Annotated in this window: 45 protein-coding genes (2 of these 45 cut by a window edge); 21 read left to right on the top strand and 24 right to left on the bottom strand. The window is 42.7% G+C overall.

The window, feature by feature from the left end:
* Positions 1–7: the 5' end (the start) of an SDR family NAD(P)-dependent oxidoreductase gene (locus tag ABD769_RS09600; protein WP_344851214.1), read on the bottom strand. Its footprint begins 977 nt before the window's first position; only the first 7 of its 984 coding nucleotides appear in the window; the start codon lies at positions 5–7; its stop codon lies off the left edge, out of view.
* Between the two features lie 210 nt (positions 8–217).
* Here ABD769_RS09600 and ABD769_RS09605 point away from each other — a divergent pair, with 210 nt between their 5' ends.
* Complete coding sequence (locus tag ABD769_RS09605) at positions 218–1,300, top strand: AI-2E family transporter (protein ID WP_344851215.1); 1,083 nt, start codon at positions 218–220, stop codon at positions 1,298–1,300.
* Between the two features lie 208 nt (positions 1,301–1,508).
* Here the strand turns inward: ABD769_RS09605 and ABD769_RS09610 are convergent, their stop codons facing one another.
* The 5 genes from ABD769_RS09610 to ABD769_RS09630 all read right to left on the bottom strand — a co-directional run bounded on the left by ABD769_RS09610 (position 1,509) and on the right by ABD769_RS09630 (position 9,549).
* Positions 1,509–2,615 (bottom strand): glycoside hydrolase family 88/105 protein, encoded by a 1,107-nt coding sequence (locus ABD769_RS09610; protein WP_344851216.1) that lies wholly within the window; start codon positions 2,613–2,615, stop codon positions 1,509–1,511.
* Positions 2,616–2,645: 30 nt separating this feature from the next.
* Positions 2,646–2,981: a hypothetical protein gene (locus tag ABD769_RS09615; RefSeq protein ID WP_344851217.1), complete on the bottom strand. Its 336-nt coding sequence runs from the start codon at positions 2,979–2,981 to the stop codon at positions 2,646–2,648.
* Positions 2,982–3,019: 38 nt separating this feature from the next.
* Positions 3,020–4,690, bottom strand: coding sequence for a RagB/SusD family nutrient uptake outer membrane protein (locus ABD769_RS09620; protein WP_344851218.1), 1,671 nt, complete (start codon positions 4,688–4,690; stop codon positions 3,020–3,022).
* Positions 4,691–4,700: 10 nt separating this feature from the next.
* Complete coding sequence (locus ABD769_RS09625; protein ID WP_344851219.1) at positions 4,701–7,766, bottom strand: SusC/RagA family TonB-linked outer membrane protein; 3,066 nt, start codon at positions 7,764–7,766, stop codon at positions 4,701–4,703.
* Positions 7,767–7,977: 211 nt separating this feature from the next.
* Positions 7,978–9,549: a family 43 glycosylhydrolase gene (locus tag ABD769_RS09630; RefSeq protein ID WP_344851220.1), complete on the bottom strand. Its 1,572-nt coding sequence runs from the start codon at positions 9,547–9,549 to the stop codon at positions 7,978–7,980.
* A 273-nt stretch (positions 9,550–9,822) separates the two neighbouring features.
* On the opposite strand from ABD769_RS09630, the gene ABD769_RS09635 reads away from it, so the two are divergent.
* A complete protein-coding gene (locus tag ABD769_RS09635; RefSeq protein ID WP_344851221.1) occupies positions 9,823–13,005 on the top strand; it encodes a ligand-binding sensor domain-containing protein in 3,183 nt (1,060 codons plus the stop codon).
* Positions 12,987–13,781 (top strand): response regulator, encoded by a 795-nt coding sequence (locus ABD769_RS09640; protein ID WP_344851222.1) that lies wholly within the window; start codon positions 12,987–12,989, stop codon positions 13,779–13,781. Before ABD769_RS09635 ends, ABD769_RS09640 begins: the two co-directional genes overlap by 19 nt.
* Positions 13,782–14,568: 787 nt before the next feature.
* Here the strand turns inward: ABD769_RS09640 and ABD769_RS09645 are convergent.
* Together ABD769_RS09645 and ABD769_RS09650 are read right to left on the bottom strand one after the other, a co-directional pair.
* Positions 14,569–15,924 carry a Gfo/Idh/MocA family protein gene (locus tag ABD769_RS09645; protein WP_344851223.1) on the bottom strand — a complete coding sequence of 452 codons (1,356 nt, stop codon included), beginning with the start codon at positions 15,922–15,924 and terminating at the stop codon, positions 14,569–14,571.
* A gap of 8 nt (positions 15,925–15,932) precedes the next feature.
* A complete protein-coding gene (locus ABD769_RS09650) occupies positions 15,933–16,670 on the bottom strand; it encodes a 3-keto-disaccharide hydrolase (protein ID WP_344851224.1) in 738 nt (245 codons plus the stop codon).
* A gap of 514 nt (positions 16,671–17,184) precedes the next feature.
* Between ABD769_RS09650 and ABD769_RS09655 the strand changes: the two genes are divergently transcribed.
* A complete protein-coding gene (locus ABD769_RS09655; protein ID WP_344851225.1) occupies positions 17,185–18,915 on the top strand; it encodes a glycoside hydrolase family 43 protein in 1,731 nt (576 codons plus the stop codon).
* Positions 18,916–18,998: 83 nt separating this feature from the next.
* Here ABD769_RS09655 and ABD769_RS09660 read toward each other — a convergent pair whose 3' ends face one another.
* Genes ABD769_RS09660 through ABD769_RS09675 form a run of 4 tightly spaced genes read right to left on the bottom strand, consistent with a single transcriptional unit; the run spans position 18,999 to position 26,596 of the window.
* Entirely contained in the window at positions 18,999–20,000 is a 1,002-nt protein-coding gene (locus ABD769_RS09660) for a DUF4973 domain-containing protein (RefSeq protein WP_344851226.1), read from the bottom strand.
* Positions 20,001–20,017: 17 nt separating this feature from the next.
* Entirely contained in the window at positions 20,018–22,105 is a 2,088-nt protein-coding gene (locus tag ABD769_RS09665) for a RagB/SusD family nutrient uptake outer membrane protein (protein ID WP_344851227.1), read from the bottom strand.
* A gap of 3 nt (positions 22,106–22,108) precedes the next feature.
* Positions 22,109–25,189 carry a SusC/RagA family TonB-linked outer membrane protein gene (locus ABD769_RS09670; protein ID WP_344851228.1) on the bottom strand — a complete coding sequence of 1,027 codons (3,081 nt, stop codon included), beginning with the start codon at positions 25,187–25,189 and terminating at the stop codon, positions 22,109–22,111.
* 21 nt (positions 25,190–25,210) lie between these two features.
* Positions 25,211–26,596, bottom strand: coding sequence for an IPT/TIG domain-containing protein (locus ABD769_RS09675; protein WP_344851229.1), 1,386 nt, complete (start codon positions 26,594–26,596; stop codon positions 25,211–25,213).
* 84 nt (positions 26,597–26,680) lie between these two features.
* Between ABD769_RS09675 and ABD769_RS09680 the strand changes: the two genes are divergently transcribed.
* The 7 genes from ABD769_RS09680 (at position 26,681) to ABD769_RS09710 (ending at position 33,737) form a co-directional block, all read left to right on the top strand.
* Positions 26,681–26,962: a hypothetical protein gene (locus ABD769_RS09680; RefSeq protein WP_344851230.1), complete on the top strand. Its 282-nt coding sequence runs from the start codon at positions 26,681–26,683 to the stop codon at positions 26,960–26,962.
* Between the two features lie 687 nt (positions 26,963–27,649).
* Entirely contained in the window at positions 27,650–27,931 is a 282-nt protein-coding gene (locus tag ABD769_RS09685) for a hypothetical protein (protein WP_344851231.1), read from the top strand.
* Positions 27,932–28,266: 335 nt separating this feature from the next.
* Entirely contained in the window at positions 28,267–30,756 is a 2,490-nt protein-coding gene (locus ABD769_RS09690) for a TonB-dependent siderophore receptor (protein WP_344851232.1), read from the top strand.
* Positions 30,757–31,070: 314 nt separating this feature from the next.
* On the top strand, positions 31,071–31,292 hold the full coding sequence (locus ABD769_RS09695; protein ID WP_344851233.1) for a hypothetical protein: 222 nt from the start codon (positions 31,071–31,073) through the stop codon (positions 31,290–31,292).
* Between the two features lie 120 nt (positions 31,293–31,412).
* Entirely contained in the window at positions 31,413–31,601 is a 189-nt protein-coding gene (locus ABD769_RS09700) for a hypothetical protein (protein WP_344851234.1), read from the top strand.
* The gene (locus tag ABD769_RS09705; RefSeq protein WP_344851235.1) at positions 31,598–32,683 is read left to right on the top strand and encodes a glycosyltransferase family 4 protein; all 1,086 of its coding nucleotides are present in this window, start codon (positions 31,598–31,600) and stop codon (positions 32,681–32,683) included. Before ABD769_RS09700 ends, ABD769_RS09705 begins: the two co-directional genes overlap by 4 nt.
* On the top strand, positions 32,667–33,737 hold the full coding sequence (locus ABD769_RS09710; RefSeq protein WP_344851236.1) for a glycosyltransferase: 1,071 nt from the start codon (positions 32,667–32,669) through the stop codon (positions 33,735–33,737). The genes ABD769_RS09705 and ABD769_RS09710 overlap by 17 nt, the downstream gene beginning before the upstream one ends.
* Here the strand turns inward: ABD769_RS09710 and ABD769_RS09715 are convergent.
* The 3 genes from ABD769_RS09715 to ABD769_RS09725 form a co-directional block, all read right to left on the bottom strand.
* A complete protein-coding gene (locus tag ABD769_RS09715; RefSeq protein ID WP_344851237.1) occupies positions 33,723–34,544 on the bottom strand; it encodes a glycosyltransferase family 2 protein in 822 nt (273 codons plus the stop codon). The two genes, ABD769_RS09710 and ABD769_RS09715, sit on opposite strands and share 15 nt — an antisense overlap.
* 228 nt (positions 34,545–34,772) lie before the next feature.
* Positions 34,773–35,267, bottom strand: a complete 495-nt coding sequence (locus ABD769_RS09720; protein WP_344851238.1) for a hypothetical protein — start codon at positions 35,265–35,267, stop codon at positions 34,773–34,775.
* 243 nt (positions 35,268–35,510) lie between these two features.
* On the bottom strand, positions 35,511–35,864 hold the full coding sequence (locus ABD769_RS09725; RefSeq protein WP_344851239.1) for a winged helix-turn-helix transcriptional regulator: 354 nt from the start codon (positions 35,862–35,864) through the stop codon (positions 35,511–35,513).
* 92 nt (positions 35,865–35,956) lie between these two features.
* On the opposite strand from ABD769_RS09725, the gene ABD769_RS09730 reads away from it, so the two are divergent.
* A complete protein-coding gene (locus ABD769_RS09730; protein WP_344851240.1) occupies positions 35,957–36,586 on the top strand; it encodes a nitroreductase family protein in 630 nt (209 codons plus the stop codon).
* Positions 36,587–36,996: 410 nt separating this feature from the next.
* Here ABD769_RS09730 and ABD769_RS09735 read toward each other — a convergent pair whose 3' ends face one another.
* On the bottom strand, positions 36,997–38,406 hold the full coding sequence (locus ABD769_RS09735; protein WP_344851241.1) for an alpha-L-fucosidase: 1,410 nt from the start codon (positions 38,404–38,406) through the stop codon (positions 36,997–36,999).
* A 239-nt stretch (positions 38,407–38,645) separates the two neighbouring features.
* On the opposite strand from ABD769_RS09735, the gene ABD769_RS09740 reads away from it, so the two are divergent.
* From ABD769_RS09740 to ABD769_RS09750, 3 genes are all read left to right on the top strand, one after another.
* Positions 38,646–40,079, top strand: coding sequence for a sensor histidine kinase (locus ABD769_RS09740; RefSeq protein ID WP_344851242.1), 1,434 nt, complete (start codon positions 38,646–38,648; stop codon positions 40,077–40,079).
* A gap of 11 nt (positions 40,080–40,090) precedes the next feature.
* Positions 40,091–40,795, top strand: coding sequence for a response regulator transcription factor (locus ABD769_RS09745; protein WP_344851243.1), 705 nt, complete (start codon positions 40,091–40,093; stop codon positions 40,793–40,795).
* 696 nt (positions 40,796–41,491) lie between these two features.
* A complete protein-coding gene (locus ABD769_RS09750; protein ID WP_344851244.1) occupies positions 41,492–43,825 on the top strand; it encodes a GH92 family glycosyl hydrolase in 2,334 nt (777 codons plus the stop codon).
* 60 nt (positions 43,826–43,885) lie between these two features.
* Here the strand turns inward: ABD769_RS09750 and ABD769_RS09755 are convergent, their stop codons facing one another.
* Complete coding sequence (locus ABD769_RS09755) at positions 43,886–44,941, bottom strand: SDR family oxidoreductase (RefSeq protein ID WP_344851245.1); 1,056 nt, start codon at positions 44,939–44,941, stop codon at positions 43,886–43,888.
* A 21-nt stretch (positions 44,942–44,962) separates the two neighbouring features.
* Positions 44,963–45,247 (bottom strand): hypothetical protein, encoded by a 285-nt coding sequence (locus tag ABD769_RS09760; protein WP_344851246.1) that lies wholly within the window; start codon positions 45,245–45,247, stop codon positions 44,963–44,965.
* 87 nt (positions 45,248–45,334) lie between these two features.
* Here ABD769_RS09760 and ABD769_RS09765 point away from each other — a divergent pair, with 87 nt between their 5' ends.
* On the top strand, positions 45,335–46,117 hold the full coding sequence (locus ABD769_RS09765) for an AraC family transcriptional regulator (RefSeq protein ID WP_344851247.1): 783 nt from the start codon (positions 45,335–45,337) through the stop codon (positions 46,115–46,117).
* Between the two features lie 498 nt (positions 46,118–46,615).
* Positions 46,616–46,855: a DUF4385 family protein gene (locus ABD769_RS09770; RefSeq protein WP_344851248.1), complete on the top strand. Its 240-nt coding sequence runs from the start codon at positions 46,616–46,618 to the stop codon at positions 46,853–46,855.
* Between the two features lie 146 nt (positions 46,856–47,001).
* On the opposite strand, the gene ABD769_RS09775 is transcribed toward ABD769_RS09770, so the two are convergent.
* The 4 genes from ABD769_RS09775 to ABD769_RS09790 form a co-directional block, all read right to left on the bottom strand.
* Positions 47,002–47,805 carry a hypothetical protein gene (locus tag ABD769_RS09775; RefSeq protein ID WP_344851249.1) on the bottom strand — a complete coding sequence of 268 codons (804 nt, stop codon included), beginning with the start codon at positions 47,803–47,805 and terminating at the stop codon, positions 47,002–47,004.
* A 220-nt stretch (positions 47,806–48,025) separates the two neighbouring features.
* Entirely contained in the window at positions 48,026–48,490 is a 465-nt protein-coding gene (locus tag ABD769_RS09780) for a hypothetical protein (RefSeq protein WP_344851250.1), read from the bottom strand.
* A gap of 13 nt (positions 48,491–48,503) precedes the next feature.
* Positions 48,504–48,791 (bottom strand): hypothetical protein, encoded by a 288-nt coding sequence (locus tag ABD769_RS09785; protein ID WP_344851251.1) that lies wholly within the window; start codon positions 48,789–48,791, stop codon positions 48,504–48,506.
* Positions 48,792–48,810: 19 nt separating this feature from the next.
* Positions 48,811–49,251, bottom strand: coding sequence for a hypothetical protein (locus ABD769_RS09790; protein ID WP_344851252.1), 441 nt, complete (start codon positions 49,249–49,251; stop codon positions 48,811–48,813).
* 226 nt (positions 49,252–49,477) lie between these two features.
* Between ABD769_RS09790 and ABD769_RS09795 the strand changes: the two genes are divergently transcribed.
* Together ABD769_RS09795 and ABD769_RS09800 are read left to right on the top strand one after the other, a co-directional pair.
* The gene (locus tag ABD769_RS09795) at positions 49,478–49,738 is read left to right on the top strand and encodes a response regulator transcription factor (RefSeq protein ID WP_344851253.1); all 261 of its coding nucleotides are present in this window, start codon (positions 49,478–49,480) and stop codon (positions 49,736–49,738) included.
* Positions 49,739–49,841: 103 nt separating this feature from the next.
* Positions 49,842–53,813 carry an NACHT domain-containing protein gene (locus ABD769_RS09800; protein ID WP_344851254.1) on the top strand — a complete coding sequence of 1,324 codons (3,972 nt, stop codon included), beginning with the start codon at positions 49,842–49,844 and terminating at the stop codon, positions 53,811–53,813.
* 73 nt (positions 53,814–53,886) lie between these two features.
* Here the strand turns inward: ABD769_RS09800 and ABD769_RS09805 are convergent, their stop codons facing one another.
* Positions 53,887–55,086 (bottom strand): hypothetical protein, encoded by a 1,200-nt coding sequence (locus ABD769_RS09805; RefSeq protein ID WP_344851255.1) that lies wholly within the window; start codon positions 55,084–55,086, stop codon positions 53,887–53,889.
* A 219-nt stretch (positions 55,087–55,305) separates the two neighbouring features.
* Here ABD769_RS09805 and ABD769_RS09810 point away from each other — a divergent pair, with 219 nt between their 5' ends.
* Entirely contained in the window at positions 55,306–55,908 is a 603-nt protein-coding gene (locus tag ABD769_RS09810; protein ID WP_344851256.1) for a hypothetical protein, read from the top strand.
* A gap of 31 nt (positions 55,909–55,939) precedes the next feature.
* Here ABD769_RS09810 and ABD769_RS09815 read toward each other — a convergent pair whose 3' ends face one another.
* Positions 55,940–56,902 (bottom strand): hypothetical protein, encoded by a 963-nt coding sequence (locus ABD769_RS09815; RefSeq protein ID WP_344851257.1) that lies wholly within the window; start codon positions 56,900–56,902, stop codon positions 55,940–55,942.
* A 325-nt stretch (positions 56,903–57,227) separates the two neighbouring features.
* Between ABD769_RS09815 and ABD769_RS09820 the strand changes: the two genes are divergently transcribed.
* A protein-coding gene (locus tag ABD769_RS09820) for a JAB domain-containing protein (RefSeq protein ID WP_344851258.1) crosses the window boundary here: on the top strand, positions 57,228–57,671 show its 5' portion. Its footprint extends 27 nt past the window's final position; only the first 444 of its 471 coding nucleotides appear in the window; it begins with the start codon at positions 57,228–57,230; the stop codon falls past the right edge of the window.

The raw sequence follows: 57,671 nt of genomic DNA on the forward strand, positions 1-57,671 counted from the left end.
TTTGCATGTCGGTGATTGATAAAGGTGATATTCCTTGCAACAGCAGATTTACTAAAATGTTTGCGGTTTTGGGTATTATCCATTTAGTTGATTAAATACCAAGGTTAGCTGCAAGCTTACCCTTCGTTTCCAGGCATATATCCGTTGGCAGATCCACACTATTAAAAATCTGTAATTGCTTTAAAAACTTTTGATGGATTTTATAAGTTAGGTTGGTATGGATATTAAAAGAAGCAACAACCTTTTCCGAACGGCAACCTCCATTGTGCTGTATGTCGCCGGGCTGATCATTTTACTCTGGTTTTTATATAAAATACTCAGTGTGCTTTTACTCGGTATTTTTGCGGTTGTACTGGGCATTATCATCAATGCTCCGGTTAGTCGCTTGGAAAGAAAAGGGATAAAGCGCTGGCTTGCTTCGATGATTGTTTTTGTGCTGATCTTTGCCACAATGGGTTTACTTGGCTGGATGGTTGTGCCGCATTTAAGTGATCAGTTAGATGTGCTGATTGGGAATATCCCTAAATATTACGCATCTGTTAGTGGCTACCTTGATAAGGTTTTAGCTAAATTTCCTGAATTGCAGAAGGAAATCAGAGAAGGCGGCATGTCGGTATCTTCTGCTATTCCTTCCATAGGTAATACTGTAATGGGTATTGGGAATTTTTCATTTTCAGTGCTTGGAAATGTATTCGTGTTTATTGTTTTTATTTGCATGGTGGTGTTTTTTGTGGGTAATCCCAGGCCTATTGTGGAATTGTATGTCACGGTTTTTCCAATTCATCAGCGCCAAAAGGCTGAAGATGCACTTAAACACACTTCGGTAATGCTTATTGGCTGGATGAAGTCGAATCTGATTGGTGGCGCGATCGAAGCAGTAGTAGTATATGGCTTTCTCACACTGATGAATGTACCCGGAGCTTTGGTTTGGGCTGCATTGGCGTTTTTTTCGGAATTAATCCCTAAAATTGGTTTTTATATTATGGCTATTCCGCCCACATTAGTGGCACTCTCGGTAAGCCCCGGCACAGCTTTTTGGTGCCTGGTCTTTTTTCTTTTGCTTAACGAACTGGTTTCGGATTTTTTGATGCCCAAACTCCGCTCATCCACAATGAACATCCATCCGATGTCTTCCCTGTTCTTATTACTTGCGATGGGTACGGCTTTTGGTTTAACAGGGGCTTTACTCGCAACACCAATGGCAGCTGTGATCAAAGCTTATTATGAAGAATTTTATACCAACTGCAGGTTAAAGGATGAATTGGTAGAAAAACGTATTGATGCGGTAGTTTATCCTTAAGAAGTCAAAACCTGTTCCAAAAAGCAGGTTATTGAGTATGGAAGGGAATTTACCGGCGATTACATATTTAAAGGAAAAACCTAAAGGTTAATATTTAAAGAGGAATGAAAGTAGCCTGGGGACAATGCCCCAGGATCACCAGCGTGTGCATTTACCAGCTGTATGAGAGCAGCCAGCGCATGACCAAATGTTTAAGCACACCAAAGGATTATTTTTCTAACAGGGCAAAAGTGCACCATAAATATGGAGATTGCCCATGAGAATCGCCCACATTCCGTGGCCGGTCGTAGTAATATTGTTTATCATTTTTCTTGTTTGTACCCACACATACCTCGGCAACATCACCTTTCTCATTTATATAAGGTACCATGGCCAGCCAGGCTTTGCGCGCAACCGGAGCGTACTCCTGCTTATCCAGCCAGCCTTGCTTAACCCCGCTAATGAGGGCATAGGCAAACATGGCCGATCCCGAGGTTTCTGCCCAACAATCTGGCTCATCAATCAATTGGTTCCACATGCCGCCAGGTCTCTGAAAATCTTTCAGGCTTTTCATCATGGTTTCATAACCTTTTAAAATACGCGGACGGTCTTTGTTATCTTTGGGCAGCAAACGTAAGAGTTCTGTCATGCCCGCAGCCATCCAGCCATTGCCACGCCCCCAGTAAAACGGCACATCGGGCGCATGGTAAAAAAGGCCGTTCGGGCGTTGTAATTCATCCAGGTAAAGCACCATTTCACTGGCGGCACGTTCTATATATTTCCTGTCTCCGGTTGCTTTATAAGCCTGTGCCTGTACAATGGTAATCATGTACATATCATCAATCCATAAACGGGTTTGCCAGGAAAAGCCTTTACCGGCCCACTCTTTTTGTTTTTTATCAGCATTTTGAGGAACGGCCCATTGGGTATCTGCGTAGGGAATGCCGAGGTCAAAATAACGCTTGTCTTTAGTGATCTGATAGAGTTCTAAAGGCAGGCTGCCAAACATGTTCAGGTCAACGTGGTTCATGATCGGTAGCAACTGCTTCTCCTGCGAAGTGAGTTTCTCAAACCTTTCTTCCAAAAGTGATAAGAGTTTTTTATCTTTTGTTAATTTGGCATACCGAAGCGCCCCCGTCCAGTTAAAAGTTTCAGGATAGCTGATCCATTTGCCCGCATGGAGCATGTGTTTTCTATCCAGAAAGCGGTAGGCCAGGCGTTTTCCCACTTCCTTTGGACCAAATCCTTCCGGAAAATCTTTAAGCAGATTATTTTGGGCATAAAGGAACTGACAAGAGATTAAGAGTAATAATAAGGCAATTAATTTTCTACACATATTTGATTTATAATTTGGTTTAAAGCATCATCAGAGGAAAAATTTTTCCTTTAAAAAAATGTAATCAGACACTACATTCAGCATGGTTTGATAATAAACATTCCTGTTCAGTCCTGCACCACTAAAGCAGACAATATGTCCCACACCATTTTCTATTTCGGAAAAAACCAGTTTAAAATCAGGTGCATAAAGCCATGAATGCAGGTTAGCATCAATCTGCCCGATGTGGCAATCAATATTATAGGCCCTGGAGGGTAAAGCAGAAAATTTCAGGCTATACGCTACCGATAGTTCCACAATTCCATAACCCAAAAGATCGATCAGAACTTCAACTTTTTTTACCATTTTATCGATCATATTTTCCATACTATTCTCCGCCATTTTTCTGAAAGGATCTGCAAAAATTAATAGCCCGGATTCTGTTCCAATCTTGCACCATTGTTTCGTTCAATTTCAGAAGCAGGAATTGGCCACAGGTTATAAGTGGTTAACACATCATTGTAATAAGGATTGCATTTTTTTACGCGATCGTAAACCAGTCCCAATCTCATTAATGTAATTCTTCTTTTTTCTTCCGATCCCAGTTCGCGCATCCGCTCATCTAGAATGTAATCGATATTTACATTGGCGGGCAGCACAGGAGATGCATTAGACCTGCCGCGTACCACGTTAATATCGGCTGCAGCTTTATCGAGTTGACTTAAACCTAAATAGGCTTCAGCCCTTAGCAAATAGGTTTCTGCCAGCCTGAACATATATTGATCGGCATAGGTTCCGCCTGCACTTGCCTTAAGCAGCAGTTGCGATTTATCCTGAAACATGCCATCAGGGTGATCTCCAGGGGTAGTAACTTTGGATTGAAAAGCATAAAAATCCCTGCGAGGCACCGAAATGCCTGCAGGCGGATTAATGGTGGATATGGTTTGACCAAAACGCGGATGTGCAGGATTGGTTACTTTAAACTCGCGCACAAAGTTAAATGGTGCGTTACGGAGGTCGTTGTTAAAATCGCTCTGCCAGATCACATCCGAAAAATATTTGGTAGGTATTGCCCAGCCAATCCCACGGCCACCGGTATAATCGCTTATCGGGTATAAAAATGGCTGTACACTGCTGCCTGCAAGCCTGAAAGTGAGAAACTGCGGTGCAAAATGCCTTTCCATCTGGTATGAGCCACCGATGCCAGTAGAGACAGCGCCACCGCCCGGAACATCGGTTTCGAACTGAATTACCCAAAGGGCTTCCCTGTTGGTTCCGTTTTTCCGGTTCTGGTTTCCTCTCTGGAAAAGATCCCAATATACATTTTTGGTAGCGTCTGATGCTTTCACGCCAAACCTATTGGTCATGAGCCCCACATTCGGGTTGCTGATTACACTTGTTGCAGCATCCGCAGCATTCTGAAACTGTCCGGCTGCCAGGTAAACTTCTGATAAAAGGTGATAGGCGGCAAGGTTGTTAACCTCTCCATCCTGCACCACATTGATGGCAGGCAGGTTTAAAGCTGCAAATTTCAGGTCGTTAATGGCCTGCTCCAATACCGCACTTTTCGGCGCTCTTACATAATCTGTTTTTGGCGATACCACCTCGGTTGTATTCAAAGGCACACCACCATATAAATAAGCGAGGGTTCGGAAAGCCATTCCCCTGAAAAATTTAGCCCTGGCCTCCATTAAAGTTTTATCTGCAGGAGATAACGCCGAAGCGGGAATGCGATCGATAATGGTATTAGATTCCGCAATAATTTTATAGAGCGATGTCCAGTGGATTAAAGGAATTTCGGTACTGAGCGGAGAATAAGCCGCAACCATGTTGGTGTGCCTGGTAGTAGCCGGCTGGCCATCGAAAACAAGGTCGCAGCCAAAAACATAATCGAAGGGCCGTTGCTCGCCGCTGTTATAAAATTCGCTTCTTACCCGGCTATATAAATTATTTACTGCAGCATCAAAATCTTTAACATTGTTGTAGGCATTTGTGGTGCTTAAAAAATCTAGCGGTTCTTCATCCAGAAAAGCTTTTTTGCAGGAGAAAAACGTAAGGGTTATGGCAGCTATAATTGTAAAGGTTATCTTTTTCATCACTTTTGGTTTAAAATGTAACATTAAGACCTACTGAATAGCCTTTAAATACAGGCCTTCCGTCGTTGGTTAATCCCTGATTTGTTTCCGGGTCCCAACCGTCCCAGCTGGTCCAGGTAGCCAGGTTTCTTCCGCTTACAAATACATTCAGGTTTTGCAGTTTCATACGCTCTATTAGTTTTCCGCTGAATTTATAGGAGAGCGATACATCCTGCAAACGCACGAAACTGCGGTTCTGAAAGAGTGGTGGATTTAAGGTTGCAGAAACAATAGAACGGGGATATTTGCCATTGGGATTATCGGGCGACCAGAAATCTATGCCGCTGAGGTAATTGTTCCGGATGGAATTATCATCCCTGATCAGCCTGGGGGTATTGCCTGCGAGGTAAGATTTATCTCCGCCCTGCACAGAATTTAAAAATATACTCAGGGTAAAGTTTTTGTACTGAAAGTTGTTGAGCAAACTGATCCTGTAAGCCGGAGCTGATGATCCCAATACCGCTCTATCGCTGGCATTGATTACCCCATCGCCATTCTGATCCACAATACGGTAAGTGCCGGGAGAATATCCGGTGGGAATTTTTTCGCCTACCTGCCAGATGCCGTTTACCTGATAATCGTAAATCACCGCAGTAGGCTGACCGATGAAAAGGCCACTCTGCGGAAGATCATCTTCCACACCATCGCCATTAAGATCCCCTAAAAGTTTAACCACTTTATTTACGTTCCTCGCAAAATTTAAGGAAGATGTCCACTTAAATTGACCGCTGTTGATGTTTTTTGAATTTAAAGAAACCTCCAGTCCCTTATTATTTAATTGCCCTATGTTGGTGAGGATATTGCTGAAACCGGTAATTACCGGGATGTTTACCGAATAAAGAAGATCGGTTGTTTTAGTATCATAATATTCGATTACCCCCGACAACCTGTTTTTGAACAGGGTAAATTCGAGGCCTAAATTGGCGCCGGTAGTACGTTCCCATTTTAAATCGGGATTGGATAAGGAGTTTACCTGCTGACCAAACTGTGTAGAACCGCCATCACCAAAAACATACGAGGCGCTTACGCCCACATTTGCGAGCGATGAATACCTTGTAGTCTGATTCCCGGCAACGCCATACCCTACCCTCAGTTTCAGGTTATCTACCCAGTTAACCTTGAAAAATGATTCTTTAGAAATATCCCAACCCGCTGATACCGAAGGGAAAATACCGTATTTGTTATTTTCTGCAAAGCCTGAAAAGCCATCTCTCCTGATGGTTCCGGTAAACAGGTATTTACTGTCGAAATTATAATTTAAACGGAACATCTGGTAATTCAGGGTTTCTTTCCATGCATTGGATATTGCAAAGCGGTTGGTACCCTGCTGCAGGTTATCATAGCCAAGGGTTAACCTCGAAAAACCTGTTGAATAAGCCCTTGTATAACTGTTATCGCGTTCTATGGCACCATACAGCAAAGTGCCCGTAAAATTGTGCTTACCGATTACCTTGTTATAAGTTAACAGGTTATCAAAGGTATAATCGTAATAAGTGGTATTTTCTTTCGAAGCTTGCCCGGTGAGGTTGGCATCGTACATGTTCGAAATGTTTTTAAAATCGAGGCGGTAATTGTTGCCGAAACTTATTTTGTAACTCAGGCCTTTAACAGGCAGTTGTACATTACCATAAACATTGGCAAAAAAGTAGTTGTGGCGGTCGTAATCCCTGGCCTGGTAATTCAATAAGGGGTTTACCACATTGGTGTTAAAAGGATTGATTTTAAGGTTTCCATTATTGTCCCAGGGCAAAATTAGTGGCGACATGAGGTTAATATCTACAAAATTCGGCTCAACCCCATCCTCATTTACAAAAGTACCGAACGATTGCAAACCAATGGTCAGCCAATCTGTTGCTTTGGTTTCAATGTTGGCCCTGATGGTTTTCCTTTTAAAAACATCATTATTGATAAAACCTGAATTCCGCGTTAAACTGCCCGATAAAAGGTAATTTATTTTATCCGTTCCGCCTGATACACTGAGCTGGTTATCAATTATTGAACCTGTTTTAGTGGCATCATCATACCAGCTAAAATCGTTGGGCAACAGGTTACCCTGTGCGTCTTTCATAGAGGCATCTACCTTGCTTACCAGATCGAATGCCGGGTTAGGCTTTGTAAAATCGGGGGCGAGAAAGGCCTCATCATAATATAAATATTTAATGTGATCTAAATATTCATCCCTCGCCATTGGCTTTAAATCGATATTGGGTTTCTGGGTTGCGTATTGAGTGGAAAAAGAGATTCTGGTCCGGCCGATGGCACCTTTTCTGCTCGTAATGAGGATTACACCATTTGCCGCCTGTGCACCATAAACCGCTGTGGCACTTGCATCTTTTAAGATATCTATGGAGGCAATATCATCCGGATTGATAGAAGTTAAAGAGCCATTATACTGTACCCCGTCTAAAATGATCAGCACGTTCTGGTTGCCACCCAAAGTATTCTGCCCACGTATGCTGATAGATGGTGTGGCTCCTGCCCTGTTTACCTGGCCCACATTTAAACCCGGCACCGTTCCCTGTAAAAGATTGGCCACATTAGTGGTAGGTGCATTTCTGAAATCATCGAGATTTGCCCGCACTACCGATCCGGTAACATCTGCTTTTTTCTGTGTTCCATAACCCACCACCACCACTTCGTCCAGGTTGGCCTGCGAAGATTTTAACACTACATTGATGTTTTTAAGATTGCCTACCGTTACTTCCTGTACATCGTAACCGATATAAGAAAATAAAAGAACCGTTTGCTCATTGGCTACATTGATTTTGTACACACCGTTTTCGTCGGTTACCGCAGTGGTGGTACCATTTTTAACCTTAACCGAAACCCCCGGAATCGGCGACTTCGTTTTCTCGTCGGTTACTTTACCGGTAATGATGATGTCGGCCTGGCTGATAACCGCAATCCCGGGTTTAATATTCAGCACCAGGGTGGCATTACCACTGTTGCCTGCATTTGCTGAGGTTGAAATGGCCAATATCACAACCGGCAAAAAAGTTATGGCTATAATTCTTTTGGGTAGACTTCTATATTTCATATTTGGTTAAATTACAGGATACGCGAAACCTTATTGTAAACCGCGTTATTGGCCATGCAGAATTTGCAAGCGGTGATGCAGGGTTTTATATTTGGTTTCTTGCTATCAAAGTAAAAAAATGCTGTTTACAAAAACTGTTCATTCCTTTGTCGTTTTATCTCAAATTGACAGGGATAATTAACACAGCAGGCGTAGTAAACAGCCGCAATCGCTATTCGCCTACAGGTACCGGAATGTTCAGTCCTGTGGCCATGGCTGTTCCAAAATTTGGCGAGCCATCCGCATTCCAGGTCAGCTTTTGCATCCTTGGCGTTCTCGATCCATTGCCCGTACCAGCCACACTACGGGCATGGTAAATAAACCAGTTTTCGCTATGCAATACGCCATTCGGATCAGTATAACTACTGGTAAAAAAACCATTATGGCCGGGACCATAAACCCCGTTTGCATCGCTTTTAACAAACACCTGTTTTTTATTGATCCAATCGGCCGCAACCATCGGGTTGCCTCCATCTTTTAACTGGATCTGCGCCAAACAATAATTATCGCTGCTATAACGGCTGGCAGAATAAATAATAAATACCGGACTGCCCGCATCTTTTCTAAGCATAATTGGTCCTTCGTTAACACCCGCCCCCAAAGAACCGCTCGGTTCATATTTTTCCCAGTTGTTGGTGGGCGATGATATTTTCACCCTGTCGCTGCTTATTGTCCAGGGGTTAGACATTTGAGCGATGTAGATATACTGTTTGTATTTGGTGGCCACGTTCTCCCATCCCGACCAGATAAAATAATTTGCGGTGCCGATGGTCAATACCGATCCGTCAATAGCCCATTGATCGCTGGGATCGCTGATTTTTCCCTTAAAAGTCCATGTGCCTGTAGTAGGGTCGGCATTCGGATTTTCGAGTACAAACATGCGGTGGGTAACATCGCCACCATCATTTGCGGCGAAGTAGAGGTACCATTTTCCAGAAAGGAAATGTAATTCTGGCGCCCAGATATTCGAAGAATAAGGCGTACCTGCAGGGGGCGTCCACACCACGGTTTCTACTGCTGTAGAAAGCAAAGACATTGATTTGGTTTTTCTCAGCCCGATATTGTTCCCGCGGGTGTACATAAAATAATAATAACCATCTTTTTGGGCGACATAAGGATCGGCCCTGCTGGCATTGATAAGTGGATTCTGGAAATTCGTATCATGAAAGTTGAACATCCCCTGCGTACCTGTCAGCGTAGTTTTCTGCCTGATTTTAGTGCCAGGGGTATTGCTTTCAGGGTCGACGGCCATTTTCATCCCGGTGGCCTTGTTGGTAAGGGTAAATACGTTGTTGCTGCCCGTATAGCCAATAGCCCATTGTTGTGCATCGCTGCCATCATCGGTACCCTGCTGCAAAATATCGCCCGATGTTGCTGATGGTGATTTAAGGCATTTATTACTCGTAATATTAATCAGTTTGTAATAAGTGGCGTCGGTTTTTACGAGTTTCCATTTTTGGCCATTGTTGGGGAACCACGACCATTGCTGGATGGCGGCATTTTCTGCCGTGGAGTTACCCGTAACTTCTACCACCGGCCCGTCAGGTAAAGATGAAATCCCACGGATCCGGTAAATTGCCCCATCAATTAAGGTGCCCAAAGTTGGTGCCGCAGCAATTACATTTAAGGTGGCCAGTTTTACAGTTTTGCCTGCTTCCATACTTTCGCCTGATGGCCCTTTCTGACAAGAACCTGTTAAAACCACCAAAGCGGTTGCCAGGTGAATCAATAATTTGTTTCTCATAAAAAATTACTAAAACTGCAAAGGCCTGGTAAAGCCGGTAGAAGAATTTGCAGCAAGGTTATTAATTTGGTTAAATTCAAATCAAAGTAAAGGAATGATGCCTGTAAAATCTGTTCATCTTTTTGTCGATATGTCTCAAATCATCATTCCAAAACCACACAAATAACTGATAATCAACACCTAAACACCAACCCGGTTAAAACCTGATTAAAAGGTGCCAAAACATAGATTACACAACAATGCGATTTATATATATTTGATATTAACTAGAATATGCGTTTTGTATTATTTTTCCTGTTACTGAGCCAGTTTTTTGCAGTTTATACCTGCGAAGGGCAATCTCATTATTTTAAGCAGTACCAGGCCGATGATGGTTTGGCGCATAATTCGGTAAATACGGTGATACAGGATAAAAAAGGGATGATCTGGGTGGGCACCCGTGGCGGTTTAAACCGTTTCGACGGTTATACTTTTAAAACCTTTAAAGACGAAAAAAGCAGGTTCGGAAACATTGGTAACAACATCATTGTTAGCCTAGCCGAAGATAAAAAGGGCATATTGTGGGTGGGTACAGGCCGTGGTATTTTTAAATATGATCCTGTTAAAGAGGTATTTACCCCGCTGGGGCCTAACCTCAAAAAATACATCAATTCTATTCTGGTAGATCATGAAAACAACCTCTTCTTTTTAGCAAACCGGGCTCTTTTTAAATATGTGCAGCAAGAAAATAAGGTAACAGACCTCAAAATAAGTGCGGCATGTATTGCCATTGATGAACATAGAAACATTCTGGTGGGGAATGATGATGGAGAACTGGTTACCTACAACCCGAAGGATGGATCTAAAACGGGTGTGAAAATAATCGGTAAAAATGTACCCGCAAACCTGCGGTCGATTAGTAAGATATTTCCAACGGGGAATGATAATATCCTGGTAGGCTGCTTTAAACGGGGTTTAAAAAGTTATAACACCAGAACCGGCCAGATTAAATCGCTGATCCTTAAAAACAGCGACAATACTGATATTTATGTACGCGACATTACTGCGGGCGAAAACCACGAGTACTGGATTGCCACAGAATCGGGCATTTATATCTACAATTTGGCCACTAATGCCAAAATAAACCTGCGTAAACGGTCTGGCGATCCTTATTCTATACCCGATAATGCGGTTTATACAGTTTGTAAAGACAATGAAGGCGGCATGTGGGCCGGTACTTATTTTGGCGGACTGAGTTATTTCTCTAAAAACAATGCGAGGTTCGAAAAATATTACCCGCTGCTGGGTACCAACTCCATTTCCGGAAATGCGGTACGGGAAATCTGCCCTGATGATAAAGGCAATTTATGGATCGGTACTGAAGATGCTGGCGTAAATAAATTCAACCCTAAAACCGGCCTTTTTACCAATTATACGGCCAATGGCAAAGCCGGAAATGTATCCTACCCTAATATTCATGGCTTGCTTGCTCTGGGCAATCAATTACTGGTTGGGCCATTTTTACACGGCATGGAAATTATGGATATCAGCAAAGGCAAAGTGACAAACCGTTTTAAAACCATTGGCGAAGAAAATGAAGAAACGAGCGATTTTGTGCTTTCCATCCATCGCGCTAAAGACAGTACCATTTATGTGGGTACGGGCTATAATATGGGTTCGGGACTGTTTGTTTTCGACCAAAAGAAAAGAACTTTTAAGCGGATTAAAGCGATTCCGGTAAACTCCTATGTTTACGATATCTGGGAAGATAGGTTTGGCAATATCTGGACAGGAAGTGTATCCCGTGGAGCGTTTTACTTCAACCCCAAAACAGGTAAACACGGCAACATTACCTTTGGCGATAAGGTTAACAACAAAAGCATCCACGAATTTCCGGTATGCGGCATTATTGAAGACAGCAACAAAGCCATGTGGTTTACTACGGAAGGTGGCGGACTGATCAGGCTTAGTGCAGACAGGAAAGTGCTGAAAAAATTTACCACCGAAAACGGATTGCCGACCAATATCCTGTTCCGTGTGCTCGAAGATAACTCAAAACATTTGTGGATAAGCTCACTTAAGGGGCTGATCTGTTTTGACATGCAGACCGAAAAGTTTAAAATCTACACCAAATCAAACGGATTGATTACCGATCAGTTTAATTTCAGTTCGGCATATAAAGCGCCAAACGGCAGGATGTATTTTGGATCGGTAAGGGGGATGATTTCTTTTGACCCGAAAGATTTTGAGCAGAAAGATACCGCACCGCCCACTTTTATTACGGGTTTCCAGATCAATAATATGGAAGTTCTTCCCAATATTAAAAACAGTCCGCTTAGCAAATCCATTTCTTATACCGATACCATTGTGCTAACCCATAATCAGAATAATTTCAGTATCGAATTTGCTGCGCTCAATTATTCTTCACCAGAGGTAACCAGGTACGAATATGTGATGAAAGGTGTAGATCAGGCCACCACCTACCTTAACAATAACAGAAAAGCTTATTTCACCGATTTATCGCCCGGCAATTACACTTTTTTGGTCAGGGCAAAAAGCAATGTGGAAAGCTGGACGGGTAAAGAGCGCCGCCTTTTTATTAAAATCCTTCCTCCCTTTTGGAAAAGCATTACAGCTTATATTTGTTACCTGCTGATGATTGTAACAGGACTTTTTCTGGCAATCCGCTATTACCACCGCTACATTGAGCGCAAAAACCTTAATAAATTACAGTTATTTGAGCACGAAAAGGAAAAAGAGATTTATCAGGCCAAGATTGAATTTTTTACCAATATTGCCCATGAAATACAGACGCCACTTACGCTTATTTTAGGTCCGGTGGAAATGATGCTCGAAGAAGCACCGGAACAGCCGCTGAAAAGCAGTTTGCTCATGGTAGAAAAGAATGCGAACCGCCTGGCCAAACTCACCAATCAGCTGCTTGATTTCCGCAAGACGGAGATGCACCAGTTTGGTTTAAATTTCGTGAATACAGATATCAACAATCTTTTAAAAGAACAGGTGGATGCTTTTAAACAGGAAGCCCTGAAAAGTAATATCGCGCTTGATCTTGAATTGCCCAAAACCCATGTTATTGCCTTTGCCGATCGGGAAGCGCTGATTAAGATTTGCAATAACTTAATTTCTAATGCCATAAAATACGGAACAAGCCGGGTAACCGTACGCCTCAGCACTGCTGAAGAAACCGACAGCCGGTTTACGGTTACTTTTACCAATGATGGAAAAGGGATCCCCCAGCAATACCGTTCGCAGATTTTCGAACCTTTTTTCAGGTTATATGGCAAAGATAAACCGGGTACGGGCATCGGGCTTTCGCTGGCAAAATCGTTGGCAGAACTGCATAATGGTTCATTAAGCTTATTGGAAAGCGATACGGACAAAGTGGTTTTTGAGTTAATTTTACCTATACATCAAAAGTTTGAATTTAAACTGAGCAGTTGGAAAAAGATAAAATAAATATGACGGAAAGTATTTTAATTATTGACGACAATGAAGATATCCTGGAGTTTTTAACGCAGGTATTTGGTAACACCTACAAATTGTATCTGGCAATTAACGGAGGGGTTGCTCAGGAAATTTTAGGCAATGAAATCGTAGACCTGATTATTTCGGATATTATGATGCCCGGCATTGATGGTTTTGAACTTTGCAGGCTCATTAAATCGAACGTAGAATATTGCCACATTCCCATTATTTTATTAACCTCTAAAAACACCTATAAAGCACATATTGAAGGCCTTGAAGTGGGTGCAGATCTATACATTAAAAAACCATTTTCGCCACAGTTATTACGTGTTCAGGTGGCTAACCTGCTACAGAACCGCTTAAAAATAAAGGCTCATTTTGCAAGTTCTCCCTTTGAGGATGTGCGTGTAGTGGCCAACTCTAAAATTGAAGAGGCGTTTTTAAAAAGGCTGGATGAATATGTACGTAAAAATATTCAGGACCCCTATCTTGATATCGATCAGCTGGCAGAACATATGCACATGAGTCGCCCGACACTTTACCGCAAGATAAAAGCGATTTCTGCCCTATCACCAAAGGAACTTATTGATGTAACCCGGCTAAAAAAAGCAACCAGGCTGATTGCCCAAAATGAATTTACGTTTTTCGAGATCGCAAAAATGGTGGGTTACAGTTCTCAGAGTTTATTTAATAAAAATTTTCTGAGGTATTTTAAAGTATCACCACAGGAATATATGAATTCGCTGAGTAAGGATACCAACCGGTGATACATGCTTATTATGCATAAGGTCTGTGAGGACACAGACCTTGGAAAGATAGTCGTTATTGCAGGGAGGCTTTTTCAGCCGACAGCCTGCCCAGGTTCGGGCAAGCAATCTTTCAACGATCGCTACCAGCATTCTCTTTAGAATTGCTTTTTACCGCGCAATGACGACTTTTTAAGAAAATAAGTAAGCTTCTATGCCCCTCAAATGCCTTATATGGTGAAAAAATAAACTAATGAATTTATGCGAAAGGTCTAGAAGGCCACAGACCTTGGAAAGATAGTCATCATTGCGGGGAGGCTTTTTCAGCCGACAGCCTGCGCAGGTATTCGGTCAAGCAATCTTCCAACGATCGCTTAGTATTGAATCTCTGAAAATTCGTTGCAAGCTGTACCCCTCACTTTACGATATCTTTTAAAGCGATTGAACTTATATGCCCCTCAAATGCCTTATATGGTAAAAATTAAACCAATGAATTTATGCGAAAGGTCTATAAGGACACAGACCTTGGAAAGATAGTCATCATTGCGGGGAGGCTTTTTCAGCCGACAGCCTGCCCAGGTATTCGGGCAAGCAATCTTCCATTGCTACCAGCGCTTGCTTTAAGATTGCTTTTTACCGCGCAGTGACGACTTTTTTAAGAAAATAATTAAACTTATATGCCCCTTAAATACCTTACATGGTAAAAAATAAACTAATGAATTTATGCGAAAGGTCTGTGCGGTCACAGACCTTGGGAAGAAAGTCGTCATGTGCGGTCACAGACCTTTGCACTTTGTTGTGTAATGCGCTAATATTTAAATACTTTTCCTTCTGCCATTACTTCTTGCCGTGTAACATCAAAGGTTGCTTTTCCGCCGGTGCGCACTGCGGCGTTGGTCATAATGTTTGCAATAGAGTGCTGATACCCTGCTTCTACAGGAGCGTTAGGTTCTTTTCTGCTGCGAATACATTCCATCCAGTTGCGCATATGGTTAGCGCTTAATATATCGGCACCCGTATTAGCCGATGCCGCAGCAGCAGATGGCGCAGCAAGTTTAATTTCGGGCAAAAGGTTTGGCTTCATTTTCATGGCTGCCGCTGCCCTTTCCGTTAAACCGCCATGCGGAGAGATGGTATTGGTAATCAGGTTCAGTTCCCCTCCGTTCGAATAATAAATCTCTGCAGGTTTTTCATCACCATTGTGCATCCTCGAGGTAAATACTACCTGAAAACCTTTCGTAAGGTCGTCCAATGGCCCGTAATCAAAAACAGCTGTGGTGGTGTCCCAGTTCCTGCGACCATCTTTCCACTGATAAATACCACCATTGGCGGTTACACTGCGTGGGTGCGATAAACCGGTAAACCAGTGCACGGTATCAATCTGGTGGCTCATCCATTGCCCGGGCATACCCGAAGAATAGGGCCAGAAAAGGCGGTATTCCAGGTAAATCCTCGGATCAAAAGCTTCATACGGGCGGTTGAGTAAAAAGCGTTTCCAGTCGGTATCTTCTTCTTTTAGTTTGGCCACCAGATCAGGACGGCGCCAGCGGCCGGGCTGGTTTACATTCCAGCTTAACTCCACCATCGTAATATCTCCAAATTTACCCTCTTTAATAAAATCGGCAGCGGCTTTATAATTTTGTCCACTGCGGCGTTGTGAGCCGATCTGCAGAATCTGTTTAGAAGACCTTACCGCTTTTAATGCAGCGCGGGCATCTTCCATGGTTTCGGCGAAAGGTTTTTCGCAATACACATCCTTTTTATTTTTAACCGCTTCTATGGCATGCGAGGCATGTGCAAAATCCGGCGTACTGATGATTACTGCATCAAGATCTTTCAGGGCGTAAAGCTCATCGTTGTTTTTACAAGAGGTTATGCCATGGCCAATTTTGTTTTTAATATGCTCAGCACCTAAATTGCGCCGGTAATTCCAAAGGTCGGAAAGGGCAACAATATCAAAATTCAGTTCCTTATTGTGGTTCAGAAAGCATGGAAAAAGTGTATCCTTAAAACGGTCTGAAAATCCCACTACCCCAACCCTAACCCGGTCGTTGGCACCGATAATATTGGCATAACTTTTTGCCGACATCCCAAAAGTACCCACATAAGTACCCGCAGCAGCAATTGCTGCCTTTTTTATAAAATCTCTTCTCGATTCTTCCATGATGCCGGTTATTTGAGTGTTTTTATTTTAAGGTTCCGGTACGAAACACTATTACCATGATCCTGTATCAGGATATGGCCTTTTTTAGCTTCGCCAAAGTTTTTCCAGGTTTTATATTTACTTCCGGCCACCAGTTTTCTAAAATCTTCCGATCCACGCTCGTACTCCACCACTTTTACGCCGTTTAACCAGTGCTCTACATGGTTATTGGGATAAACACGCACTTCGCCACTGTTCCATTCGCCAATTGGTTTAATTACCGAAGCGGGTTTATTTGAAGGAATCAGATCGTACAAAGAGGCCAGTTTACGATTACCGTTTTTGCCCAGTTTGGCATCAGGGTGTTTTTCATCATCCAATACCTGAAATTCGAGCCCAATGCCCGATAGGTTGGTTTTTTCTTCTTCGGTTACAAAGTATTTAATACCGCTGTTGGCACCTGGAGTAAGTTTAAAATCGAACTTTAAAATAAAGGCCGAAAATTCATCCCGGGTCACAATATCGCCGCCAGAACCTTGCTCCTGTCCGTTCGATGCCAGTACCGTTAAAATCCCGTCTTTCATTTCCCAGCCTTTGGCCGGAAACTGCTCTTTAAATATGGCACGCCAGCCGGTAGCATCCTTGCCGTTCCAAAGCAGTTTAAAGCCTTCCTTTTTTTCGCTTTTGCTGAGTGTATTTTGAGCGTAAGTTAGGTTTACGGCAAAAATGCCTAATAATAGCATGTAAATTAACCTGTGGTTTTTCATTGAATTTAATTTGTAATTTTTTATGTGTTTAAAGATTTAGTTTTAAGGATGCATCAGGTGCTTAAGCCATATAGTGAAAATCGGATTTGATAAATATCTCCATGCTGATGGGCCATAGCATTTGTATTTGATTTGCTTAACAAGTTTATAATTGGTTGTTATGCCAAAGTAAGCCAATGGACCTTGTAAAATATGTTCAATTTATTGTTGATTTGTCTCATTTTACCCGATCATAAAGCAGATAAGCAGCCGAATATCCGGTTTGAAAAATGGTATTTTAAAGATAGCAACGGATGTAGAAACCAGAAAACAACACCCTAAAAATCAATAATTTACATCAAACCAAATTCCTTAGATGGAAGCTAAAAGTGAGCAGATTATGTCGCCGTAAAGCGTGATAAATCTTGCCTTTTAATGTAGTCGCTCTACTTGAGCAACCCTCCCTCCCTATATATAATTGTTTATTTTCGGACAAATAACCAAATAGCAAAAAGACAATTATACCTTGGAATACATGATCAATTTTCGATTATCTGCATTTTTTAACCAATCTTTAAATGGCGTTAGGCTTACAAAAAATCATAAAGATTCTGCTTCACAAAAGCCCTTAACAGCACCTGAAAAACCTTTTAACATTTGCTTATTTGCATTGCTGATCTGCTTTTGCCTTTTTTCCTGCGGGTTAAAAAAAACGCAGTCTGTAAATTCCAACGCGGAAAATAGCGCCCCTTTATTGGTAAACCCTGCCTTGCCCGGCGATAATCCGGATCCCTCCATTATCAGGGTTGGAAAGGTATATTACGCCACTTCCACCACAAACGAATGGGCACCTTATTTTACCATTTATAAATCAACAGACCTTAAAAACTGGAAACTGATCAATCATGTTTTCCCGGATGGGTTTAAGGATATGAAAAACCAGTGGGGCGAGAATAATTTTTGGGCATCGGAACTGGTTTATGATCAAAAACAGAACCGGATTTATGCCTATTATACGGCGCATAACCGGGAAACAAAAGGTAACCCGGGTTTACAGTGCGGCACGGCCTGGATTGATGCAGATAAAATTGAAAGCGGTAAATTTACCGACAATGGCCCTGTAATTATCGAAGATGAATGCGGAGCGATAGATGCGTTTGAATTGCAGCAAAACGGCAAAATTTATGCTTTCTGGAAAAACGACGGCAATGGTTGTGGCAAAGAAAGCTGGATCTGGAAACAGGAAATTAACGACAGCCGTACTAAATTGCTCGGGCAAAAAAGTAAGTTATTTACCAATAGTCAGCCGTGGGAAACGGGACTCGTAGAAGGAGCCTGTTTTTTTACTTTAGGCGAATATGTGTACAGCCTTTACTCGGTTGGGGGTTGCTGCGATGCCAGGTGCAATTACAAAACCGGAATTGCGAGAACAAAAAACCTGGACAGCGGCGTATGGGAAAAATACGGCAACAACCCGATTATGGTGAGCAATGATAAGTGGAACTGCCCGGGCCATGGTACGGTGGTAAAAACTGCCAGTGACAGAATGTTTATGCTTTACCATGCCTTTAATAAAAACTATGATGTTTTTGTAGGCCGTGAAGGTATTATTGAGGAATTGATTGTGGGCGCTGATGGCTGGCCGGTATTGCATAATGCAACCCTCCCTAACCGGCCAAAAGCCGATCTTAACTTTACCGATAATTTTGAGCAGGATCAAAAACCGGATCTTGCCTGGCAATGGCCATCTAAATCGCAAAGGCCATTAATGGTTTTCGATCGGGGCTTAAAACTGTCAGCATCTGATGAAAATCATGAACTTGGTACTTTTTTAGGTCAGTACATAAAAACCGTAAATTTTAGCATCAGTGCAACGATAAATCCTGGTACAGCTAAAACAGGCATCTGCCTTGGGGGTGCCATTTTTAAAAGTAAATGGCCTGGTGAGCTTGGCGGTATAGGCATTACGGCTTCGAAAAATGGTTTAACTGTTTTTGATAATTTCGAAGGCACCTATAAGGTTCATAAAACATCTGCAGAAAGTTTATCGGCACCGGTACAGCTGAAAATGCTGATCAGCGACAATTGCAAACAGATTGAATTTTTTTATAAAAAACAGGGGGCAGAATGGCTCAGTTTTTATCGCACAGATTTTTTAGCAGCTAAATATGTGCCCTGGGGAATGGGATATAGGGCTGGCATTGTGGTAAAGGGATATCCCTCAGAAACAGGAAGTTTTAGCAGTTTTAAGTTGATAAATAACTAAATAATGGTCGGCGGGATAGCAACAGTTGATTTAACTTAATAAAATAGTGACCATCGCAAATAACTACGATGGTCATCATTCATTTACCACTGAATTTGCTGATCTTCATCCGGTATCAGCGTGTTCAGATCGCGCTGCATGGACAATGTGCCTTCAACTTTATATTTTAGTCTCTGCCCGGGTACGGTGGTATAATCTTCAAACTCGTACGAGAGGTAAAGGGTGGTGTAAACATGTTTTAAATAAGGAAGTTTCGGATCCATGGCCTCATCCCTGGTGTAATAGGATTGCGTTGTACCCACCTTAAATTTGTTATTAGCCGTATTATCGCTCCAGATTTCCAGCTTTTTCTTCTGCACGTCAATTTTCTCGTCGGTAAATTTTATAAACACCTTATAGTTCTTGCGGTCCAGGTAATCGATGTCCCTGATGCCCGCATAAAGAAAAATGGTTTTGTCATCCACCACAAAAGTTCTGTGGGTATTTAAGGTTAAAGGTTCGGTATCCCCTTCTAAAAATATCTTATAAAGGGTACCGCCGTATTCGCCAGAGTAATCGTTAAACGGAGTAATGCGCAGCATGGTCCGGCGGTAATATTTGTTTGGGTTCGCCTGGTAATCATAAGATGGATCGCTTAAAATCTGCAGGGGCAATACCCATTTATCCGCCTGGTCCAGGTCGCCCAGGGTAAAATCAACCGGTATGGTAACCGTACTCACGCCCGCAGGAGCCTCTATACTTGAGGGCATGGTATAATACTTTTTATCCAGCTGCCTGAAATACAGTTCCTGCCTGTGCCCATATTGTTCCTGGTTTAATTTTGCCAGGGTATCGGGATCTAAACCGATGTGGATGGTGCGGTTTTTAACATTCGGGGTAGAACCGCTGATGATAACAGGCAGGTTAAACCGTAATTTCCCCTGGGCATTATAACGGATGTAACACCAGGTTACGCCCTGCGCTGTCGGGTTTGATTTAAATGATGCCATCTGGACAAACTGCTCTTTTTCCCATTCATCATTACAGGATACAAAGCATATTGCTGTTGTAACCACTAAAAATAGAAGATATATACGTTTTTTCATTGTTGTAAATGTTAATCTTATTCAGGATTTGTCCAGCCAGGGTTTTGGGTGAGGTATTTGTTGCGCTTTAATTCGTCATAGTGTATAGGCCAGAACCACATTTTAAGGGTAAAAATAGAAGGCAAAGAAGGTGTTTCTACCACGGTATGAAAAAGATCGGCCTGTGCTTTGGTGGCATAGGCATTATATCCATAAACCGGAGCCGATTCTTCCGATGGCGCATCCGTCCAGCGGCGCAGATCAAAATAACGCTGTCCCTCTGCAAAAAGTTCAATCTGCCTTTCTCTTTTTAATTTTATGCGGAACCTGTTCGGATCAGCATATACATCGCCCGGATAATCGGCCAGTCCCGCACGGATGCGGATGGGCTGGATCCCCCTTTTCATTTCCGGAATATTGCGTGATATGGCATGTGTCCTGCTCCCATCCCACGATGGGATATTGTAAGAACCATTCAGTTCGTTTAAGGCCTCTGCATAAATGAGCAATACCTCAGCATAGCGGATGGCAGGATCTACTTTTTGTTTCATCCGGGTTTGATCGTATGCCGTAACGGCCACATTGCTAATATCATCCGGGTGCACATATTTTTTAATACCTACCCCTGTACGTGGCCAGTAAGAGGTATTTTTATAGCCATTCGGGTCGCCACGGTAATAAAATATCTGCACATTGCTTTTTTCATCCCTCACCGTTTCGGCATTCAATAAATTCCAGGTAGAGCCGTTGTACGAAACTGAAGCATAAAACCGGGGTTCGCGGCGTGCAAACTGTTTATTTACCCCCACGCCCATCGGTCCCAGTTCCGGATAGCCGGCCAATTCTTCCTGTTTGACATAGCCTGTTGCCCGGGGCGCCGAATTGAAACGGCCTTCGTAACCCTGCCTCCCGGCATACATGCTGTTCATACCGGGTGCATCGCTCCCGTTGTTCATGTAATAGGCATCTACCTGTTTCTGGGTCATCCCGTGCGAGTTATATCCTTTACCTTCGAGCCGCGGCAGCTGATGCAATACCAGTACATTAATCCCTTCCCCGCCCTGGTTTTGGCCATGGGTAAAAATCAGTTCCGGATTTTGATAAGCAGGCACCGTACCGTTAAACAAAGCCCGGTAAGATTCGAACGGATCAATATCGCTCCAGCCGGAAGGCCAGGCACTGTTAGAAAAATTACTGTCGAAAGGCGGGGTTACCGTGGCCGGATAAGCGGCGTCGCCGGTTGCTTTTTTATAGGCCACATACAAGCGGTACTGCCCCAAATCCATTACATCTTTTGCTGCCGCAGCTGCCCGCGCCCATTTCGATTCATCGTAAGTACGCGAAAGTAAGGGCTTTCCGTCTTTGGTTACCAGGGCTGCAGCAACATCTGCAGGTGCTTTTCCGTTAGCCAGCGGACTTGCTGCATATAACAAAATCCTGGCCCGTAATGCCAATGCTGCACCGCGTGTTGGCCTTGCAATCTGTTGTATGCCCTGTTGGGTAGATAAACCTTTGGCCGCTTCTGCAAGCTCGTTGGCAAGGTAAACGGCACATTCTTCATACGAACTGCGCGGCTGGGCAATGTCGTCATATTCTTTGGTATAATCTATCCCCTCGTTGGGCACAATAGGTACAGGACCATAGGTGCGCAACAATATCCAATAAAAATATGCTCTTAAAAAGCGGGCCTGTCCTTTTAAATCAGCAATTTCTTTTGCTGTAAATTTGGTATTGATATCGATGTTATTGATAAAAACAGAAGCCTGCCTGATCCCCTTGTAAGCCGTATTCCAGATTTCTTTGCTTTCGCCATTCAGGCCATTTTCGGTGTACTGCCCGTTTTTCCATCTTTTGTATCCGTCACTTTCGTCACCATAATACATATCATCTGCAAAATTAAAGGGCACCGATTTTTTGCTGCTCACCTCCTGCATGTAATTACTGCCTAAAAAAGAGTAGGCCTGTGCCAGCCACCTGTTTGCATAATCGGGATTGGTAAAAACCTCTTCTGTGGTTAACCTCTCATCAAAAAGATAATCGGAATCGAGAAATTTCTTACACCCATTGATGATTATAATTGTGCTTAAGAAGCTTAAAACCACCACTGTTTTTTTCAAATTCTTCATTGTTTATAAATTAACTGATACGCCTAATGATAATGTTTTGCTAAGCGGATATACCTTTCCTGTTGAGCTTCCCAACTCCGGATCCCACAGTTTAAACTTGCTGAAAGTAAGCAGGTTGGTACCGATTAAAAAGAAACGGACGTTGTTTAAATGCGCCCTGTTTACCAGGCTTTTGGGTAAAGAATAACCGATATCCAAGGTTTTTAAACGCAGGTAAGAACCATCCCTGAGCCAAAAGGTTGATGCCCTGTAGTTATTGTCATTCGGGCCATAGGTTAAACGTGGGTAATCAGCATCAGGGTCTTCATTCACACCCAGCGTCCAGCGGTTACTGTTGGCAATATCAGTTAAGATATTTCCCCAGTTCTGCCCCAAACTGAACATGTAAACCGAAGAGCCGTTGATGAAATAGGTTGATTTGCCTACACCCTGAAAATGCACGTTAATATCAAGGCCTTTCCAGCTTGCAGACATCCCGAAACCATAAGTAAAATTTGGACGGGTGGTAGCACCAATGGCCACAATGTCGTTATCATCAATAACCCCATCTCCGTTAATATCTTTGTATTTGATATCGCCCGGCATTACCGCACCAAAACTTTGCCTCGGACTGTTCCGGATATCGTCATAATCTTTAAACAATCCTAAATCTATCAGTCCCCTGGCCTGGTCTACCCGGTGCCCTTCCTGCAGTTTATAGTTATAAATGGTATTTTCTTCATCGCGTTCTATAATTTCATTCTTGCTATAAGTGGCATTGCCCCGAAGGGTAAAATCGACATTATTGATTTTCTGTTTGAAGGTAAAACTCCCGTCAAAGCCATGCGCTTTTACTTCACCCACATTGGCTGAAGGATTGTTTTCAAGACCTACAAATCCGGGCAGAAAATTCCGGCTCATGTAAATGCCTTCCCGCCTTTCTTTAAAGTAATCTACCGAACCGCTGATTTTATCGTGAAATAAGGAATAATCAATCCCTAAATCCTGTTTGGTGGCTACCTCCCAGGTTACGTTTGGCGAGGCTACCGAAGAATAACGGATCCCTGTCCATGGGTTTGATGAATCGAAATCCCCGAAATTATAACCCCCTGCCGCCATCTGTTCTAAACTGTAGAGGTAAGGAAACCTGATGTTGCCCAAATTATCGTTACCGGTTTTTCCATAAGAATAGCGCACTTTAAACATATCTACCCAGCCCAGTTTTTTCACCAGCGGTTCTTCGCCCACATTCCATGCACCCGAAATGGCCGGAAAAAAGCCGAAACGATAATCTTTATGGAAATTCTCTGAACCGGTGTAGCCGAAATTAAAATCGACATAGTAGCGTGAGTTCCAGTTGTAATTAACACGCCCGGCCAGTCCCTGGTTGCGGCGGGCAATTCCGTTTTTTAGATCGGTGCCAATGTTCTGCGTAAAAACTTTTGAAGCCTGGCTGTATTTAATCACCGCGCCGAAATTATGTGCGGCAATACTGCGGTTATAATGGGTTTCCCATTCGAAAAACTCATTTTTATTACCGTCCGAACCAGATGATTGCGTCATTTTTTGTTCTTCCTTTATGCGTTTAAACACCAGTTCGCCCGCGGTGTTGCGGTATCGGTTAGCACTCCATAATTCAGGAAATTTATAACGCCTGATGTAATTGTTGTTATAGGTATCGTAACCAAAACGGCCTACAAACCGAAGTCCCCGCGTAATAAAATCTAGCCCCTGGTTCAGGTTTAACGTGGTTTGGATATTGTTGCTCCAGCTTTCGTTATAACCCGTCATGGTGCCCTGCACCCATGGATTGAAACGGTCCATATCATTATCCGGATTAGTGTCCCCATCATCACTCGCCGGGATTTTTCCATCCGAATACCTTAACGGTGAAGTAATGGCATTATAGCCCATCAGGGCAGTCCAGATGGCATCACTGCCTACGCCGGGATCATTTTGTTTACGCAACGAGCCCGATACCCCAACGGTTAACAGGGTTGATTTGGTAATGTCCATATCCACACTTAAACGGTAAGTATATTTATTAAAACTGGCATTGGTATTATAATCTTTTAAGGCATCATCTACTTTGTACATGCCCTGCTGGTTCTGATAACTGCCTGACAGATAATAGCGGGCCGTTTTTCCGCCCCCGCTCAGGTTAAGCATGCTGCGCTGGCTTTTTGCTGCATCGCGCAACACTACATCCATCCAGTTTACATTGGGAAACAGATCCGGATCAAGCCCGAGGCGCAGTATTTCAAGCTCAGGGCGGGAGAAAAGCGGTTCCTGGTTGCGGACAATCTTTGCCTCATTGGCCATAGAGGCATAGGTATAGCCGTCTACAAACTGCGGCAATTTGGTAAGCGTGTTGTAAAATCCTTCTACCTTGGCGTTAATATTTACCTTTCCTTCTTTACCTCTTTTGGTTTTGATCAGGATTACGCCGTTGGCTCCCCTGCTGCCGTACATGGCAGTGGCAGAAGCATCTTTTAATACCGAAAAGGATTCTACATCTTCTACATTGATTTCGTTCATATCGCGTTCAAAACCATCAATCAGTACCAAAGCTGCATTACTGGCACCAAAAGTAGAAATACTGCGCACCCAGAATTCGGAAATACTGCCGGGCCGGCCCGAGGTTTGCATGGCCTGTATGCCCGGTACCACGCCGGCAAGGGCATCGGCCATGGAGGTAGATGGATTGGATTTAAGCTGATCAACATTTACCGTGGTGATGGCTCCTGTAATGGCTATCTTTTTTTCGGCGCCGGTGGCAGTTACCACCACCTCATTAAGTACGCTGGCATCCGATTCTTTTAAGGTTACATTAACCACGCGCTGCTCTTTTACCAAAACTTCTTTCTTTTCGTAACCCACATAAGAAAATACAAGGGTTTGGTAGGCGGGCATTTTTATACTGTACCTACCTTCTCCATCGGTAATGGCGCCCAAACCCGGCAAATTGCTCACCGAGATGCTTACACCCGGTATGGGCAGCTTTTTGTCGTCGGTTACCGTCCCTTTAACAGTTACCTCCTGTGCCCGGGTGGTAAAGGAAATTCCAAGCAGCATGAGGCAGGTTAGTAAAATAAATCTCATCATTATATTTTGCGTGTTTATAAATTATTCTTCTTTAGCTATTTTGCGGATCAGCCAGTTGCCGGTATCGCCAACGTAAAAACATTTCCGGGTTTCATCATAGGTAATGGCCTGTGGATTATTGAAACGGGCTTCGGTACGTAAATCACCATCGGCGTAACCGCTTGTACCATTATTGCCCCGCCCGGCAAAGGTGCTTACCCTGCCCTGCGGCGTCAATGTGCGGATGGCATGGTTGGCCTTATCGCAGAAATAAAAATCGTACTGATCTCCTCCCGCAGCTTCATAATCGGGGTTTTTAACAAAAACGCCTTGTACCGGGCTATTTAACCTGGCATTGGTACCAATGCCATCGGCATAACCTGCCGTACCCGCAGCCCCGCAAATGGTATAAGGCGTTTTAAAGGTTTTTGTGGCACGGTCATAATCGGTGCGCATAATAAAATGCTTTTCATATTCAACCAGGTAGGCATAATCGCCCGAAGGGTGCATCACCATGTAAACGGCAACAGCACTGTAAGGGTTAGAAAATACCAGTTTATCTTCTTTGGTATTAAAATCGTACCTGCGGATATCGCCTGCCCGGTACCTTGAATAATACAGTTCGCCGTTTTGCGGGTGCACCATGGTGCCGTTTACTCCACGGGCATAAACTTCTATCGCTTTCTTTTGCAGAAAGTTAGATTCACGGGTAAAAATGTAATTGCCGTTTTTGGTATCGCTGGAGTGGTTGTGCGACACAATCATATCCTGGTTGCCGTCAATCCTCCAGTTAATTATGGAAACCCTGTCCAGGTCTGTCCTGAAATAACTCACATATTTTTTTTCGAAATCGATTAACCGGCAACTGTTCACATCTGCTGAAAAATAGAGGTGGTTTGGATTTTTCGGATCGAGGGTAAGCCAGGTAATCCCTTTAAAGGCACCACAATCATTAAACGGACCTTCTTTTTCTTCGAAGTTGGAAGCCACCTGGTAATATTTTCCTAAAAAAGTAGACACGAGCAGTTTCCGCGTGTAAGAAAAAGCCTCTTTTGATATGGCATGGGCAAGTTGCTGGTTGTTGCCATCAACTATGGTGATTTTAATATCGCCATCATAAGCTTCTTCCGGAATAATGCAATAAAGGCTATTGTTTTTTACGCCGATCACTTTCGCTGCTTTGCCGCCAATGGTGACTTTTATTTTAGAGATATCATTCCCGAAGTTATCGCCATAAATAATCAGGTTATTGCCTACTCCGCCTTGTTTGGGGTAAAAATCAGTGATCAACACTTCTTTAGAGGGATCGTAAGCATCCTCTTGCTGCAATTTTTCCTGTTTACACTGTGTTAAAGAAAGTGCAATCAGCGCAAGCAATATCCGGTGGATGTGCCGGCGCATGGTTTTAACATTGTTTTTTGTTTTCATATACACATATGTTTTTTCCCCGGCCCTGGCCGGGATTACATGATTTTAAATTGTTAACCACTGGTTATGCGGTATTAACCGACAATGATATTCCTGAAAAACAGGGATTTAACGGGCCGTTATAGGTATTACAGGAAGCAAGGCAAGACAATATTTTTAAATTTTTGGGCAAAACAATTCCCTTTCGGCTTTGTAAATGCAATGCCGGTTGCCGGTATTGGCCAAACCATACCCTATTGCCTTAAAATGATTGCTAACCTTAACCCGGAATACCCAAAAGCACTAAAACGTTTTTACGATAACCACTATTTACTGAAAATCAAAACATTAATCACCTGTTACATTGCTGTAAAAAGCTTTACTTGATGTTGCACCGGAATTAGCGGTGATTTCAGGAAAATATTGGTAAACCTAACGCCCCCCTTTTTATTCTTTAGCGATTAATAGGATTCTGATACGGTTGGTGGTACAAGGAAGGTATTCAGAACAGATAAGTAATTATTGAGCATCATATAAATTTAGTTTTAATTTCCCTGGTTAGTTGATTTTTTAATACGGTACTGATGATCAGCTGTCTGAAATAAATATTTGTTTTCTCATAATAAAATCTGGCACTGCAAAAAGCATGGTGTTGCCTGTTGAAGAAATTGCAGTAAGGTTTGTTATTTGGTTAATTGAAATCAAAGTAAAGGAATACTGATTTTATTATCTGTTCAATATTTTGTCGATTTGTATCAACTTTACGCCCAGTATGATGACAATACGCCGCTTTAAATGCAGATGGTATGTAAAAACAGCCCTTAGAATATCTTTTTCCTTTAGAACCTGGAATACATAATTATGCTGAGCAACCCGGGAATACCGGGCAAAATGTTTTCTTATAAAAAGCTTTCAAAACCGGCATTTCCGGCTTAGACGGGAGATTAACCTTGCACCTTAACACTCCGCTTCATTCCTTACCAGTGAATATTTCCTGGCAAAACCTGCCTTTTTTTTAAAAATACTTGAGGAAAATAAAAAACTATTTCGACGATCATTTCGTTGATTGATTATATGAGCACTTACACTATTCAAGAACAATTTAACCAGTATCTAGACCTGTTAAATAAGATACACAACCTTGGCCACGATATTGACGCTGCGATTAATGAAGTAGAAATATTGGATATGGAAGCTAAAAGAACAGGATATAAACAACGGCTAAATATGGTTACAAAAAGCCTGATATCATCCCTGAAAAACATGAATGGCAAATATCCCATACATAATTATCTTGGCAATCAGACAACCTATCTATTTATTGAAAACGATAAACTGGCCTTCGAATATCATTAGCATTCTGGCTAATCACATTTATGTACACCGCGGAAACAATCATTAACTTTTCCCTATCCTAAATAATTTTAGCTGCCGCTACCAGTTCTTTTCGCTTGATCTTGAGTCCGTTCATAGGCAGGCAGAGCCTGGAGGGCTTTCGGCCAAAAAATGAGCGATCCTTAAATCTCTATCACTTGTAATCCAATTCAGCAATAAGATTCCGTAGCATCGGCGCATCTATTTGGATTTATTCTTAATAAACTTAACTTTGCAAAAAAATGCCACACGGATCCGACCCCGTGTGGCGATATGGGCGTTAAGCCCTGATACCTTTAACATCAAATTAAAAGTAAATGCAATTTAAGAAAATTTTACGTTTAAGTGTGTGCTGCACCGGAATATTTGCAGCCCATGCCAGCTCTGCTAATGACCTGACAGGAAACTGTATAAATCCTACAGATAGCCTTGTCCAAAGCCGGAATGACGAACAGACCGGACTAGTAAGAGGCAGGATTACCACTGCTGATGGTAGTGTAGCTGCTAATGTAACCGTAGTGCTGAAAGGCACCCGCTTTGGCTCGGTTACCGACGAGGATGGATTATACCAAATCCGCCGTGTTCCGGTTGGCGATTATACGCTTGTAGTTTCGGCAGTTGGCCTTTATCCAAAGGAAAAACAGATACATGTTTCATTCCGTGGTACTGTAATTGCTGACTTTTCTCTAAAAGAAAATCGTTCAGAGTTAGACGAGGTACAGATAAGCACGAATAAGAAAAAATATAAAGTGGATAAAGTGTCTTCTTCGTTACGCTTACAATCTCCCCTGATCGAAGTACCGCAGAACATACAGGTGGTAACCAGTAAGATACTGGCTGATCAACAGGTGTTTGATATTGTTGACGGGGTAACCAGGAATGTGAGCGGAACGGTACGCGTAGGCCATTGGGACGCACAATATGCCAATATTTTTATGCGCGGCACGAGTATTCCCGCCTTCCGGAACGGCATGAACCAAAAAATGCCATGGGGACCACTAGCCGACGATGCGGCAACTATTGATCGTATTGAGTTTGTAAAAGGTCCTTCGGGCTTTATGATGGCCAACGGTGAACCCGGCGGTATTTATAACGTGGTAACCAAAAAGCCTACGGGGCAGAACAACAGTTCGGTAAGTGTAGCCGCCGGAGGTTATAACCTGGGCCGCGCCGCTGTTGACTTAGATGGTAAATTAAGTCGCGACGGCAAATTGTTGTTTCGCCTCAATGTAGCTGCACAAACTAAAGACAGCTATAACAAATACAATTACACGGATAAATACGTTATTGCGCCAGTAATTAGCTACCAGGTAGACAGCAATACATTAATCACCGCCGAATATACTACCCAGCATGTAGAGGCGCAGGCACTGGGCTCTTATGGCTTCTCGCCAAAAGGCTTCGGAGATACAGATCCCAGTTTCTTTCTGGGCGATCCGGCACTTGACCCGGCAAAGCTGTATGACCACAATGCCACGCTTTATGTGAGCCACCGTTTAAATAATAACTGGAAGATTAATGCCCAGGCTGCTTATCTCCGTTATGGTTTAGATGGGGGTACACCGTGGCCTTCAACCATTGCACCAAATGGCGATATGAAACGTTACCTCAATATCAGTGAGGAATTGGCCATTAACAAAAACATACAGGTTAGCCTGATGGGCGATGTTGCTACAGGATCGGTTGTACACCGTATTTTAGGTGGACTTGATATGGGTAACCTGAAAACATGGGGTGATTTTTCGAGCGTGCAACAGCCTGACCTTAAGCTGGCAAACAATGCTGTATTTAATATCTACAATCCGGTTTATGGTATTCCTTTTGCCAATATTCCTGTCTTCGACCGGTCGCGAAGCATTCAGAACCGTTCAGGATCAAATGTATATGCCACCAACCTGACCTATACCGGCGCTTACCTGCAGGATGAACTTCGCATGCTGGATGGACGTGTGCGTTTAACTTTAGCCGGTCGTTTCACACATGCGGTAACGGTGGGCAAAACCAATCTTACACAAATATCTGACAATGTTTTCAGTCCGAGGGCTGGTTTGAGTGTAACCCTGGCGAAAGACTTCAGCGCCTATACACTTTACGATCAGAGCTTTCTTCCTGTTGCGGGTCAGGACTATGCAGGAGAACCTTTCAAGCCGATCCGCGGAAATAACATCGAGCTGGGTTTGAAAAAGGATTTCTTTGACGGAAGATGGAACGTTACGGCTGCCGCTTTCCGCATCAAGAAGAAAAATGTATTAACCGCCGACCTGGATCCGGCTCACCTGGCTGCAAATCCAAATGCCCAGATCCAGTTGGGTGGGGTTATCTCAAAAGGTATTGAACTGGATATAAACGGTGAAATTACAAGTGGATTGAACCTGGTCTTAAATTATGCGCTTACGGATGCTACAGTAAGTGAGGATGCCAAACCAGAATTGGTAGGCAGGCACACCCCTAACTCTGCTAAGCACATTACCAATGGCTGGTTATCTTACCGCTACCAGAAACAAGGTGCCTTATTTAATGGTTTTGGATTGAGTGCGGGTTACCAGATTCAACTGGACCGCTATGCGGGATCAACTTCCGTTCCATTGATGTTACCTTCATACTACCGTTTTGACGCAGGCGTTTCTTATGAAAAAGGTAAAATAACCGTCGCAGCAGTAGTTAACAACCTATTGGACCGCAGGTTGCTGACGCAGGGATCATATACCAAGCTGGCAACTGAAACTGCAACGTCTGTTTCGTACTATACTTATATCTATGAGGTTCCGCGCAATGCACGGTTGAGCATTACCTACAGGTTTAAATAAACATAGCTGAACGGTAAAACAGATACAATGACGAAGAATTAAAATCCAGGCCATGATAAGAGTTTAAAGATGAAATGGGAAATGAGATGCATCTTTTAAACGGATAAACCTCAGCATTCAGAACGTATTTGGTTTTTATGCCCTTTTGTTCCTGGCGGCTATAGTCCTGACGCGAATGGTATAAATGCAATGGACATGGCTTGTGAGGGATATATTTAGATTAGCTGCTAGAAGATCAAGATTCCCCAAACACTTGATACCTTTTAGTGGTTATCTAAACAAATTTACTTTACATAACAAGCAACGACAGGGAAATGGAAAATTTTAGAATCAATACAGAAGAAGGGGATTTCGTGGTCGAGCCTCAGGAAAATGGCACGTACAGGATACTTCGGGACGAAGAAAAAATCGGGGTGGTTTATGCAGAACCAAACGATGATATGGTACAATGGAGAACAATGGACGAGCTGGACGATCAGCTTGTTTTGATAATCGGAGAGGCAATTACAGCCCATAATAAAAATGACGAATCATAAATGTAAGTCTTCGCTGGCTTACTGCTGATCATAGTCCCATAAAGATGCCGCTAATTGCGGCATCTTTTTTTTATTCGATACAAAACTTCGGATGAAGAGACCGGGCTATATTGGCGGCAAATGGAAACCGATAGTACTGAGCCGGATATTGACCGGGGTAAAGGTTCGTTTCGGAAAGCTGGCTGTTCATCAATATATTATTTATTTGCAGCAGTGGATACGAAAATGCTTGGCGGGAATATCTTTCTTAAAAAAAATAAAAACCGAGCAACGTTTTTGATGGTTGTTTTAATAAATGATTACCTATGAACATTGGCATAATTGCACATCTTAAACATCCTATCAAAAAACCCTTCATGGGCGGCCTCGAAGCTTTTACCTATGAAATTACCCGCCGGCTGATAGACAAAGGCCATCAGGTAACACTATATGCAAGCGAACAATCTGACCCGGGGCTTAATGTCCACGTAATTCTAAGTGATATAGATTACGACCGGGAAACCTTTAGCAGGTTCCGCTCACATGAACTGAGCGAAGATTTTATCTCTACACACCATGCCTACCTGGAGCTCATGCAGGATATTGATGGCAAGGGGCACGATGTGCTGTTCAATAACAGCCTGAACTATGTTCCGGTAACAATGGCTACACTAATCGGAACACCAATGGTAACCGTTCTGCATACCCCTCCGATCTTTGAGATGAAAAGGGCAATGTCACATGAACGCAAAAGTGGCAAAATTCGGTACGTTAGTGTTTCAAATTCCAATGCAGTTGCCTGGCAGCCTTACCTTAACTCCTGCGAAGTTGTAACCAACGGTGTTGATATGGATGCCTGGAAATACATCGGGCAGCCATCTGGGAGGTATGTTATCTGGTTCGGGCGTATCCATCCTGACAAAGGTACCCATCTGGCCATACAGGCAGCGAGAATTGCAGGTTTCAGGATCAAAATTGCCGGCAGCATTGCAGATCATCACTATTTTCAGACCTATGTTGAACCTCTGCTGGAGGGTGATGTCGATCTTTTGGGAAACTGTCAGCATGAAGAGCTGAATGACTTGATCGGCAATGCATTATGTTCTGTTATCACCCCCTGTTGGGAAGAACCCTTCGGTTTGGTAGTCGCCGAAAGCCTGGCCTGCGGAACCCCGGTTGCCGGAATAGCAAAAGGTGCGCTTCCTTACATTATCAACAGCAAAACCGGATGCCTTACCAGTAGCTGCAACCCCGCAGAACTGGCAGATTGTATTACTGGTGCGATAAAGCTAAACAGGGAAGATTGCAGGCAACATGCCGAGAAAACACTCAATATCAAACGCATGGCAGATGCATATGAGCGGATATTGATGGATACTATTGAACAGCCCGGAAATGTCCCAGCCTTATAATATAGCTTTTTATGTCCATCATCACGGATCAGGACACATCATGCGCACCCTGGCCATAGCAAAGTCGTTGTCGGATACTTCCATTACCCTCATCGGAAGTAACCTGGGATCTTATACCCAAATAATCCCAGAGGATTACAGCATAATCACCCTGCCGATGGATACCCCTGAAAAGGCTGACCTTTACTTTAGCGACAGGAAACCAAATGGCATTCATTATTCTCCTTTAAATATTGAGGGACAACGCAAAAGGGTGGAAGTAATGACCCGATTTTTTGTTTCAGCATTTCCTTTACTACTGGTAGTGGATGTATCTGCTGAGGCTGCAATGCTCGCCAGCCTGTGCGGGATCCCTTATATCGCTGTTAAACAACATGGCAAACGTGATGACCTTCCACATCTGCACGCCTATGGTAATGCATCAGGAATACTGGCTCCCTATCCGGAAATAATGAAGAGCAATGATCCTGACTGGGTTTTAGAAAAAACTTTTCACGCTGGTGGCATTGCCCGCTTTGAGCCTCAAAAAGACCATTGCGACCGCGAAGGGAAAAAAGTCGCGGTTATTATCGGGAAGGGCGGTACGAGCCTCACTGCGCAGGTTATCGCACATCTGGCAGAACAATGCCCGCAATGGCATTTTCAGGTACTTGGAGAAACTGGTACTATGGTTAGCAACTATCCGAACATCAGCTTTATGGGCAACCTCTCCAAACCCGGACTTATAATGGAAAACTGCAATATCATCATCGGCAATGCAGGGCACAATACGGTAATGGAGGTAGCAGCACTGGGCAAAAGATTTATTGTGGTACCCGAAGAACGCCCTTTTGATGAGCAGGTGGAAAAAGCCCGCATTTTAGCAGCACTAAACCTAGCATCCATAGTACATCCCGAAGAGCTGTTTGAGGTACGCTGGAACACACTTCTTGAGAATATTTTAGCACAGGAACCCGACTGGACAGGGATAGTGTCAGACACTGCCACAGCTAAAGCCGCAGATTACCTGAAAAAGATCTATGATAACAATTTCAGCAGGTCAACTACGTTTTAAAACCGCAGAAATTTCATCCTTGCCTGGTAACCTCAAAATCTGCAGTTGTCCTCCCTGCCAGGCCGTATAACCCATTGCGCAGAATTTCTCCAGCCAGCCTTCCATGGGCCATACCCCCCATTTCTCATTAAAAATGGCTGCATTTTTAACAATTGCCTCAAGGTGATTGATCGGAGGGTCATAACTTTGATGGTATTGGTGGTAGGCCATAGCATCAATGGTAACAAGGTCTACCCCTTTCTGCCTGGCTGAAAAACTGAAATCGGTATCCTCTGCCCCATATCCGCAGAAAGTTTCATCGAAGCCGCCGATTTGTGCATAGACTGACTTTGAACAGCCAAAATTTAAAGACCAGAACAAATGATACGGGTATTGGTCTACGCTCGCTCTTACAGGGTCGGCAGTACCAGACAGGGCCATTAACTGCAATAAATCGGGCTTATCCATAACCCAATGCGGGAGATAGCTCACCCTTCCAGAATAAAGACAGTTCTTTTGATAAAGTGCTTCTTGATAAACCTCCAAAAAATCCTCCGCCGGGATACAGTCTGCGTCAAGGAATACCAGCTGATCAGATAAAGCTTTTTGCGCTGCACAATTACGCGCATGGGCTAATGGCAACGCTTCGACAGAAGAAAGCACATATTCCCTGACCGGGAAAGGATAGCCTGATAAACCATAAATCTGTTCATTCATGTGGATAATCACCACTTCAGAAGGAAACCTGTTGCCTTTACACAATCCGGCCAACATATTAATTATAGCAGGTTTCCGATTCTTTACCAGGGTGAGAAGGGATATGTTCATAATCAGCTAACCGTTAAATGAAAAGATTGTTTGGCTACCGTGCACATCTAAGCCTTTTTCCGCGGTAATGCCGGGCCATCAACGTCCGGGGTTGGCTAGGTGGAGGTGCTTCATTACTATTGAAGATGAATCGGGCGTAGCAATCTGGTGGTTTTTCAGCAGCTTTTTAACAATATAGAAAAGAAATTTTAGTTATAAGGCTACTGATGTAAAAGCTTAACTGTTCCATTACCGGTTCACCTCTTCCCAGCCAAATGTTTCTCTCTTATCTACCAGCGGACTGGCTTCCAGCAAAAAGTCATCAGAAAAATCATGGTTAAACACTTGAAATTTTACTGCCCACTCATCTTTAAGCAAGCCTGGTACAAACCTTGAAAATATCCGCTCAAAACTTTTAAAGCTGATTCCCTCTTTGCAGATAACCAAATATGCTTCATCAGATTTTAATACGACTTTTTCGACCAGGTTTGGCCAACGCGAACAGATTTGCTCAGGCAGGCTATTGAAATATTGATTATTAATGTGACATATAAGACCGTTAAAAAGTTCTGTCCTGAGTTCATCGCCGCTCAGTTGCCTCCAGGTGCCCTGTAGCTTTTCCAAACTACCGAGCAGTTCTCCATCCAGCACAATCCTCCAGGGCTCTCCTGATCCAAACTGGATTAGCTGATAAACCTCCACTGCCCCATTTTCCCCATCAAAAAAATATTCCAGCTCAATCATAATAAGGATGTTGTATCAATTTCAAAAATCAAAGGTAATCATTTTTACTAAATAAATTAGCATTTTCAGCATTAACTCATGATATACATGATGCCAAAGGCGCTTTAAAAACCCATTCAGTTTCCCTCATAAATAGCGATTTCAACCTTAGTTCCACACCTAACCGGCGGCTTAAAGGGTATAGCAGCTTAAAATTGGAAAATCCAGTTCTCAACAATGAAACTCAGTAAACTTATTAGTGGCTTATTTTTTACTAATCTGTTTCCGATGGGTCTGTCCCCATTCCGAAAGCACGGTGATTATAGGCTGCACAGACATGCCATAATCGGTTAGGGAGTAGCTCACAGTGATGGGCCGGTTACTGATTACGCTCCTGCTGATAAGCAGGTTGGTCTCCATCTCTTTGAGCTCCCTGCTGAGTACCTTTCCAGAAATACCTTTCACATCGCGCATAATATCTGAATACCTTCTTGGGCCAAACAATAAACAGGTGATAATGGTGATCTTCCATTTGCCATTTAACACATCAATCGCATCATGTACAGCCATAATGGCCATTTTACAATCGTGGCTTGGTTCTTTCGTAATCTTCTTCATGGTTACCTGTTTGTCACCGTTACTTTTTGTCATATAGTGACAAAAATAAACTAATTATTGCAATTTTGCTGCACAGATTAAAAACGACAATAATGAATACAATAGAAAGCTTAAAGTGGCGCTATGCCACCAAAAAATTCAGAGACCGCAAGGTTCCGGCTGAAGCCATAGACAAAATCCTGGAATCTATCAATCTATCTGCATCGTCCACCGGATTGCAGCCTTACCGGATTATAGTAGTTGAAAATCCTTCCCTTAAGGATGCCCTGGCTGAGGGATCCTTTAATACGCAAATTGCTACATGTTCCCACCTGCTTGTTTTTGCTGCATTTACAAAAATCACGATTGAACAGCTCGATGCTTATATGCAGCAGATTGCATTGCAAAGAGAAATTCCAGTGGAAGCCCTTGCGGAATTCAAGACCGCACTCATTGGCGGGATTCTTTCCAGACGGGATGAGGAAAATGCGGCCTGGGCAGCAAGACAGGCTTACATCGCCTTGGGGACAGCGTTAATCTCCGCAGCAGAGCTGAAGATTGATTCTACACCAATGGAAGGGTTTGATGCAGAAAAATTTGATTCATTGCTTAACCTGAAGTCTCAAGGGCTGACCAGTGTAGTTACCTTAGCACTTGGATACCGGGATGAGGAACACGATGTCTATGCTGCCTTAAAAAAGGTGAGATTGCCGATAAACGAACTGGTTAGTTTTGTTAAATAGCGCACTTCGCCCAAAAAAAACCAAATCCGGCTTTAGTTAATGATATCGAGTATTAAAAAGTCAAATTTAATTCAGATGTCTTCACTTTTGCTTTAGATCTAAGATTTCACTTAGCAATAGAAAAATTAAAACATAGGTTGGGTATTCGCCACAACCTATGTTTTCACCAAACTAAAATCAGCTTATAGAGAATCTCATTAAAGCTGGTTATGACCGGTCCTCACCGGGTATTTTTTCCGCTTATGATAAGCGGAAATATTTTAATCATCGAATGTGATTTTACCTGCTATCACTTTCAGTTTTATATAGAAGTTCCGGAAACACAAAGAGCAGTAGTTAATTCCCACTTATATCTGGCAACAAGAGCGGTTCATAAATTAGCCGGCCAAAACTGATCCGGCTAATCCGTCTTATTTTCTTTCGTTAAATACGCCTAGTTCAGCAATCGCTGGTGGGCTGTCGAAGTCGGTAATGGTTACTTTTATTTTTTCGCACCAGATGCGTCCGAACCTAAAAATATTCACCCTTTTCTCACCCTCATGTTTTGCAGTTAAAGCATTCCATTTACCATTCGCATAGTATTGTAAGCTGTATGTGGCTTTTTTGTTATTTCCTGCCGTTAGCACCACCATATTACAAGGAACAGCTTTTTCGAAGTTTAACTCATACCATGGCGATTTTACAGTAGGATTAGACGACCAGCTGGAACCAAAATCATCATCATTGGCAAAATCCATGATATTCATATCATCACTCCAGCTACTGTTGCTTTTTACATGCTTGGCGATGTTACTCGAAATAATTGGTGCAGCGTAAGCCGGAATACGTGGAAGATTTGCAGGTTTTTTATAGATCTTCCCCATTTCTTTAAGTGCTGCTAACGCGTTATCATCAATCAGGCCATTTTTGCCCGGTGCCACATTCAATATAAAATTGCAGTAGGCACTATTATAAGGAATGATGAACTTATTCACCAATTCGGGTACATTTTTTACAGGTGTAGTAGGGAAAGACGTTTTCCAGAACCAGTTGGCCTGCAAAGGCAAACAGGCAAGCGCCGGAAGTTTGTTGTTTTCTTTAGAAATAAACTGGCCGGCGCCTTGTTCATATGATTTGATGTCGGTATAAAAAAGTGCTTGTGTAGGGTATTTGGCCGCATTCAGATCCATTACCAAACAGTTAGGCTGTAATGATTTGATTAAATAGTAAATATCTTCAAAAGGTACCTGATCGTAAGAAATCCTAGACCATGGTGCATCCCATCCATCAATAATCAGGGCGGTGATTTCGCCATAATTGGTGAGGAGCTCAGTAATCTGATCTTTGATCATTTTAACATTCGCCGGGGTAATCTGGTTCGGGCGGATGCCGTGATGGGTATCTAATATAGAATAATACAACATGACTTTTAATCCGTTTTTACGGAAGGCATCTGCATATTCCTTTACCACATCGCGTTTCAGCGGGGTATTCATTACATTATAGGCTGTGGTTTTGGTGTTCCAGATCGGAAATCCACTGTGGTGTTTCGTGGTCAAACAGCCATAAGTCATATTTGCAGATTTTGCAGCTTTCGCCCATTGATCAGCATCGAGTTTAGGCGACTGGAAAAGGGAAAGATCGGCATCAGGATCAGACCAGTCCTGATCCATAAAAGTAGGCATCCCATAGTGGATAAACATGCCCAATCCAAGGTCAACAAAATCTTGCTGAAGTTCAGGTAAAGGTTTATTGGCCGATTTCTGCTGGGCCATTGCCGGGTAAATGAATGTCGATCCCGAAACGATAAGTAATAATGATAAAATCCTTTTAAAGGTCATTTCTCTTTTTTTTGGTTTTTGTATTTGTGTTAGCTGTATTTAAAAATGAATTGATGTACAGATATTTAGCTATTCCAATTGATCGGCTAAAATCTGGTTAATGAATACGATCACGCTTTCATTATCCAAAGCTACGCTTCACACCAACGAAATTTGTCGAACGAAACCGTAACAGAAACCTAACGAAAGCTTAACGTTATGGTATTTATGGAATAATACGTCTATTTTTAAGGGATAAAATGAAAGATCGTATATATAAGTCCGTTGTGCTGGTCAGTTTTCTGATTTTACTCCTGGTACAGCTCAGATTAACCTATAATTCGTATGTGCTCAGAGACAGGGATTATAGTTTAAAGGAAAAAACACTGATCAACGATGAATATGGACGCAGTATATCAGAAGATAAAGTGTACAGTGGCGGTGGAAAAATCATCGATTCGATCCTCTCCAGTAATATGCCGGCGCTTAAACAGGCTTACCTGAGCAACCGGAAAGAATTTGTTAGATTGTCGGAAAGGGTGAGCGACACTCTGTTAAAAGATCTCCAAAAGAAAAGCACCATGGACAGTGTTTTCCGGTCGATTGTAAAAAGAAATGGTTTGGATAGCAATTTGCAGTACCTCCTCACTTTCCAGCAGATCGAAATCAACTTTGATACCAAAATCGGGAATATCACTATATTCGATAACCATAGTCATACCGGTTTTAAATCTAACCAAATAACCCCTTACGGTGTGATTATTGATGGTACCCTTGCCGATCCAAGCCTTCAGAACCGTGTAACCAATCTTTCGGTTAGTGGCAAACTGGTTTACGATTATAGAATTACCTTCAATCTTTTTGTTGATCCTCCCGGACGTACCTTGAAAGTGGCCTATCAAATGCTGCCAACATTTTCGCTGGTTGCGCTGTGCATTATCATTATCGTGGGCATTAATTATTATACCTACATCAGCTGGATGCGACAGAAAAAGGAAACGGATGTTAAATCTGACTTCCTGAATAGCATCAAACACGAATTTAACACCCCCATTACCACCATATTGGTGGCCAGTAAAAGCCTGCATGAGGAGGAGGTACTTAATGACAGGATGCGTGTAAATGCACTCGTCAACATTGTAGAACGACAGGCCCGAAGACTTCATTCCCATATTAACCAGATGCTGGAGATTTCTGAAATCAATAACAACATCAATTTAGAGGAAACCGACCTCAATTATGAAGTGCTTACCCTGGTTAACGATTATAAAATAAAACTTCAGGCACCCGACAGCCTTACCTTTGATCCTCATGGTTCGGAAATCCTGATCATGATGGATCCTTTTGTATTTACTACCATGTTGCAAAATATGCTGGATAACGCCTTTAAACATAACCATAGCGATGTAAAAATGACCGTGCTTTTTATTACAGCACATAATAGCGGTTACATCCTCCACATTAAAGACAATGGAAAGGGAATTGATGATACCGTAAAAGAAAAAATATTTGATAAATTCTTCCGTGCGGGCAAGGATAGTACCATTTCGGGCCTGGGACTTGGGCTTTATTATGTTAAACAATGCCTGGATATTCACGGCTGGGAAATCAGCGTGAGAACAGAACCGGGAAAAGGAACCGAATTTCTGGTACATATCCCTTCAGGGCAAACAGTGAACAGTGCAAATCATTAATCTACAGCATTATGCTTTATGATATCGTAATCATTGAAGATGAACTCGACCTGGGCAACGTCATTTCAGAATACCTGAAATTGAGGGGCTTTAGCGTATTGTGGTTTAAAACGGCCACAGAGGCACTGGATTATTATGGCGCAAACCAACTCGATAACAAACTGGTTATTGTTGATGTACAGCTGCCAGACAGGAATGGTTTCGAGCTGGCTGCGGAAATGGTAAAAATAAACGCAAACCAGCCATTTTTCTTTCTTACCGCACACAATGAAAAACAGGACCGGCTTCGGGGCCTTAAGCTTGGTGCGATAGATTATATATCCAAACCATTCGAAATCGAAGAACTGGTTTTACGGATCGGGAATATCATTAATAAGTTTTCCGGTAAACCCAAAATGGAATCACTTCCGAAGCCAGACCATATCTCTATTGGCGACATCAGTTATCAAAAAGACCAGTTATTGGTGCTAATGCCCGAGGGTAAAGAAATTTCGCTCACGGTACGGGAATCGGAAGTGTTAGACTGTTTGGCTGGCAATATCAATCAGGTGGTTAAAAAGAAAGATATTCTTTTAGCGCTTTGGGGAAACGACGATTATTTCAACGGAAAAAGCCTTGAAGTTTTTATTTCAAGGCTTCGCAGGCTTTTTAAAGCCTCTGAGCGGGTAAGTATCGAAAATGTTTATGGTTTGGGCTATATTTTAAAGGTAAAATAAGTAGTAATTATTAAACAGGCATTAATGGTCAGTTTGCACATGATCCTGATCGATATAATCCTGTAAAGAGGCCACTTACTTATTTTCTACTCTGCTGTGCGCAAAAACATCCAAGGTCCTGAAGCATAAAAACGATTGTAAATTTCTGTAAAGGCCAGTTCATCACCTTTAGTTAACAAAAATGCCAATTCGCTGTCAGAATATGAACTGTAAATACACATAGAGATAACACAAAGATAATATAAATACAATCGGTTTCATTGACATAATTGGCTATAGGTAAATACACTATAGCAATATCAATAAAAATCCTCTACATTATTTTCTTTGAAATCCTGCGGGCTGCGGCAAGAATAATTTCAGCTAGTCATCAGCACCGGAATAATTAGGATCGCCTGATTTGAGTACCAATATTGCTGAAATTGAAATAACCTGTAACGCCCCTCAATTTTATACCGGGCAGATATTATTTTGAATTTATTCGGTTCAAACTTTTCAATGAACTTCTAAAGATCTACTGGGAATTGTTTTTTCTTGCTCATATATATGATCCATTTTACAGCCTGATTGTTTTATTTTATACAACTTAAGCCCATAAACTGATCTGTTTTATTTTTTTTAAACTTTTATGTTCAATATTTTTTGATCAGCAAGTGTTTTTCAGCAAATTTGATAAATCGTTTTACTAATTAAATAATGGTTGATTATCAATACCAGAAACCATCAGGCTTAACCTGTCCTGCGAAAATCCCGATCATGAAAAAATACATTTACATTTTAATCTGCCTAATTTTTACACTTGCATTTGACCGCAATTTTGGGTTTGCACAGATCAATAAAAAACCTGTAGACTACGTTAATCCCTACATTGGCAACATCAGCCATTTGCTGGTGCCAACCTACCCCACCGTTCACCTGCCAAACAGTTTGCTGAGGGTTTACCCGGAGCGTGATAATTTTACGGCAAATACCATAAGCGGCCTGCCTGTGGTGGTTACCAGTCACCGCGGAAGTTCGGCTTTTAACCTCAGTCCTTTTCAGGGCGACCTGAAGAAAATAAAAAGTACCCTACGTTATGGCTACGACAATGAAGTGGTTAAACCCTATTATTATGAGGTAGACCTGGATGATTATGGTATAAACGTGCAGTTTGCCCCGTCGCACCAATCGGGCATTTATGCGCTAAATTTTTCAGCTACAAACCTTCCTGCCTATCTTGTTATAAATACCGGTGATGGAGAGCTCAAAGCAGATCGGAATGTGGTAAGTGGATTTCAGAAACTGGATAATAACACCAAAGTGTACCTCTACCTGGAAACTGACCTTGCACCAACCGGATCGGGCACCCATAAGGGTGATAAAATTGATTTTAAGGAGCAATATACCAATGGACGCAATGCTTATCTGGTTTTAAAATATCCTGAAAAAACCAAACAGATCAAAGCCCGCTACGGGATATCTTTCATCAGTGTAGAACAGGCCAAAAAGAATCTTAGCCGGGAAATTAAAGATTATAACCTTGATCAGGTAGCGCAAACGGGAAAAAACATCTGGAATGCAACGCTCGGAAAAATTGCGGTGGAGGGAACAGATGAAACGGCCAAGACCATTTTTTACACCTCGCTATACCGCACCTACGAACGTATGATCTGTTTATCTGAAGATGGAAAATATTTTAGTGCATTTGATGGAAAGGTGCATGATGATAGCGGTGTGCCGTTTTTTACTGACGACTGGATTTGGGACACCTACAGGGCAACACATCCGCTGCGCGTGATTATCGAACCAAAAATGGAAGGCGATATGATTAATTCTTACCTCCGCATGGCGCAACAGATGGACGATCACTGGATGCCAACTTTCCCCGAAGTTACCGGAGACAGCCGCAGGATGAACAGTAACCATGGAGTTGCAACCATCATTGACGCCTATAATAAAGGGCTGCGAACTTTTAACCTGGCGGATGCTTATCAATATTGTAAAGCAGGTATTACCGAAAAAACCCTTTCACCATGGTCATCAAAAAAAGCCGGGGTACTGGATCAGTTTTTTAAAGATAAGGGATATTTTCCCGCCCTGCCTGCAGGCGAAAAAGAAACCGCACCCGAAGTACATGGCTTTGAAAAGCGGCAGCCTATAGCGGTAACATTGGGTACAGTGTACGATGAATGGTGTTTGGGTAATATTGCAAAGCAACTGGGAAAAACCGGGGATGCAGATTATTTTTTAGATAAAAGCAAGAGTTATCATACTGTTTTTAACCCCGATACCCGTTTTTTTCATCCAAAAGATGCAAATGGTAAATTTATTGAAAATTTAGATTACCGGTTTTCAGGCGGACTTGGTGCCCGTGAAACTTACGATGAAAACAACGGCTGGCTTTACCGCTGGGATGTGCTGCACAACCTGGGTGATTTGGTAGAAATGATGGGAGGCAAACAGGCTTTTGTTGATGAACTGGAAAAAATGTATAATACCCCGCTCGGAAAAAGCAGATTCGATTTTTATTATCAGCTACCAGATCATACGGGTAATGTTGGTCAGTTTTCTATGGGAAATGAACCGGCAATGCATATTCCGTACCTGTACAATTATGCGGGCCAGCCCTGGCGCACACAAAAAAGAGTACGCAGTTTATTAACCCAGTGGTTCCGGAATGATTTAATGGGCATTCCCGGAGATGAAGATGGTGGTGGCTTAACCTCTTTCGTCGTATTTTCTCAAATGGGTTTTTATCCCATCACACCTGGCCTGCCAATGTATGTAATCGGGAGTCCAGCATTTGCCAAGGTAAAACTCGATCTGGGCAATGGTAAAAAATTCGAAGTGGCCTGTGCAAATTATTCTCCGGAAAACAAATACATTCAGTCGGCAAAATTAAATGGAGTGGTATGGAACAAATCCTGGTTTAGCCATGCAGATTTAATAAAAGGTGGAAAACTGGAACTGGTAATGGGAAAACGCCCTAATAAACTTTGGGCCTCTGATGACAGCGCTATTCCCCCTTCATTTAACATGCCCGCAAAATAGGTTGTTCATTTGAAAGGCTTCGTTTTCTGAGCAATACTTAAACTGACACAAATGAAAAGCTTAAGGTATAACATGCTTACTGCGAAATTCATCGAAAAGATCGTAGAACATCGTTTCAGTATTAATAAATTCATGAAAGCCAAGTAGCCTTGCTTTGGTTCCATCAGCAAAAAAGTCATAATCCCAGGAGAACACAAAATCACCGAATGCCCAGCCCGAAAGCTGATCATAACTATGTTTTTCTAAGTTATATTTTTGCTGAACTGTTTGCCAAAAACCGGATTTGTCTGCCATAACGCTTTGCAATGGCATTTGCAGTGGTGGTGCAACTTCCATTTTAAAATAGGCTGCTATCTTCGGCCACATTTCATTCCACCGGAACAAATCGCCATTGGTTATATTAAAAGCCTGGTTTGCACACTCAGGCGATGTTGCTGCCCAAACAGTAGCCTTTGCCAGTAAGCCGGCATCCGTAATTTCCAACAGCGTATCGTATGCTCCGGCTTTGCCCGGAAAACGTAAGGGCAATCCAAGTTCTTTAGATATCGAAGCATACATTGCAATAACAAGCGCAAGGTTCATAGGATTGCCTATAGCTGTTCCCCCGACAACAGATGGTCTGATAGCAGACCAAGTCCACGGTTTGCCTATTTGTTTTTTTTCAAGATATTGCTGCTGGTCCACATTAAATTCCGGGGGCATGTGACCTGCATCACTTTCTTTTGCGGGTGTTTTAAATGGTCCTAAATGCGCACCATAAACTTTATATCCCTGCATCAGGCTAATGTGCCGAAGTCCCGCTGCCACAGGTTCGATAGCTTCTAAAACATTAACAAGCATGGCCAGGTTAGGCGGCACTAACTCCGCCCATGTTGGCCTGTCCTGATAAGCAGCATAAAAAATATGGGTTATGTCTTTCAGACCAGATAATTTGGAGTGGCAACTGTCAATATCCAATAAATCTACCGAAATATGCTTAAGATTAGTGGCATCAATACCACCTTTTCGCGAAAGCCCGGTTACATTCCAGTTACCAAGCGACAGTAAATGATTGATAAGGTTAGTTCCTATAACTCCGTTTGCACCTACTACGAGTGCCTTATATGTGGTATTCATTTTTTATTTTTATTTAGTACACTAATAGTTTTTAATCAATAAGCAGCATTTTTGCTTTAACAGGAAGAACGCAGTATTAATGAATTTTTTGAAGCATTGCTCTTCCAGAGGAGCGCGATATTGGCTTTCCACTGGCCTCAAATTGTAGGGAGACAGAGATGGCTGAGCATGCATTACCAGGCCAAAATTTGGTATTGTCTGATCATCTTTATATGGTTTAATGCCCTTAGACAATCCTGAAAAAGGATTCAAAGCCATTGCCACGCCTGCTAAAGAATCTGTTGCTATAAATTTTCTCCTATTCATGCTTTTAATTGTTAATACTATGCAAAATTGGGATAAACTAAGGCTAAGAATTGGTAAAAATCCGATACAATTTTGTATCTTTCCGTTATGAAGCGTTACCGTCAATTCCAACCAATAGCGATTTCTGACTTTGAAACAGACCGTTGGGAACACCCTGCGCATAATCACAACCATTACGAACTTATATACATTAAGAAAGGCAACGGCAAGCATTATATTCACGATTGTGCAAATGACTACAGCCAAGGAACGCTCTATCTTTTAGGCCCCGAGGATGACCATTATTTTGAAATAGAAAAATGTACAAGATTTGTTTATATAAAATTTACTGACCCCTATATATACGCCGCTTCAATTGGCAGTGCTTCCCATTTGCAAAATCTGGAATATCTTATTAAAAGCAGGGATACTCATTTATCTGGATTTGCTTTAAAACCTGGGGATCTGCATACGGTAGATAAAATTATTGATGTTATCGTGTCGCTAAAGGATGAGATTTTTAGCAATGAAGAACTGCTTTGGCTTCAAATATTATCTATTGCGTCTATAATGCAGCGCAATATGCCTGAGCTTAAAAACACAGGTGGGCAGAGTAAGGATATGCAGGCCATGTTCTGCTATATACATAAGTATATTTATACACCCGACAAACTAAAAGCGACCTTAATGGCTGCTCATTTTAATATCTCAACTGATTATATAGGTCCGTACTTTAAAAGGAATGCCGGTATAACGTTAAGGGATTATATTAAATTATACCGAAAAAGTGTTGTGGAGCAACGAATGGCGAGCGGTCGTTACAGCCTAAAAGAGATCGCTGCTGAATTTGGGCTGACAGACGAAAGTCATGTTGCTAAAGTTCTCAAATAGAATGGATGCCGTTTAATTCTATATCAGCTAAACAGGCTAATAAATCTATCTATGTTATTATACGTATTATCAGCGAATAACAATAATTCTTATATTATTTTTGATTTAAGTGTCTGGGGGGTTACTCTTATAATTCTTTTTACCAGGTATGGTAAATTCCCTTGTGAATTTGCCCTCACGAGCAACAAAAACGCGAAAAATAGTATCAAACCTCCAAGAGATTGGAAGAAAACATCGACACAATTCATTAAAAATTAATTAATTAATTAACTGTCTTTACTTTTCGAAAATTGTGGTAAGTTTAGGGGATTACTTGCCGATACAGAAAATAGAAATAATTGATAATCAGTAATTTAAACCAAAAAAGTATCAAACAAAAACAGGGTGATTTTCTTGTTGCCGAATTGTACAACAATGGTAAAAATTTCCTTTGAGAAAACAAAATTTAAGGGACAAAAACCTTATCTTTTTTGAAACCATAATTTTTCAGTTACGTTATTGTCCGGTCATAAATTAGGTACTGGGATCAAGAATCCGCCTAAAGGTCAGGTTGATTCTGGCATTCATATGGGTTTTGGATTTGGCGAAATTTATGAACTGTTTTTGGATTATCTGGAGAAGGGGGGATTTGTCAGGGCAGATATGAGCCAGAAAGACCTACAGATGGGTTACACCCGGGCAAGGCGATATGCCAACTATAAAGGAGGCAAAAAATATGATAAGGATAAGGATTACTAGGTTCTGGAACATGGGACGGGAAGTGAGGAAAAGGCAGCCGCCGCACAGGTATTTTATGGCTACTGGAAGAAAGCGGAAGCCCTTGCAGCATATGCAAGGGCTAAAAAGGCTTGGAAACTCAAGTATGGATAGCGAATCAATCCGAATTACACTCCTTCAGCTTCGCCATCAATCTGGTCTGCTTCTTCGCTCAGCGCTATGATTTCATGGAGCATAAAGGCGCCTACGAGAGAGAGTGCATAATCGCGGTCGATCGGAAGTTTATCTATGGTCAAAACGGCCTCACTGAGGTATTTTTCCGGGTTCCATAGCTTGCGCATGAGTTCAGGCTTTTCGACTTCTAACCAGTCCAGATCATATTCAAAAGCGGCGTTGGCAGTTTTGATAAATTCCTGCTGATCAGCTTCGCTCAAAGGCAAGGATGTTATTTGGACGCCGGCTTTCTTTTTCTTTAATCTTTTCTTTGGATTAGGGGCAACCGCTTCATCAGATACGATTTTTATCCCTTTTATGCGGTAGTCGTAGCCATAACTTTGATGGCCTTCCTCGTTGGCATAAACCAGATTAAACACTTCCAGTCTACCTTCGTCAGTGAACTCTATATCGTGCTCATTTTCGATATCCAACAGGTAATATTCCCATTCCTCAATGCAGAGTTTGTGCATGTTGTCAAAGAGGAGTCTGGCGAGTTCGAGTTCCGCTGTGGAAGCATGGATAAGCTCATCCCATTTTTTAAATCCCCCTAGCCTGGTAATGATATGTAGGGCGTTCATTCGGCTGAAAGACTCTTCATTGATGTCGAAGTCGTTCAATAATGCCTCTACATCGAAAAATCTCGGCGAATAATTGTAGGTGTCACATTCCAGCTCGGGATCGAAATAGGGTTTTTGGGTTTTGAAATCTTTGTGCAGGTTTTTTGCCTGGCTTTTGAAATACTCAATAGTTGTCATAAAACATAACCTTTAGGCCTGTCTCATTATCCTGAAAGTTTTTTTTTGCATCCGTAAGCTGGGTCGGATAATAAGCAAGGCGGGTTTGCTTTATTAATTCGTTGGCTGATTATCTCTTTACACGGATGGGCTAGCTTGCCAATAAGCATAAGCGAATATAAGAACTTTTTTTTATTCCAATGCAAATTTTTGACAATTCTGGATTGAACTCCAAAATCGGTTACAAATGTATTTGTTCGTCCTCTGGCACTGTAATGAACTTTTTAGGTCTCATCCCCAGCAGCTCGATGGCTCTCTGGGCGTAGTTGAAGGCTTCGCACCATTTACGGCACTGGATGAGCCGCTTGAGATCAACTTTTCTTTTTTTTAGTTCATCGGCCAGCGCTTTGATGTCGGTCCGGTTGTAATAGTAGCTCCTGCCCTGTTTAAAGTAACTGCTAAAAGCAAACTCTTCGCGGATAAACTCTCCGGCGCCAAAGTAGACTTCCTTAAAGTATCTGCGCAGGTCATGGTCACTTAGCCATTCCTCGCGTTCGCTGAGCAGTTTTGAAAATTCTTTTGCGGTTTTTTCCAGTGCCAATTTAGTGAAGCGCTCTTTTTTTGGCAGGTTCTCACTGCCGCTGATCCTGGCGAGGATGTCCTTTATCGTGCTGATCTCTTTGAGTATTTTATCTGTGGTATCCATGCTTTTTTTTAGCTTAAGCTTCAGGCGAATAGTTTCTACTGCGTCTTTTGACCGGGATTCGCAGGACTTCGGATTCCAGGTACATCGCTTGTTTGCGTCCCTTGATGAGCTGGGGCTTGACAATACCCTCCTGAATCGCGCGCAAAAATACGGCATTGCTCGCACCTGTGATTTTCTGGGCGCCCTGTTTGGTGAGGAGCTGGTCGTGCCGCAGGAGAACTTTTAATTCTTCGCGGATGAGCTCGCGCAGGGTTTTCAGAAAGTCCTCCATGGGGATGGACTGTAATAGGATGGTTTCCATGTTTTTAGTTTAAGCTGGTTTATCTCACCATCAGGCTGAACGGAATGGTTATCGGGCCCATAACGTTATCGCCCTTACTGGCGGTAAAGCTGATCTGGCCGCGGAAAAAAGTCAGGGCAGTTTTGGTGCGGATGCGCTGCTGGAAAACGACATGGTCTTTGAAGTAGTTGACCTGCAGGCCCGTGGTTTCATCGGTACTGTTTAGCGGAAGAGGTTCAGTGGTACTGTCCAGGGCCGATGATCCTGTGGAACTGGGATAGGAAAATTCCAGTTTCATTGGTCCTATATTGTTCTGGGCATAGAGCCGCCATCCGGGCTTGATGTCCGCGGTAATGATGATTAGGGCTTCTTTGAGCGAGATCCGGCTGGAGGAATAGCTGAAGTTTACAGGCTGGTAATCCTGGGCGCTAAGCAAATTGCCAATTAAGCAAAATGTTGATAGAATGAGGTATCGTTTCATTTGGGCTGAGCCGGTACCGACCGACATGAGCAAAGATGAAAAACGCGCAGCACTGAGGGAAACATTGTTTGCTTTTAGACCATAGGGCTAAAAACGTGTAGTCCGGACAAATAATATTGGCCGAGCTTAGTTTTCGGTTTGTACTATATCAACTTCGTTTCAAATTTTATTTTTTTTGGCTTCGCCATGGGGGTTATTGGAACTTTAAAGCCTCTAATCTAAATGTATGCAGATCAATGTTGAAGTGAGCAGACCACTGAAAAGCCTGCAGTCCAATGTACCGCCAAGACAGATTTTTTTTACCCCTAGGGAACTGGAGATCCTGCAGCTGATGGCCGATGGGCTGGATAGCCAGAAGATAGCAGACAGACTTTTTTTGAGCATCAATACCGTGCGTACGCACAGAAAGAACATGCAGGAAAGGCATAAATGCCTCAATGCAGCGGGACTGGTAAGTCTTGCGTTCCGAAAGGGCATTATACAATAAAGATCTTGCTCGAAAAACTGAAATTATCAGTAGCAATCCTTTACGAAGAGTATTTTCATTATTCTATAGTTTATACTAATTTGTGGGCTTAATTGCGCTTTTTATGGAATCTATCTTAATCCCTCAATATTACCAGCGTTACAATACCTTCGATGATCTATCGAAGAATAAGCCAACGGAGATGAATGTTTTTGGTTCCGCAAGGCAACTGGAAGCCAAAGATGTACTCGAGTTTGACCAGCTTTTCATTATCGCTGAACCGGGGTATGGCAAAACCACGCTCCTCACACAGGTCGTTGAACTTCTAGAAAAAGAGCAGCTCTCTTTTTATTATGAGAACGGTATCCGGAACGATCTTGAAAAAAACGAAATGCCGAAGGACCGCGCGTATTTCATATTTGACGCGCTGGATGAAAACAAGGATATCGTAGCGACCTTTCTCAGGGTCTTTTACCATTGTAGGGAGCACGGGATCAAGCTCATCATCACTAACCGTACGCATTATTTACCGCTGATCCAGCATTTGCTAATGGAGGCAAATTTTAGCTTCATCAGGCTGCTGGAGTTTGAGGATTTCCAGATATCAGCGTTCATGGAACTTCGTTTGAAAACATTGGACTTTAGCCGGGAGGATATTGAAAAAATCGTTCAGAACTCCAAGGCTGACAGCAGAAAATCAATATTATCGGTCCCCAGGTACTTAAGTGAATTCTGCAAGTATATCTTGCACCATAAGAAGCAGCCCAGTGAGATTAGTGACCTACGCAAGTCAGAACTTTTTGAAAGGGTCATTTATTATAAACTGGAGTATGAGGATAAAGCTGAAAAATCAAACTCCAACCAAAAGTACCTGACCAAGCGTGTGCTGGAAAGGCTCTCGCTGGTGATGGAGATTCATGGACTTAACCAGATTTCCAAAGAGGATTTTATTACATTGCTTGACCTCACCGATTCTAACATCAGCCTGATTTTTCTTAATTCCATTGATCTGGATGTCTTGCTGGAAAGGGTGATGAAAACAACTGGTGATATGCTGCAGTTTGAAAACTCAGAGTTTCAGGAATATCTGGCCGCAAAGGAACTGACCCGTTTGGGTTACCGGTTTCAGACCATTTATGACCTGATGATCGACCCAGAACTTCAGATCCTGAGGCAGAACTGGATTGATGTGCTAAGCTTCGCGGTGGACATGGAACCCGAATTTGCGCGTCCGATCATAACCTTTATCCAGACCAGGAGACATGAGGGTATTGATGAAAAGTTGATTGCAATTCTAATGAATATTCCGCCCAACCTCTTTGATATCCATTTTCAGGATTTATTTTTCCAGACTGTTTTTGATTATTATGCAGCCAAAGGGAAGATGTTCTACCAGATTTATGACCAGCTATCTAAGTTTATCAGCCGGGACAACACGGCCATCCTTTTGCCGCTGTATGCTGAAAATGACCTTACTGATCCGGTAAGACACATCCAAGCCAATCAGATCCTGTTGATCGAGGCGCTCGCGAAAGCAGGGCGCTTAAATGACGGGGAGGTTGAGTTGTGGGTAGGTTACCTGATCAGACTGGTCCAGAAAGATGAACTGTATTCGATCCATACAACTATATTTTATGCGCTGATTGCCTTAAACCGACCAGAACCCTTACTGAAGCTTATCCATAAGTTTGAAAACAAGGAGGATTATCTGCTCAATAACCTTTTGCATGCGCTGACCAAGATGGCTCCCGATGAACCGAGGCTTATTGCACTCATCAAAAGGATCATTTTACTAGGCAGAAACATCAACAATCTGGACAGCGCAATAAACAACATCACGAGTGCAAAAAATATTATTGCTGTTTTTGATACCCTTGGCAGGGTAAGCGATGGACTTAGGAATGATACTTTCCAGTATGGTCATGGTTTCTATCGGCTCTTTGAAAGCATAGAAGCATTGAATAACAACAAAGTGGACCGTGCTGTGCAGAAGTTTGTGCTGGCCAGTTATGCCCAGGACCGGTACGCGCATTACCTGCCCAAGATCTGTGAGCAATCACTGATCTATCTGATCAAAAAGGACCGGATGGTCCTTAAAAAGATCATGCAGCTAAAAACTTTCCTTTCTTCAGTAGATGAGCTGGTAAGATCACTGGCGATCCATATCGATGTTCCGACCTTTCAGCTGATTGAAGTTTTTCTGATCAAAAACAATGCAGCATGGCGACTGGAGCGGGTGGTGCGGATGGCTCAGAACCAGCTTGAACGGGTAAACGATCATCCCTTATATATCTATCTGGATAAAAAATATATTCAGGTCTGGAGCAAAACAAAAAAACAGTATGTCGGAAAAAAGGAAAAAACCAGTCTGGAGCAGCTCAGGGATTATTATCTGGAGGATAAAAAGTTCTTCAACCCTGCCCTAATCCCCTTTTTGGTCAATAAATTTGATGAGCTCGAAGCCCAGCTCAGTAGCGATGATAGAACGGAACTCATCGAGGTGATTGCCATGATCCTTGAATCCTACAAGCCGGATGTTTTTAAGATCGAAATCCAGCAAGTAAAAGAAAATCAGACCAGTTTTAGCCATAACCAGGATACCTGGTTTCATATCGAACTGTATTTCAAAGCGGCTTACCTATTGGGCGAAAAAAAGCTGATCATTACCTATCGCGAAAAATTGCTCAAGACCCTGCCCAGGATCGATATTTTTGAACACCAGCGTAAGAATATGCTGCAAAACCTGGTTAAAACGATCAGCCCCATTAGCGCTAAGGATGTGAAATTGCTGTATGATTTCTGCATGTCCAGGACAGACGATATGCTGGCTTTAAGTGCCCGCTCACTGGCAGAAGTAGCAAAAACATTTAAATTGGACGCACTCAATCCCGTGCTTTTTAAGCTGGTGCAGGATCCCAAAGTCAAATCCTGGGAAAAGGAAGAGACACTTGCAGCTTTGGGTGAACTGGCCCGGGATAAGCAGGACTTCGCTAATCTTAAGCTATTTTTTGATGCCCCTTCAAGCAGCCTAAAGCTGAAGGATATCGCAAATGCGGCAATGATTACCAGGTTCAAAGACCGGGATTCCATTTTATGGCGTTTCAAGGAACTGCGGGAACGGCTTCGCGAATTTGACACCGATCACAAATATAACGGAGCAAGGGGTGTCAGCAGTTTTGAGAGCGAGATGGACAGACCGGAATTCCCCGTGTGCTTTTATGGCATTGAAGATCCACTGATCTATGCCCAGATGCTTGAGCTTCTGACTTATTCATTTTCGTTGAGAAATAAAAAACTGCATTTCCGTTACAGCGTTTACCTGCAACAGATCATTTATTCTTATTTTAAGACCTTTATCACTGCGCAGGTCATTTCAGATCTCAGAAAAGTTGCAGCTAAATTTCCGGTCACCGAACAGACCTTTTCCTTTAGCCTCCAACTGGACGAACTGATCAAAGACCTGCACCAGAAAAAGAAAAACCCTGAGCCTTTTATTTCGGCCATTCAGGGGCTTAACCACATTCTTTCCAAAGTCTATTTACCAGTCAACAGCCACAGTGAGCTCCGTGAACTGATTCTCAAGGTGATCAACACCGAAATCAAAAACCTGATCGAAAACGAAGGGTTTTACCGGGTTTCCGATCAGCTTAAATCCAGCTCGGCAGTATCTGAGCCCAAACTCGGAGAAGTACTCATCCAGAAAACGTTGAAAATAGCACTGGAAAAAGCGCTGATGGAAAACGGCCTTCGAAAATCTGATATCTACAGGGAAGTGGAAAGCTATGATGGGTTAAAATATGATTATCTGATTTCTTATGGGCTTTATGGCCCCATTATGGTCGAGCTAAAACTGTTGCAAAATCCCGAGATCCAGAATGAAAAGCAGCGCAGGGGATATCGCATCAAGATGACCAAATATCTCAATGCCAATTACAGGCAGGGCATTTATCTGATCTTTCAGACCCATGATAACCCCAAGCAGTTACTCGCCTACGAGAAGCTCCTGACGGAATATAGGGATCTGCCCGCTCTGGATATCCCTTTACTTAAATGTTATCAGGAGCTGGAAAGCAGTGCTCAACCCGTAAAACGCTAAAAGACTGTTAGGAAACAAACACTGGCAAGAAAAACCGCAACTAAATCCGTGAAATAAATTGTAGTTTATTTTGTTAGCCACTTTGGGCAATCGCAAACGAATTTGCAGCAATAACATCACCGTAAATCCGGTCGAGCTTTTTCATCAGGTTGCAGGTGGCAATTACGGCAGCCAGATAGCTGTTGCTTTTCCATTTTTTATTGTAGGACTCATAGCCGCCATGGATCATTTCATTGCGGTCATCCTTGAACCTGCGGACCAAAAACTGCAGCTCAACTTTAATGGAAACGTAAACAGGCTGTTTTTCAAAACCCACCCATGGCGCAATATCCTCAAGGGCCGCATTGGTAATTTTCATCGCGCGGTCCTGTTTGTCTTCATCGGTCAAAGTTGGATCTGCTAGTACCTCAGCTACACGCGCCGAGCGGCTGAGGATTTCCTTTTGAAACTTTTCTGCCACTCTGAGCTTTTCTTTGGCCTGGTCCAGTTGCGGATCGTCAATATGTTTGGCAAGATTGACCGCAGCAAAAAAATCGTATTGGATATCGTTTTTCCAGTCCGGTTTGATGATGAGGGATTCCATGGACTGGTATTTCCTGACAAATTTTGTGGCCTCCTGTTGAGTAACTGCTGGATTCTGGCGGAGGTAAAGCTTAGTGCACATGGCTCGCAGCATGCCCTCGATGACCACCATAAGCAGGATATTGCTGTTTGCAGGCTGCTGCTGCTCAAAGTTGATCACAACGCTATTCAGCAAATCTACATTGTAGTCCATGTAATCTTTTAGGTATGGAAGGACAGTTTCCTTGATAACGGCGATCTTTTCGCCACAATACACCCCAAAGGTTTCGGGATCCCGAATACCCAGGGCAACTTCGTAGTGATCCCCTATTGTGCCGTCTTTAGTCCAATAAAAATCGTTTTCAATGGAATAGTTCAGTGAATATCTGGCGATTTCATAGGGCACCATATTTTCAGTGAAATTTTTGAGCAGCTTAGCACCCATGGATTTCTTTTTGGCCTTTTTGTGGGACATCAGCTCAATCAGGGATTCTTGAACGTGATCCTTGATGGCCTTCTCGCCGAGTTCTTTATTTAGGCCGGCAATAATTTCCTTTAAGTGGGCGATGTTGCTTTCCACCCGCTCCTGCTCCCATTTGGCGGTCAATTTGGTTTTAATGGATATATTTTCCTCGAGAAAACCGTTGGCCATTGCCCTTATTTTCCTGAGCTTGTTTTTCCTTTCGTTGAAGAGTGTTGCATTTAGATCCATAGGAACTAAAATACCAAGTTAAATCCATAGATGAAAACTGGATATGGTATTTGCAGGCTTTTCAGCAGTTTACTGCCCGAAGTGTTTTTTCGGTTGCAAAGTTAAGCGTTACCGTCCTTGACCATTCAAGGGTATATAAACGTCGCTTGCGCTCCGCCCTTGACTGCTTGGACGGTTCCACTTGATTGTTCTGGCATAAAAAAACTAAATCTTAAGGTTATGGAAAATGTCATTGAATTATTTAAAAAAGAGAGCTTGGTGGAGTTTGCCGCCGATTATAATTTTTGCTGGCACGAACGGGAGACTTTTGGGGAGCTGGTGAAGGCCTCGGATGAAAATAACGTGAAGCAACTGGACTGGTTTTTCCAGTTCGGCGATCGTTTAAGGCAGATTCTGTTAAACGTCTATGCCTACCGAAAAGGTCTAGACTTTGGATTTACCGAGATCAGTTTTGATGAGTACGGCTGGTTCAAAAGACCGGTTTTTCTGGAACAGGAAGAACTTAAGTTCGGCATGGCAGACAAAAGCCGCTATGGGAATTACAGTTCGGTCATTCTGGGACATGGGCCCAATGGATTATGGACTTATGGAATGAACATGAGCTATGGAACTGCGGGATCTGCCAGCGGGCTCTCGGTACATGCAAAGATTTTTCCTTCCAGAATAGAGGCTCTAAACCAAGCTTTGGCAATCTTAAGGTCTGCTATGGAAGAAAAGGTGGGTGATCCAGACACCACCAATTACAATCAAAAGGTGATTTCGGCAACCCTGATGTCAATTGATGAATTACGGTTTGCCAAAGTCCAGTTGAGCTTATTTTAAACCTTATCAAGTAAGATGGCTTTTAAAATCTTTACTGATAGTAAGGCTGAGTAAAGAGCAGCTCATTGACTGTACCTTCTCCGATGGCCTGCTTGAGGTCTTTTAATAGTGTTTCGTAATCGATCTGATAGGATTTCTGTTGGATCTTTTCAAGCCAGCTGCGTTTTTCAGTGCTCCAGACTTCGGAAAGAATAGCGGGAACGGACTGTGCAAAAATGGTTTTATTGGGTAAAGGCGTGGATTTATGGTAGATAAAATTTTTGTCCTCTTGCTGCGCCTCTTCTATTTGGAGGCAGAATAGCAGTGCAAAAACGCCGACATTGCCCATTTCGACACGTTTGTTATCCCGCCCGTTAAAATAAACCGAATCCAGAAAGGTCTTCCATTTCATTTCACCGTTTTCGCCGACGCATTTTTCCAGCTTTTTGTTTTTGGTTACCAGTGAAAACTCTTCGGGCAGGGCAATAAAGTAATCACCGAACAGTGAGGACATGAGATTGCGTTTGTAGGCATCCCCGAGCTCCATTTTGAAATTCCCACCCTTCTGGAACTGGATAAAGTCTTCAAGTTTAAAAAGTGTCCAGGTATTGAATTTTTTCATTTTCCAGGCAATGAGCATGGGTACGCCCAGCCGCTCACTGTAGTTCTTAAGCCCGTTATAGTATTTCGGTGTCCAGCTTAACCTGATGTCCTGTGAGGTCTTTACCTCAATGAGGTAATTGGACTTTTCACCGTCTTTTTCATGGAGCACGAGCAAATCCGGTACACGAAGGGTTTCTGTTGTGCTTTCCGGAATCTGGAACTGGTCGAGTTTGTGGATCAGGGTCGTGTTTTTGAGCCAGTTGAGGATGTAGATGAATTCATCTTCATGTGCCAGCCCATTGTTCAGTTCCTGAATGCGCTTAGATACGGCGGCCGGATCGGTCTTGATGCCCAGTTCGTTAAAAATTTTCTGAAGGGCTCTGGCCTGATCGTCTATGGAATTAAAAAGCATATTTTTTTTTGAGTGTTTTTAGATGCCTGAAAATACGATATTTTTTGAGGAACAAAAGCCCTCAGATGCGGGATCTCTGTGGGCAATTCTTGGAGCCTGGGTTTGGTAAAGCTGCCGATAAATTGGAAAAAGGATAAAAAAGGAAAGCGAAGCTATATGGCTCTTCTGCCCTGCGCGGGCATAATGGCTGCGCCACCCTCCGGGACTTATACCGCTCCGGTTGTGGAGCCATGCTTCCAGGGCTTTCTTTTTTCCCTTTTTCTCTTATCAATATAGCGGAGCACATAGGGAATTAAAGAAATACATGGTTTAATCTAACTCAAATATGATGAAAGCAGTTGTTCAAGAATCCCTGTTTAGCGTTTCGGAAATCAAAGTAAGTTATCAGCCAGGTTTTAAAGTGTCGGATAGACCGAAAGTGACCTCATCCAACCCCGCCTATCAAATTTTTAATGCACACTGGGATCATGACGTCATCGAAATGACCGAGCAGTTTTATGTTTTAATGCTGAACAATGCAGGACATGTGCTGGGTATCCAGCAGATTTCTTCGGGCAGTTCCAATGGGACGCTGGTGGATCCAAAACTGGTTTTTGCCGTAGCGTTGAAAACCTTTTGTGCCAGCCTGATTCTGGCACACAACCATCCTTCGCAGCTCCTGGTACCCAGTGAGCAAGATCTGATGTTGACCAAAAAACTGGTGGAAGCCGGTAAACTGCTGGACGTGCAGGTTTTGGATCATCTGATTGTTGGGAAGTATGGCTATTAT

Origin of the sequence: Pedobacter jeongneungensis (assembly GCF_039538295.1) — a bacterium.
GTDB classification, from domain to species: domain Bacteria; phylum Bacteroidota; class Bacteroidia; order Sphingobacteriales; family Sphingobacteriaceae; genus Pedobacter; species Pedobacter jeongneungensis.

What these genes read in the sequence shown, in the direction of transcription:
- ABD769_RS09605 (WP_344851215.1), top strand. Translation starts at nt 218, where the DNA reads ATGGATATTAAAAGAAGCAACAACCTTTTCCGAACGGCAACCTCCATT.
- ABD769_RS09610 (WP_344851216.1), bottom strand. Translation starts at nt 2,615, where the DNA reads ATGTGTAGAAAATTAATTGCCTTATTATTACTCTTAATCTCTTGTCAG.
- ABD769_RS09615 (WP_344851217.1), bottom strand. Translation starts at nt 2,981, where the DNA reads ATGGAAAATATGATCGATAAAATGGTAAAAAAAGTTGAAGTTCTGATC.
- ABD769_RS09620 (WP_344851218.1), bottom strand. Translation starts at nt 4,690, where the DNA reads ATGAAAAAGATAACCTTTACAATTATAGCTGCCATAACCCTTACGTTT.
- ABD769_RS09625 (WP_344851219.1), bottom strand. Translation starts at nt 7,766, where the DNA reads ATGAAATATAGAAGTCTACCCAAAAGAATTATAGCCATAACTTTTTTG.
- ABD769_RS09630 (WP_344851220.1), bottom strand. Translation starts at nt 9,549, where the DNA reads ATGAGAAACAAATTATTGATTCACCTGGCAACCGCTTTGGTGGTTTTA.
- ABD769_RS09635 (WP_344851221.1), top strand. Translation starts at nt 9,823, where the DNA reads ATGCGTTTTGTATTATTTTTCCTGTTACTGAGCCAGTTTTTTGCAGTT.
- ABD769_RS09645 (WP_344851223.1), bottom strand. Translation starts at nt 15,924, where the DNA reads ATGGAAGAATCGAGAAGAGATTTTATAAAAAAGGCAGCAATTGCTGCT.
- ABD769_RS09650 (WP_344851224.1), bottom strand. Translation starts at nt 16,670, where the DNA reads ATGAAAAACCACAGGTTAATTTACATGCTATTATTAGGCATTTTTGCC.
- ABD769_RS09655 (WP_344851225.1), top strand. Translation starts at nt 17,185, where the DNA reads ATGATCAATTTTCGATTATCTGCATTTTTTAACCAATCTTTAAATGGC.
- ABD769_RS09660 (WP_344851226.1), bottom strand. Translation starts at nt 20,000, where the DNA reads ATGAAAAAACGTATATATCTTCTATTTTTAGTGGTTACAACAGCAATA.
- ABD769_RS09665 (WP_344851227.1), bottom strand. Translation starts at nt 22,105, where the DNA reads ATGAAGAATTTGAAAAAAACAGTGGTGGTTTTAAGCTTCTTAAGCACA.
- ABD769_RS09670 (WP_344851228.1), bottom strand. Translation starts at nt 25,189, where the DNA reads ATGATGAGATTTATTTTACTAACCTGCCTCATGCTGCTTGGAATTTCC.
- ABD769_RS09675 (WP_344851229.1), bottom strand. Translation starts at nt 26,596, where the DNA reads ATGAAAACAAAAAACAATGTTAAAACCATGCGCCGGCACATCCACCGG.
- ABD769_RS09680 (WP_344851230.1), top strand. Translation starts at nt 26,681, where the DNA reads ATGATATTCCTGAAAAACAGGGATTTAACGGGCCGTTATAGGTATTAC.
- ABD769_RS09685 (WP_344851231.1), top strand. Translation starts at nt 27,650, where the DNA reads ATGAGCACTTACACTATTCAAGAACAATTTAACCAGTATCTAGACCTG.
- ABD769_RS09690 (WP_344851232.1), top strand. Translation starts at nt 28,267, where the DNA reads ATGCAATTTAAGAAAATTTTACGTTTAAGTGTGTGCTGCACCGGAATA.
- ABD769_RS09695 (WP_344851233.1), top strand. Translation starts at nt 31,071, where the DNA reads ATGGAAAATTTTAGAATCAATACAGAAGAAGGGGATTTCGTGGTCGAG.
- ABD769_RS09700 (WP_344851234.1), top strand. Translation starts at nt 31,413, where the DNA reads ATGGAAACCGATAGTACTGAGCCGGATATTGACCGGGGTAAAGGTTCG.
- ABD769_RS09705 (WP_344851235.1), top strand. Translation starts at nt 31,598, where the DNA reads ATGAACATTGGCATAATTGCACATCTTAAACATCCTATCAAAAAACCC.
- ABD769_RS09710 (WP_344851236.1), top strand. Translation starts at nt 32,667, where the DNA reads ATGTCCCAGCCTTATAATATAGCTTTTTATGTCCATCATCACGGATCA.
- ABD769_RS09715 (WP_344851237.1), bottom strand. Translation starts at nt 34,544, where the DNA reads ATGAACATATCCCTTCTCACCCTGGTAAAGAATCGGAAACCTGCTATA.
- ABD769_RS09720 (WP_344851238.1), bottom strand. Translation starts at nt 35,267, where the DNA reads ATGATTGAGCTGGAATATTTTTTTGATGGGGAAAATGGGGCAGTGGAG.
- ABD769_RS09725 (WP_344851239.1), bottom strand. Translation starts at nt 35,864, where the DNA reads ATGAAGAAGATTACGAAAGAACCAAGCCACGATTGTAAAATGGCCATT.
- ABD769_RS09730 (WP_344851240.1), top strand. Translation starts at nt 35,957, where the DNA reads ATGAATACAATAGAAAGCTTAAAGTGGCGCTATGCCACCAAAAAATTC.
- ABD769_RS09735 (WP_344851241.1), bottom strand. Translation starts at nt 38,406, where the DNA reads ATGACCTTTAAAAGGATTTTATCATTATTACTTATCGTTTCGGGATCG.
- ABD769_RS09740 (WP_344851242.1), top strand. Translation starts at nt 38,646, where the DNA reads ATGAAAGATCGTATATATAAGTCCGTTGTGCTGGTCAGTTTTCTGATT.
- ABD769_RS09745 (WP_344851243.1), top strand. Translation starts at nt 40,091, where the DNA reads ATGCTTTATGATATCGTAATCATTGAAGATGAACTCGACCTGGGCAAC.
- ABD769_RS09750 (WP_344851244.1), top strand. Translation starts at nt 41,492, where the DNA reads ATGGTTGATTATCAATACCAGAAACCATCAGGCTTAACCTGTCCTGCG.
- ABD769_RS09755 (WP_344851245.1), bottom strand. Translation starts at nt 44,941, where the DNA reads ATGAATACCACATATAAGGCACTCGTAGTAGGTGCAAACGGAGTTATA.
- ABD769_RS09760 (WP_344851246.1), bottom strand. Translation starts at nt 45,247, where the DNA reads ATGAATAGGAGAAAATTTATAGCAACAGATTCTTTAGCAGGCGTGGCA.
- ABD769_RS09765 (WP_344851247.1), top strand. Translation starts at nt 45,335, where the DNA reads ATGAAGCGTTACCGTCAATTCCAACCAATAGCGATTTCTGACTTTGAA.
- ABD769_RS09775 (WP_344851249.1), bottom strand. Translation starts at nt 47,805, where the DNA reads ATGACAACTATTGAGTATTTCAAAAGCCAGGCAAAAAACCTGCACAAA.
- ABD769_RS09780 (WP_344851250.1), bottom strand. Translation starts at nt 48,490, where the DNA reads ATGGATACCACAGATAAAATACTCAAAGAGATCAGCACGATAAAGGAC.
- ABD769_RS09785 (WP_344851251.1), bottom strand. Translation starts at nt 48,791, where the DNA reads ATGGAAACCATCCTATTACAGTCCATCCCCATGGAGGACTTTCTGAAA.
- ABD769_RS09790 (WP_344851252.1), bottom strand. Translation starts at nt 49,251, where the DNA reads ATGAAACGATACCTCATTCTATCAACATTTTGCTTAATTGGCAATTTG.
- ABD769_RS09795 (WP_344851253.1), top strand. Translation starts at nt 49,478, where the DNA reads ATGCAGATCAATGTTGAAGTGAGCAGACCACTGAAAAGCCTGCAGTCC.
- ABD769_RS09800 (WP_344851254.1), top strand. Translation starts at nt 49,842, where the DNA reads ATGGAATCTATCTTAATCCCTCAATATTACCAGCGTTACAATACCTTC.
- ABD769_RS09805 (WP_344851255.1), bottom strand. Translation starts at nt 55,086, where the DNA reads ATGGATCTAAATGCAACACTCTTCAACGAAAGGAAAAACAAGCTCAGG.
- ABD769_RS09810 (WP_344851256.1), top strand. Translation starts at nt 55,306, where the DNA reads ATGGAAAATGTCATTGAATTATTTAAAAAAGAGAGCTTGGTGGAGTTT.
- ABD769_RS09815 (WP_344851257.1), bottom strand. Translation starts at nt 56,902, where the DNA reads ATGCTTTTTAATTCCATAGACGATCAGGCCAGAGCCCTTCAGAAAATT.